The organism is Kocuria sp. CPCC 205235, from assembly GCF_040980905.1.
Lineage (GTDB): Bacteria > Actinomycetota > Actinomycetes > Actinomycetales > Micrococcaceae > Kocuria > Kocuria carniphila.
On record NZ_JAVKPR010000009.1, the window covers coordinates 57,672 to 115,050 of the forward strand.

Here is a 57,379-nt window from a genome sequence, read left to right on the forward strand (position 1 = left end):
TACCCCTCTTCTTGTCCGTGGTGAGCGCATATGACCATCCAGGAATATTTGGTCTCCACCCTGACCACCGCGGCGGGCGGCTTCGATCCCGCACCCATGCTCATCATGGCCGCCGCGTTGGGTGCCGGTGTGCGGCGTCGGCATGTTTTGGGTGCCACCACGTTGCTGCTGGGCGGCACGGCGCTCTGGGGTTTCGCGCTCACGCAATGGGTGGGGCGGCAATTGCTCGACATCCACTGGCACGAACTGGTCAGACAGGGCACCACGGCAGCGTGGATCGAACTCTCCCTGGGGTTGGCCCTTGCCGGTTATGTCGTGCTCAGAGTTCTTCGAGCGTCGCGTGACCGGGCGGAGGCTCGCGACGAGGATCGTGACATCGAGAAGCCCCGCTCAGCGTGGGGCCTGTACATCACTGCCGCGGTGTTCGTGGCCATTGTGATCTTCGATGTGCCGTTCGATCTGTTCGTGGCAGCGTCTGCGACCCAGGCTGCACCCGTCGCTGGAGCGGGCTGGGTGGCGTGGGCGCTCATCAGTCAGTTCCCGTTGACGTTGCTTGCCGTGGTGACGTTGGTCGGTCGGCAGCGCGGCGTGGCCGACACCATGACGCGGTGGTGGCGGGTCATCCAGCCCTATGCGTCGGTGGCCGTCACGGTGGCGCTGGCTCTCGCCGCACTGCTGTTGCTCATCGACTCGACGAAACTACTGGTGTTCGGCCAGTTCCTGGTTCCGTAATTTCCATTTCGACCGTGGTCCGGTGACGGCGCGCCAAGCCCTTCTGCCGTTTGGCCCCGTAGAGGGCGAGGAGCCCACCCACGATCACCAGGACGAACGCGACGAGTGCCGGCGAGCGGTAGCCGAAGCCCGCGGAAATTACCGCGCCACCCAGGACCGCGCCAATGGAGTTGGCCACGTTGAAGGCCGAGTGATTCAACGAGGCACCCAGCAACCGTGCTTCCCCGGCGGCGTCGATGAGCCAGCTCTGAATGGACGGCATGACGAATGAGTTGGCCAGACCCATGGCCAGTCCCGCCACGAAGATTCCCACAGGGTTGCCCACGAGTGCCCACACAGCCAGCATCACCAGGGCGAGCATCGGGAACCCGATGATCATGGATTGCTTGGGATAGCGGTCCGCGCTGATGCCGCCGGCGATATTGCCCACGGTCATGCCGATACCCACGGTGGCCAGTAACCACGGCACAGCCCCGCCGGGTAGGTATGCGAGTTCGCGACTCATCTGGGTGAGGTAACTGAAGATCGCGAAGAACCCACCGAAACCGATCGCGGCAATACCCATGACGATCCACACCTGCCCGTAGCGCAGTGCGGACATTTCTCCCCTGCGGCTGGACCCGGCAATGGGCCGCTGAGAGGGGACCGTGAACCACAGGGCAGCCACGGTCACCAGGAACACCACGGCCACGGCAACGTACGCCGCGCGCCAGCCATAAGCCTGACCCAGCGCGGTCATGGTGGGAACGCCCACCACATTGGCCACCGTGAGTCCGGACAGCGCGAGCGCCACACCCTTGGCCTGGTTGCCGGGGCCCATGACGTCCGCGGCGACCAGCGATGCCAGGCCGAAGTACGCACCGTGCGGCAGGCCCGCCAGGAAACGCATGACCATGAGGGTTTCGAATTCCGGCGCCACTGCAGAGGCCACGTTGCCCACCAACAGGGCCACCGCCATGACGAGAAGCATGGTGGTCCGGGACGCGCGAGCCACCAGAACAGAGATCAGTGGTGCGCCCACCACGACACCCAGGGCGTAGGCGCTGATCAACCAGCCCGCTTGGGCAATGCCCTGCTCGGGTGAGGCCGTGTACGTCTCCCCCAACATGTCCTGTGCGATCTGAGGCAACAAACCCATGGAGACGAACTCCGTACACCCGATACCAAATCCGCCCAGGGCAAGTGCGAACAGGGCGAACCTGCGGCGGGCGGGAGTCATCTCGGGCATACGGGCAGAACCTTTCGAGGGGTGGGTTTTGAGCACCGAGTATTGAGGTGCGTCTACAAGGGTGCCGGTTTTTGTTCGCCCCGTGAACTACTTGTGGTGCGATTCACCAAGAATCAGGCGCTCTCCGAGACGAAAATAGTAAGCAGTATTACTATTGGCATCATCACATTCAGAGCGGTCATGGCCCAGTTCAATGCTTAGGCCGTTCGAAGCCTGTCACCAGGCGAACTCCTTGGAGGAGTCTCATGAGCGCCCTAATGCTGGACAAGAAAAATGCTGTGATCTACGGAGGTGGTGGCGCTATTGGCGGTGCCATCGCACGAGTATTCTCCCGGGAAGGAGCGAGAGTCTTTCTCGCCGGTCGCACGCAATCCAAACTTGACGCTGTGGCCAGCGACATTGCCGCGGTAGGCGGTGCTGTCGAGACGGCCCAGGTGGATGTCTTGGATCCACAAGCCGTTAACGCGCACGCTGATGCCATTGCGGCTACGTCCGGGCGCCTCGACATTGCGGTCAACGCCGTGAGCATCATGCACGATCAAGGAAAAGTGCTGGCCGAACTCTCGGTTGAAGAATTCATGCATCCGATCGATGACTTCCTGAAGGCCAGCTTCATCACGAGCCAAGCTGTGGCACGCCACATGGGTGGCGACCGCCCCGGTGTCATCATTTCTCTGTCGGAACCCGGAGCCAAGCTGACGGTCGGCGGAATCCTGGGCCACGGCGTGAGCGCCGCCGGGAAGGAGGCCTTCTCTCGCCTGTTGGCCGCGGAGCTGGCACCCCGCAACATCCGGGTCGTGGACATCCGGCCTCATGCCGTGACCGATGCGCCGGAGGCCGATTCCTACACCCAGGAACTCTTCAAACCGTTCGCCGAGTCGGGTGGGCAAACCGTTCGCCGAGTCGGGTGGGCAAACCGTCCGGCAGTTCCTGGACGACGGCATGGCGCAAGCTACGCTGCTGAAAAGGCTGCCCACGCTCTCCGACGTTGCGGAGACAGCCGCGTTCCTGGCCTCTGATCGTGCGGGAGCCATCACCGGAACGGTCGTCAATCTGACGGGCGGGGTAATTGCGGACTGAACGTGTAATTCTCCCCAGCCCGTGTACGAAAGTTATCCACAGGTGTGGAGAACATTGTGCATATCCCGAACAACATGTACTCCACAGGGCTCCCAGAGCCTGGTTTTCCGGTATCCACAGGGTTGTTCACAGCTGTGGAATTACATGTTTGTAAGTTGTTAACAGGTGTGGACAACCCCTGTGGAGAACTCCGCTCAGCGACGCTTTCGCAGCCCCGGGAGCATCGTCAGCGACACGAGCGCGCCCACAATCAGTCCGCCCACGTGTGCCTGCCACGCGATACCACCCACCAAGAACCCGAAGGCCAGGTTGATCACGATGAGCACCACGATGGGCGTGATGTTGCGTTTGAAGTGGCGCATGAAGATGAACAGCGCACCGAACAGGCCGAAGACTCCACCGGAGGCCCCGATCACCAGCATGTTTGGCTGACCCAAGAACAGGACACCCAGAGACCCTCCGAGCACGGACAGCACGAACAGGACCAGCATCCGCCAGGATCCGAGCAGGGGCTCGAGCATCCGACCGAACAGGTAGAGCGTGTACATGTTCAACAGCAAGTGAATGGGTGATGGCATGGAGTGCACGAACCCGGAGGTGAGCATGCGCCACGGCTCGGACGTGGTGAGCACCGGGGCGTATCCCAGAATGGACGCCAGGTTGTAGGGAGTGGTCGCGTAGACCAGCCATTGGACGCCCCACACGGCCACGCACAGTCCGATGATGGTCCACGAGACCGGCATGCCGTCCCCGCGGCGTCGTCGTTGAATCCCGGGACCGCCGCGTCGCTCAGGCTGCTGCGGGCCGCGGGTCGGGTCATGCTGACCGGACGGGTGCTGCCCACCGGGACCACCTTGAGGACCCGAGATGTACTGGCCGTACTGCGGGGCAGGAACGGGCCGATCGCCCCACGGGTCTTGCCGGTCGTTGGGGTCCTCTTGAGGATTCTCGTTCATGTCTGCTCCCGTATATTCACTGGTCATAGCTACAACAAAGCCCACCCGATCAACGGGTGGGCTTTGTCTACGAAAAGACTATCGAGGTCAGAGCTGCTCGATATCGATGGAGGTGATCACGGCATCCTCCACGGGGCGGTCCTGACCGCCGGTACGAACGTTGTTGAGCTCGTCAACGACCTTCTTGGAATCCTCATCCACAACCTCACCGAAGATGGTGTGCTTGCCCTGCAGCCAGGTGGTGGGTGCGGTGGTGATGAAGAACTGGGAGCCGTTGGTGCCGCGACCGTTACGCAGACCCGCGTTGGCCATGGCCAACATGTACGGAGCGTTGAAGTTGAGTTCCGGGTGGATCTCGTCATCGAAGTTGTAACCGGGGCCGCCGATGCCCTGGCCCAGCGGGTCACCGCCCTGGATCATGAAGTCCTTGATGATGCGGTGGAACACGACGTCCTTGTAGAGGGGACCGTTCTGCTTCTCACCCGTGCGGGGATCGGCCCATTCCTGGGTTCCGTCCGACAGGCCGACGAAGTTCTTCACGGTCTTGGGTGCGTGGTTACCGAAGAGGTCCACCACAATGTCGCCGTGGTTGGTGTGGATGGTCGCCTTGTGCGTGGCAATAGCAGTCATGGTGTCATTGTGGCACGCTCCCCGGAGCGCGTCAGGGGCGCGGGGAGCCGTTCAGCGCACAGTGAAAAGCCCATGAATCCGCTGATTGAGCCCTCGTGAGCTACTAATAAGCCCGTATGCTGATTGTGGAGCTTTTTAATGTCACTACTTCAGGAGGGACACGTTATGAGCTTGTTCAAGAGCAAGAGCCAGAAGAAGGCCAAGCTGGCGCAGAAGGGTGCCGAGGCAAAGGTCGTGGACGCCGGCGCATGGCTGTCCAACGAAATCGGTCACTTGGGGACCAAGCTGCAGCACGGTGTCGAGACGGGCGCATCCGCCCTGGCCACCGGTGTTCAGTCTTCCGGCCCGTACGTTCAGGAGGGCCTGGGTAAGGCTCAGGAACTGGGCGGCACCGTGAAGGCACGCAGCGAGAAGGCCGCCGCTGCCGGTGCAGCCGCCGCCGCACCGCTGGCCGCAAAGGCCGCAAAGAACACCGCCAAGGGTCGCGCTGCGGCTCAGGGCAAGTACGACGGCGCCGTGGCGGCTCTGGCCGCCAAGGTCGCCGATGCAGACACCTCGGATCAGTTCGACGCTCTGGTCACCAAGCTCACCGGTGACAAGAAGACCGTCAAGCGCATCCAGAAGGCTGCCCGCAACTCCGCCAAGGAGTACGCCAAGAAGCAGAAGAAGGCTCAGGGCGGCAATAAGGGTCTGTTGATCCTCGGTTTGATCGCTGCCGGTGCCGTGGCCGGCGTTGCCGCATGGCGCGCTTCCCGCCCGGTCCAGGATCCCTGGAAGACCCCGGCCACCACGTCCCCGCGCGTGTCCGCTTCCCCGGTCAACAACTCCACCACCGTGGCCGCAGGCCAGGGTGCCAAGGTTGACGACATCAAGGATCCGACCGCTCCGGTGAACGATCAGGGCACCACTTCCCAGGCTGCTCACCGCGCATCTGACGGCGCCAAGTCCGTCGCCGAGGATGCCAAGCAGACCGTCAACGAGGTCAAGGAACAGATCAAGGGTTCCAAGCCCGAGGACAACAACAAGTGATCTGAGCCAGCTCCGCGCTAGCTAGAAACACAGCGACGCCGCCGGGCCCCGAGAAGGGGCACCGGCGGCGTCGGCGTTTAAGGCCGTGGGGCACGACCCGGTGTCGCTAGGAAAAGGCGCCCGAGACGGTGTCCCAGACTTGGTAAATGCCCAGGATGCCGAACAGCACGGCGCAGATGACGAGCACGGCGTTCGTGAACATGCCGTTGCGCCAGTTCTTGGGGGTGCGCGAGGTGTTGAGCAGTCCCAGCAGTGTTACGGCAAGGAACGGCATGAACAATGCGCCCAGCACGCCGTACAGCAGAATCAGGAACACAGGCCGGTCCAGCAGGAGCAGAAGCATGGGCGGGAATGTGAGCCACAGCAGGTAGAACTTGAAGTACTTGCCGCCGTTGCGGGTGTCCGGGTGGTCCTTGGGACGGTTGCGAATGTTGCCCCAGTAATCGGCGAACATGAGCGAGACGCCGGACCACACGCCCACCACCGACGAGAAGGACGCGGCCCAGAAGCCGATCAGGAAGATCACACCGATCACGTCGCCGTAGCGTTCGCGCAGCACGGCGTCGAGGTCGAGCAGGCCGCGGTCGCCGGCGCTGATGGCGTAACCGGCGGAGTAGAGCACCTCAGCACCCACGACCAGCATGGCGAGCACAAAGATGCCGGTAATGGCATATGCCACGGCGTTGTCGAGCTGCATGACGCGCATCCAGCGGGGCTGGTGCCAGCCCTTTTCGCGCAGCCAGTAACCGTACGCCGCGAGAGTGATGGTGCCACCCACGCCACCGGCGAGTGCGAGCGTGTAAACCACGCCGCCCTGGGGGATCACGGGGATCAGACCCTTGAGCATCTCGGGGATGTTGGGCAGCGTGATGATCGCCAGACCCACCATGACCAGGAACATGATGCCCACCATGGCGGCGGTGATTTTCTCTACCGCGGCATAACGCCCCATCCACACAATGCCAAAACCGATCAGGCCCATCATGATGGCCCAAGCCCACAGCGGCAGGAACGGGAACAGCGCAGCCAAGGGAAGTGCGGATGAAGACATAGCGGTCGCGCCATACACGAAGCCCCAGATGAGGATGTACGGACCGAAGTACCAGGACGTCCAACGCCCCAGCGAGCGCCAGCCCTCGAAGATCGTGCGGCCGCTGGACAGTGAGTAACGGCCCGCGCCCTCCACCAGAACGATCTTCATGATGGTGCCCACGACCACCGCCCACAGCAGCGTGTAGCCGTAGCGGGAACCGGCGGTCAGGGTTGCAACCATGTCTGCTGCACCCACACCGGTGGCTGCAACGACCAGACCCGGCCCAATGATGCGCCACTTTTTGATCCGTTCCAATTGCTCATGAGGATTCACCGATGGATCCGGCAGAAAAGGTGTTTTATCGCGCATTCGGCTACTCCACTGACTTGGCAATCATGAGGGGGGTCACAGCAATTGTTCGTCAGTATTTCACGCGTTAACTGTTCGGGCGGATTGATACACCACTGTGGCAAGGAGGTTCTGCAATGTTTCTTACGCCAACGCCGCTCGAGCAGCCCGCCCCGCAAACTGATGCACGTTAGAACCAGAAAATCGGGTTTTTCGGGTCGCAACGTCGATCCCTTTGCAGGCCGGGCGGCGGGAGCGGTTCTACCGTCGACCAGGGTGAACCCACCGCGCCGAGCAAGGCGGCGACGCCAACCAGGTTGCACCCGGCACCAAAAAACCTCCGGGCCCCTGTCCCAACAGGAACCCGGAGGTTTTGATTGTGGAGCCTAGGAGATTCGAACTCCTGACATCCGCCTTGCAAAGGCGGCGCTCTACCAACTGAGCTAAGGCCCCGTATTTATTTGCGGCTCACCAGCAGGTGAGCCAAATCCCTTGACCGTTCAGTCGACGGGATCCACAGCTGAGTCCCATGCTTCGCGTTTGGCTTCTGCCTCGCGCCAAGCCTTGAAAGCTGCGACGGACAGACCTGCAAGTGCAGCCAGTGCTGCAATTCGTGCCTTCATCGCTACCTCCACACGATTTTACTCGTGAACTCAGTTGAGTGGGCGTACCAGGAATTGAACCTGGGACCTCTTCGTTATCAGCGAAGCGCTCTAACCGTCTGAGCTATACGCCCGTAGCACGGTCGACCAACAAGCTAACTTCTTGGTTGACCGAGCTGAAACTTTACCGGAGGTTTCCCCCGGCGCCAAATCGTGGACCGATCAGTCGTCGGTCAGGGTCACCCCGATACCGCCGATCAGTGCGGCCGCAATGTTGTACAACAGAGCTCCCAGCACGGACAGTGCGGTCAGCAAAATCACGTTGACCACGGAGATGATCGTCGCGAACAGCGCCACGTTGCCCAGGGAGAGGAATTCCTTGATGTCCGTGCCGCCGGCGTTGCCGCCAAGCATCGACAGCATCTCGTTGATGCCGTCGAACAGGCCGGTGAGGTTCAGCACGAGCCACAGCACCAGCGATGCCACGACCGTGATGATGCCCAGTGCAACGGAGAGCAGGAACGCGAGCTTGAGCACCGACCAGGTGTCGACCTTGGAGACCACGAGCCGCGCGCGGCGCACCTTGGCGCGGGGTGCGGGGCGAACCAGTCCCTTGTTGGACTGGTTCTGAGGCTTCTTCGCAGCGGGCGTGGCCTGCTTCTTCTCCGCGGTTGTGGTGCCGCCCTTGGCGGGACTCACCGAAGAGTTCTTCGCGGGCTTGGCGCCCTTTGAGGCTGAGCTTGCACTCATGCTTCACCTCCGTTGTCGTTGTTTTCCAACGCTACTGCATCGTCCGAGGTTGCCTCGACATCAATGCCCTGGTCCGCTGCGTCTTCCTGAGCTTCCTCGGGGACGACGTCGCCGCCCTCCTCCGCCTCGGAATCAACCTTTTTCTCGATCTCTCGTTCGGCGTTGTGAGCAACTCCGACAATGTGATCCGAGGGACCAGGTTTGGCGAAGATCACGCCCATCGTGTCGCGCCCGCGAGCGGGAACCTCTGCCACGTTGGAACGGACCACCTTGCCACCGGACATGACCACGAGGACCTCGTCCGCTTCACCCACGATCAGACCGCCCACCAGGCCACCGCGATCATCGGCAAGCTTGGCGACCTTGATGCCCAGGCCACCGCGGCCCTGCACGCGGTACTCGCTGACCGCGGTGCGTTTGGCGTAGCCACCCTCGGTCACCACGAACACGTACGCGTCGTCGGTAACCACGTTAGCGGACAGCAACTCGTCACCGTCGCGGAATTTCATGCCGGTTACACCGGAGGTCGCGCGACCCATGGGACGCAGGGCGTCGTCGTCGGCGGTGAAACGCAACGATTGGCCCAGGCGCGAAATCAGCATGATGTCGTTCGCGGGAGTGGCAAGCATGGCCAAGACCAGCTCGTCGTCGTCGCGCAGGTTGATGGCGATCACGCCAGCGGTGCGGTTGGTGTCATAGTCCGAGAGGCGCGACTTCTTGACCAGGCCGCGGCGGGTGGCCAGCACCAGGTACGGAGCGTCCTGGTAGGTGCGCAACTGCATGACCTGCGCGATGCGCTCGTCCGGCTGGAACTCCAGCAGGTTGGCCACGTGCTGGCCCTTGGCGTCGCGGCCGGCTTCGACCAGCTCGTACGCCTTGGCGCGGTATACGCGACCGAACGTGGTGAAGAACAGGATCCAGTTGTGCGTGGTCGTGACGAAGAAGTGCTCCACCACGTCACCGCCGCGCAACTGCGCGCCCTTGATGCCACGGCCACCGCGGTGCTGCGAGCGGTACTCGTCCGAGCGGGTGCGCTTGACGTACCCGTCGCGAGTGATGGTGACGACCACTTCCTCTTCGGGAATGAGGTCTTCCATGGACATGTCGCCGTCGTAACCGAAGAGGATCTCGCTGCGGCGATCGTCACCGTAGTGGTTAACGATCTCAGCGAGCTCCTCTGAGATGATCTCGCGCTGGCGGTCTTCGGACGCGATGATCGCCTGGTACTCCGCGATGAGTCGCTCGAGCTCCGCGTGGCGATCCTGGATCTTCTGACGTTCCAGGGCGGCCAAGCGGCGCAACTGCATGTTGAGGATCGCCTGGGCCTGGGGCTCGTCGATGTCGAGCAGCTCCATGAGCCCGTTGCGGGCTTCTTCCACGGTGGGAGAACGGCGGATCAGTGCGATGACTTCGTCCAGAGCGTCCAGTGCCTTGAGGAGCCCGCGCAGGATGTGTGCTTCTTCCTCGGCCTGCCTGAGGCGGTACCGGGTGCGACGCACAATGACTTCCATCTGGTGCGTGACCCAGTGGTGCACGAACGCATCGAGGGACAGGGTGCGCGGCACACCGTCCACGAGCGCCAGCATGTTCGCGGAGAAATTCTCCTGCAGCTGGGTGTGCTTGTAGAGGTTGTTGAGCACCACCTTGGGAACGGCATCGCGCTTGAGCACGATCACCAGGCGCTGACCGGTACGACCGGAGGTCTCGTCGCGCATGTCCGCGATGCCCTGCACGCGGCCGTCCTTGACGAGGTCAGCGATCTTCACGGCCAGGTTGTCCGGGTTCACCTGGTACGGCAACTCGGTGATCACCAGGCACGTGCGACCGTGGATCTCCTCCACATTGACCACCGCGCGCATGGTGATGGACCCGCGACCGGTGCGGTAAGCGTCCTCGATGCCCTTGTGCCCCAGGATCTGAGCTCCCGTGGGGAAGTCCGGACCCTTGACCCGCTTGATGAGCTCTTCGAGCAGGGTCTCGCGATCCACGGTGGGGTTCTTGAGGTACCACTGCACGCCGTCCGCCACCTCGCGCAGGTTGTGCGGCGGAATGTTGGTGGCCATACCCACGGCAATGCCGGAGGAACCGTTGACCAGCAGGTTGGGAAAGCGCGCCGGCAGGACGGTGGGTTCCTGCTGCTTGCCGTCGTAGTTGTCCTGGAAATCCACGGTGTCCTCGTGGATGTCCCGGACCATCTCCATGGCCAGCGGCGCCATCTTGGTCTCGGTGTAACGCGGGGCCGCAGCGCCGTCATTACCGGGCGAACCGAAGTTACCCTGGCCCAGCGCGAGCGGGTAGCGCATGATCCAGCCCTGGATCAGACGCACCAGGGCGTCGTAGATCGCGGAGTCACCGTGCGGGTGATAGTTACCCATCACGTCGCCGACCACGCGCGCGCACTTGTTGAAAGAACGCTCGGGGCGGTAACCGCCGTCGAACATCGTGTAGATCACGCGGCGGTGCACGGGCTTCAAACCGTCGCGCACGTCCGGCAGCGCACGGCCCACGATCACGGCCATGGCGTAGTCCAGGTACGAGCGCTGCATCTCGGTCTGCAGGTCCACCTGCTCCACGTGGTCGCCGCTGCTCACGACGACGGCGCCCTCGTTCGTTTCGAACTCAGCCGAGTTCTCGGGGTCGACCGGGACGTTTCCGTCCGGAGTCTCGTCACTCATGCGTTGCTATCCGTTTCTTCTCAGATCCCACAATTCACCGTTCATGCCGCATACGGAATATGCGGTCGACATCATGTACTAGATGTCGAGGAAGCGAATGTCTTTGGCGTTCTGCTGGATGAATTCTCGGCGGGACTCCACGTCCTCGCCCATGAGCACGGAGAACACCTGGTCAGCCGCAGCGGCGTCGTCCATGGTGACCTGCAACAGCGTGCGGTGCTGCGGGTCCATGGTGGTGTCCCACAGCTCGGTGTAATCCATCTCGCCCAGACCCTTGTAGCGCTGGATACCGTTGTCCTTGGGCAGACGCCGGTTGTTGGCCAGGCCATTGGCCACGGCCTGGTCACGCTCGGCGTCCGAGAACACGTACTCGTGAGCGGCGTTGGACCACTTGATGCGGTACAGCGGCGGCTGCGCGAGGTACACGTACCCGTGCTCGATGAGCGGGCGCATGAACCGGAACAACAGCGTGAGCAGCAGCGTGGTGATGTGTTGGCCGTCCACATCCGCATCCGCCATGAGCACGATCTTGTGATAGCGCGCCTTCTCGATGTCGAAGTCGTCGCCGATGCCCGCGCCGAACGCGGTGATCATGGACTGCACCTCGGCGTTGGACAGCGCACGGTCCAGGCGCGCCCGCTCCACGTTCAGGATCTTGCCGCGCAACGGCAGGATGGCCTGGTGTGCGGGATCGCGACCCTGCACGGCCGAACCACCCGCGGAGTCACCCTCCACCAGGTAAATCTCGGACAGGGTGGGGTCCTTGGACGAGCAGTCCTTGAGCTTGCCCGGCATGCCACCGGACTCCAGCAGACCCTTGCGGCGCGTGGTCTCACGTGCCTTACGCGCGGCCAGGCGCGCCTGGGACGCGTAGATCGCCTTGCGGATGATCTCCTTGGCCGAGGACGGGTTGCGTTCGAGCCAGTCACCGAACAGGTCGAACATCTCGCGCTGCACGAAGGTCTTGGCCTCGGAGTTGCCCAGCTTGGTCTTGGTCTGACCCTCGAACTGGGGTTCGCCCAGCTTGATGGACACCACCGCGGTCAGGCCCTCACGGACGTCGTCGCCGGTGAGGTTCTCATCCTTGTCGCGCAGCAGCTTGTTCTCACGCGCGTAGCGGTTGATCAGCGTGGTCAGCGCGGAGCGGAAGCCCTCTTCGTGCGTGCCGCCCTCGTGGGTGTTGATCGTGTTGGCGTAGGTGTGCACCGACTCCGTGAACGCGGTGGTCCACTGCATGGCCAGTTCCAACGACATTTTCTTGTCTTCGTCTTCCACTTCCAACGCAATGACGTCGTCGTGGATCAGATCCGCTTTCTTGGAAGCGTTCAAGAAGGTCACGTAGTCCAGCAGACCGCGGTCGTACTTGTAGACAACCTGCAGGTCACCGTTCTGGTTGGTGTGGGTCTCTCCATACGCGGCATTGACGGTGCCGCCGTCCTGACCCTCTACCGGTTCCTCTTCGGTGACCTTGTTATCGGACCCCGCGATCTCTTCGCCCGTTTCATCCTGGCGGCGCTCGTCCGTGAGAGTGATACGCAGGCCCTTGTTCAGGAAGGCCATCTGCTGGAAGCGAGCGCGCAACGTCTCGAAGTCGAAGTCAACGGTTTCGAAGATCTCGGCGTCCGGGTAGAACGTCTGGGTGGTACCGGTGTCCTCGGTGGCCTCGCCTTTTTCGAGCTGACCCTGCGGCACGCCTCCGTTGGCGAAGTTCATGCGCCATTCAAAACCTTGACGGCGCACCACGGTGTTCACTCGGGACGACAACGCATTCACCACGGAAATACCCACACCGTGCAGACCGCCGGAGACGGCGTACCCGCCGCCGCCGAACTTGCCGCCGGCGTGCAGGATGGTCATGACCACTTCAACGGTGGGCTTGCCCTCGCTGGGGTGCATGTCCACGGGGATACCGCGACCGTTGTCGGACACGCGCACACCGCCGTCTGCCTGCAGCGTGATCTCGATGTGATCGCAGTAGCCGGCGAGTGCCTCGTCAACCGAGTTGTCGACCACTTCGTACACCAGGTGGTGCAGTCCGCGAGGCCCGGTGGAGCCGATGTACATCCCCGGACGTTTCCTGACGGCCTCCAGGCCTTCCAGAACGGTGATATCGCTGGCACCGTATTCGTGCTGTAGGGGATCCTCTGTAGCCACGGGGTCTCCGGTCCTCCTGCGTAATCGACGTAGATCGATTGGTCGGCCCGCATGAATACAGCCGATGAGACAGCGCGCGGCTCATCGGCTGGCGGGACAAAAAGATCTTGTTACCGCAATTCTACCGGATAAAGCGCTCAACGGCCCGCAGACGCCCCGAGGGGCCGATCTGATGGGGGACCACATGAGCCGGGGGTGATTCCGAGATTTACGGCGTCTACAGCCTCATCCGGGACATGAAACGTTGTTATCCGTACGTATCGCGGGGTCCGCGGCCCTGCACGGTCCACCGGCCCTTCTTCCAACTGGGCCCCACGGGCCCCTGGATATCGAGCTTGGTCACGATGCCCTCACCCAAGCGATCCGCGAAAGTCCGCAGGATCTGGGACTGCATGAGGCGCAGCTGCGTGGCGTACGCGGTCGAGTCGCAGCGCACGCGCACCACGGTGTCCTCGAAGCTTTCGGGCCACGTGTGCTCGGCGTTGCGGGCGCCCACCAGTGACGCCCAGTCTGCCAACACGCTGCTGACATTCACCGGAGTTTTCCAGCCACGGTGCACGATCAGCGAATCCACGATGTTGCCCAGTTTGCGCGGATCCCGCGCCGACTTTCCGGGTCCGGAGTAACCGCCCATCTGCCGGGCATCCACGGGGCTGTTGTACCGCTGCTTGAGCGCCGGGGATCCGGTGCCATCCTCCATCGCCTGCCCGAAGAACTTCATGTTCTTGGCCGCGGCCGCCTTGGACAGTCGCGAATCCCCGCGTTCCTGGGCCGCTCGGCGCACACGCTGGAGAGCGGATGCTGCTGCGTCGACGACGTCGTCCCGGCTCGGATCAGCCATGCTCGCCTCGATCGCGTGGGGCCTCGGCGACACCTGACTGCTCCCCGAGCCCTTGGCTAGTGGGAATTTGATCAACCGGTGCCCCGCCCGCCATGGGTTGTTCGGCCTGCATCCGCTCGGTAGTGGGCTGCCCTGTAGCTGCGGCCGGGCCAAGTGCAGGGGAAACCGTGACCTGAACTTCGCCGGGGCTCACGCGCACCACCCGGTGGGGGTTTTCGCGCAAAGCTGGCGGAAGGTCCTCGTCCACCGCGGCTGTCACTAAAACCTGCTCGGCCTGTTGCACCAGCTGGGCCAGCTTCTGTCTGCGCCGCGCATCCAGTTCCGCGAATACGTCGTCCAGGATCAACACTGGTGCCGCGCCCTCGTTGGGGTCGTCGGCCACGTGGACATACCAGGACCCCAACCGGAGGGCGAGGGCCGTGGACCATGTCTCGCCGTGAGAGGCGTAGCCCTTGGCAGGGGTGTCGCCCAGAGAAATCACCATGTCGTCGCGGTGCGGTCCCACCAGGGTGATCCCGCGTTCTTGTTCCTGTCGCGCGACCCGTTCGAAGGCCTGAAGCATCAGCTCGTAGAGGTCTTCCACGGAGAAATGTTCCAGCGCTGCGGCGTCCGAAGAAGGATCCAACGACGAGCACTCGTAGCGCAGCTCTACGTGCTTGGGTCCGTCCGTGAGTTGCTGATAAGCCCGGTCCACCTCGGGTTCCAGCGCCTTGAGCAGCTGTAACCGGGCGCCCATGACGGCGGCGCCGGCCCGCGCGAGTTGTTCATTCCACACGGCCAACGTGGCCTGGTGGGATTCCGAGTTCTGGCGGGAGTAACGAGCCGATTTCAGCAGTGCATTGCGCTGTCTCAGAGCTCGTTCGTAATCACTGCGAGCGGCCGCGAGCACCGGACGCATGGAAGTTGCCAAATCATCCAGGAACTTCCGCCGATGCCCCGGATCGCCCTTGACCAAGGTCAGGTCCTCCGGGGAGAACACCACGGTGTGAAGAATGCCCACGGCTTCCCGTGCGCGCACCGCAGCGGCCCGGTTGATCTGTACCCGATTGGCCCGACCCTCGTTGAGCTCGAATTCCAGAACCGTTTGCTGGCTGGCGCGACGGACCCGAATTCTCACGATGGCTCGCTCGGAACCGGTTTTGATCAGTGGGGTATCGCTGGCCACGCGATGGGAAGACAGGTTGGCTGCCCAGTCGATGGCCTCGACCACGTTGGTTTTGCCCACACCATTGGGACCTACGAAGACGGTCAGCCCGCGGTCCAGGGCCAGATCGAGACTTGCGTAGGTCCTGAAATCCAGCAGGGACAGGTGGTCTACGAACACACGATCACTGGTTGGGCAACCGCACCGGCATCAGCAGGTACTTGTAATCCACGTTGTCCTCGCCGTCCTGCTCTGCCTGGGCGGAGAGAACCGCGGGCTTGGGTGGAGCAGTGAAAGAAAACCGCACGTACTGAGAATCGAACGCGTGCAGGCCCTCCGACAGGTAGGTGGGATTGAACGCCACCGTGATGTCGTCTCCGTTCAGCTGAGCGTCCAGGACCTCGGAGGCCTGGGCGTCCTCGCCCGTGCCGGCGTCCAGGGCGACCTGACCCTGGGTGAAAGCCAGACGAACCGGGGTGTTGCGCTCAGCAACCAGGGACACGCGGCGAACCGCTTCCACCAAATCGGCGGTCTTCACCGCGGCCGTGATGGGGGTGTTCTCGGGGAACAGCGACCGAATCTTGGGGTATTCGCCGTCGATCAGGAGACTGGTGGTTCGGCGCCCCCCGGACTCGAACCCGACCAGTTCCGCGTTGTCCGCCAGTGCCACGTTCACATCACCGGAGGCGCCGAGGGTCTTAGCGATGTCGTTCAGCGTTTTGGCCTTGATCAACGCAGCAGTGGAGATCGTGGGATCCGAGGGGCGCCACGTGAGCTCACGCATGGCCAATCGGTAACGGTCGGTCGCGAGCAATGTGATCTTCTCGCCCTCGATCTCCATACGGACACCGGTCAGGATCGGCAGGGTGTCGTCCTTGGACGCGGCAATGTTGACCTGGCCTACGGCATGGGCGAACTCGTCACCGGTGATGACACCCGAGAGCTCGGGAAGGGCCGGCAGCTGCGGGTAGTCATCGACCGGCATGGCCGCGAGATTGAACTTGGACGACTTACACGTGAGCGTGACTTTTCCGCCGTCGGCTTCGACCTGGACGGGTGCCGAGGGCAAGGAACGGCAAATGTCCGCAAGAAGCCGACCGGAGACCAGGGTGGTGCCTTCTTCCTGGACATCGGCACTGATGGTCAGGCGAGCAGAGATCTCGTAGTCAAAGCTTGCGATCGACAGTGATCCGTTGTCGGCCTTGATGAGGAGTCCGGAGAGTACGGGTACCGGCGGGCGTGGTGACAAGGATCGTGCCGTCCATGTGACTGCTTCAGCCAGTACGTCGCGCTCGACGGAGAACTTCACGGCAATGCCCCTTTGGTCTAAAAAATGTGTAACTCGCCGTGTGCATCGTATCCGCCTTGAGCGGCGAGTATCGAGCCCGCAGCACTGCGGTGGAGTGCGGAAATTTGTAATTACAGGTTCTCGACCGGGCTCGAGGCGGGCCGTGCGGGGCAAGATTTTTGTTATTCGGTGGATTTCTCTTTAAGGGTAAGAGTGTTAATAACCCATGTGGAAACTGTGGATAACTGCCTGCTTCCCGCTGTTTGAACGGTTCGAGCCTGTTGACGTCCTGTGCTTAACTTCGGGTCCGTCTGTGGTCGCTCAGTGCACAACTTCCGCGGTATTCCGCGGGATCCACAGGGTCGTCCCCCGAACACGGATGCTTATCCACCGAAGCACGAACGTTGTCCACAAAGTTTTCCACATTGGCTGATTTCAGGTTGTGCACAACCCGTCCACACGGCCACCGGGAACTGTGCATGGAGCGTCGTCGTCACTGGTCCTGAGCGGTGCGAAGCTGTGGACAAATCACAAAAAGAAGGTCCCGGCCAACTGGCCGGGACCCTGAAGAATTGTCGAAATGCGAACTCAGCCCTCGCGGGACTGCTGCTTGATGCGGTTGGTCAACTCGGTGACCTGGTCGAAAATCTGACGACGCTCGGCCATCAGGGTGCGAATCTTGCGGTCCGCGTGCATCACCGTGGTGTGATCGCGCCCGCCCAGTTCCTGGCCGATCTTGGGCAGGGACATGTCCGTGAGTTCGCGCAGTAGGTACATCGCGATCTGTCGCGCGGTCACGAGCGTGCGGGTGCGGGACTTGGACTTGAGCTCGTCCAGGGTGATGTTGAAGAAGGCAGCGGTCTGACCCAGGATCGAAGCGGCCGTGATTTCCTGCCCGCCGTCCTCGGTGATCAGATCCTTCAGAACCAGCTCGGCCAACGGCAGGTCCACCGCTTGCTTGTTCAGCGATGCGAAGGCGGTGACGCGGATCAGCGCGCCCTCGAGCTCGCGAATGTTGGTGGAGATGTGCGAGGCGATGTACTCCATCACGTCATCGGGGGCGTCCATACCCTCACTAATGGCCTTCTTGCGGAGGATCGCGATACGCGTCTCCAACTCGGGCGGCTGCACATCGGTGATCAGACCCCACTCGAACCGGGACCGCATACGCTCGGCAAAACCGGTGAGCTGTTTGGGCGGCATGTCGGAGGTGATCACGATCTGCTTCTCGTGATTGTGCAGAGCGTTGAACGTGTGGAAGAACTCTTCCTGCGTGTGTTCCTTGCCGGCCAGGAACTGGATGTCGTCGATCAGCAGCATGTCCACGTTGCGGTAGATGCCCTTGAACGAGGAACCCTCGTCATCACGAATCGAATTGATGAAGTCGTTGGTGAACTCTTCGGAGTTCACGTAGCGCACGCGCAACTTGGGGTAGAGCCGCTTGGCGTAGTGCCCGATGGCGTGCAGCAAGTGGGTCTTACCCAGCCCCGAATCCCCGTATATGAACAGCGGGTTATATGCCTTGGCCGGCGTTTCTGCCACGGCAAAGGCCGCGGCGTGGGCGAAACGGTTGGACTGGCCGATCACGAACGAGTCGAATACGTACTTGGGGTTCAACCGCGCGGAACTATCCCATTCGGCATCCGAGGGGCTGGTGTCCGTTCCATTAGTGGTGCTCAGCGGTTCACGCGGCCGCGCGGGAGGCGCCGCCTGCGGATCTCGACGCGGGGGCAGATCCTCGTAATGACGCGTGGTCGATTCCGCGGCCATGGTGTCGGTCAGCCCGCTCGGCATCGGACTCGGGTGATCGGTACGCGGCACATCCACGCCGGGGGTGGGAGGTGCGGTGGGGGTGCTGCGGTTACGTTCGGCCTCGAGCTCCTCGATCGAGGGAACTTGTGAATCAACAGCCGGCGCGGGAGCCTCGTTCTCCGGCGGGGTCAGTCCGAGTTCGGTGTCCACGACAAAGGCGACCAAAGTCTCGGGGCCGAAAACCCGGCCCACGGCCTCGTCCAGAACGGCCGCCATGCTGCGGTGCTGGAAGTACTCGCGGGTGCGCTCGTTGGGGACGGCCACCAGAAGGGTGGTACCCATGAGGCCCTGGGGCTCGGACAACGAGATGAAGCCCCGGGACCGGCCCGTCACGCTGGGATGTTCCTTCATGTACCGGACGCATTCGGCCCACTGTTGGAGCAGGGGCTGATTGTCCTGGTGCATGAAATTCTCCTGACGGTAGCGGCGGGTCGAGGCTAGTTTTCCACAGAGTTATACACAGCAGTGGATAAACCAGAGTGGGGGAACCCGTAACGGACAGCCTAGAACATGCATCACGGCACTTCATAGCCCCATTCAGCCATTGTGGAGAACTACAACCTTGTAGTTCGCGCCTGGGGATAACCTCGTTCACAGTCGTCTCCCGGGGCCCTTGTCCACACGATCCACAGCCTGTGAATTCACACCTGTGGAGAAGATCGTGACGAACCCCTGATTTGACCGGGGGCGGGCGATTGACTACTGTAAATCAGTCTTGTGCGTTTATGCTCGGGCCTTTCTGCCGTGCCTACGCACCCAAATACCTACCGCGTGCCCATCCCGTGCAACCGCACGGTTCAAGCACCGTTGTCCCAACCTTGTGGAGTGACTAATGACCAAGCGGACTTTCCAGCCGAATAACCGCCGTCGTGCCCGTAAGCACGGCTTCCGCGCTCGTATGCGCACCCGCGCAGGCCGCGCCATCCTGAATGCCCGCCGTGGCAAGGGTCGCGCTTCTCTGTCGGCCTAAGTTGTAGAGGCCTCGCACCGTGCTGCCAGTCCAGCATCGGATGCGCACCTCGGCGCAGTTTTCTGCAACCGTACGTTCCGGCGCCCGTAGTGGACGCCGGAACGTCGTCGTATCCGTACGCGTGAGTGAGCAGGACCAGCCGACCCGAGTGGGATTCGTGGTCTCCAAGGCCGTGGGTAACGCGGTGGTTCGTAACAAGGTCAAACGCCGGTTGCGAGAACTTGCCGCTGACACGGTCCGATCGCGTCCCACCGGCCACGATGTGGTCGTGCGGGCCCTACCCGCCTCGGCGGGTGCGGCCTGGAGCGAACTTGGCGACGACTACCGGGGCGCGTATTTGAGCGCGGTCCGGAAGGCCGGATAGCAACAGACTTCGGCATCGCCCAGGGCAATGCCGTACCGTTCGATGTGCAAGGTATTGGAGGAGGCGCACACGTGGAAGACCGGGTGGAAGCCGACGCTCTCCTGAACCGAGCGCCTCACGAGTACCGCAGGGCGCACAGTGCACTTGGTGCCATCAAGTACGCTCCGCAGAACCTGTGCATTGCACTGCTCAAACTGTATCGATCCATTGTGTCCCCGCTCTACGGGGATGTGTGCCGTTACTTCCCGTCATGCTCGGCCTACGCACTCGAAGCCTTCACCGTTCACGGTGTGGCTCGCGGACTGGGGTTGAGCGTCAAGCGCCTGTTGCGCTGTCATCCTTGGGCGGCGGGCGGAATCGACCGAGTTCCGGACGGTGGGCGAGAGTTCCACTCGCTGTCCGAAACGCCGAAAATCATGCTGCTCAACCACCCGAACCTCGCGCGTGAGACCACGTGCGACCGCCCAGGTCACCACCACGGCGTGACCCAAGGAGCCAACGTTCGATGAATTTCTTCGACATCATCCTCTTCCCCTTCAGCTGGGCCGTTTCGGCGGTGCTGTGGGTCTTCCACGAATTGCTCACCGCCATTGGCATGGACCCGACTTCGGGTATCACCTGGGTGTTGTCGATCGTGGGTCTGACCCTGGTGATGCGTACGCTCACCATTCCCTTGTTCTTGAAGCAGATCAAGTCCATGCGAGGCATGCAGGAACTGCAGCCGGAAATGGCCAAGCTGCAGGCCAAGTACAAGGGCAAGAAGGACCAGCTCTCGCGCCAGGCCATGGCCGAAGAGCAGATGGCCCTGTACAAGAACCACGGGTCCAACCCGTTCTCGGCGTGCCTGCCCATCCTGGTGCAGATGCCCATCTTCTTCGCCTTGTTCCAGGTGCTGCGCTCTGTCCCCGAGGCCGCCGGTAAGGGCGAGTCGATCCACGTTCTGACCCCGCAGCTGGTCGAGCAGTTCAACGCGTCCACCATTTTTGGCGCTCCCCTGTTCTCCACCCTGATGCAGCCCGGTGCCGGCAACCACACCGCGACCGTGGTGCTGGCGATTGTCATGATCGTGGCGATGTCCGCCACGCAGTTCATCACGCAGAAGCAGCTGACCGTGCGCAACATGAGCGATGCTGCCAAGCAGTCGCCCATGTACCGCCAGCAGCAGATGATGCTCTACCTGTTCCCCTTGGTCTTCGCGATCGGTGGCATCAACTTCCCGCTGGGTGTGCTCATTTACTGGACCGTGTCCAACCTGTGGTCCATGGGCCAGCAGTGGTGGGTTATCCGCAACAACCCCACCCCGGGTTCCCAGGCCGAGCGTGAGCTCAACGAACGTCGTGCCGCCAAAGGTCTGCCCCCGGTGGGCGTGACCAAGGAAGAGCACGAGGAGAAGCTGGAAGAGCAGCGTCAGCGCGCGGCCGCGGGCCAGCGCAAGCAGCCCGTGTCCAAGAAGCGTCAGAAGCAGCAGCAGATCCGCAAGAAGCAAGGGTCCTGAGGGAGAGCGTCGAATGAACGAGAACGATAACAACCAGGACACTGTGGCCGAGGAACAGTCCGGCGACGTCTTGGAAGCCCAGCTCAGCCCCCTTGAGGAAGAAGGCGAGATCGCGGCCGACTACATCGAGGAGCTGCTCGATACCGCTGACATCGACGGTGACATAGACATCGAGGTCCGCGACGGCCGCACGTACGTGTCCGTGGTGACCGAGGACGATCAGGACGCCGAACTCGAGGCCCTCGTGGGGCCCAAGGGCGAGGTTCTGGATTCCCTGCAGGAGCTGGTGCGGCTGGCGGTACTGTCCGCCACGGAGCGTCGCAGCCGCTTGGTTCTGGACGTTGCCGGTTACCGCGAGGAACGTGCCGGGGCGCTACGCGAGATGGCGGAGCAGGCCGTGACCCAGGTTCAGTCCACCGGTGACAGCGTGCACCTGGATCCCCTGTCCGCTTACGAGCGCAAAATTATTCACGACGCCGTGGCCGAGGCCGGCCTGATCTCCGAGTCCGAGGGCGAGGGCGCCGGTCGCCACATCGTCATCTCGGCAGCGGGCTAGGTCTGTGGCACAGTCACGCTCGTCCAAGGCGAACGACGCCGCTCCCGGGCCTTCACAGGCTCCCGCTGAGTCCAGGCCCGCTCCCGATCCACAGCCGGCACCCCCGTTGGAGGGTGCCGAGCTGGAGGCTGCTCAGCAGTTGTTCGGGGACAGGCTCGATCTGGCCAAGCGATACACGGAGCACTTGGCGTCCTCCGGGATTGTTCGCGGCCTGATCGGCCCGCGTGAAGCCCCCCGGCTCTGGGAACGTCACGTGCTCAACTGCGCGGTCGTGCAGGAACTGATCCCCGAGAAGGCACGGGTCGTGGACGTGGGGTCCGGTGCCGGACTGCCGGGTTTGTGCTTGGCGCTCGCCCGTCCGGACATCTCCATGACCTTGGTCGAGCCGCTGGAACGCCGTGTGCAGTGGCTCAACGAAGTCATTGAAGACCTGGAGCTGACCAACGTCACGGTGCTGCGGGCTCGAGCAGAGCAGGCGAAGAAGGAATTGAAGAACGTTGATGTGGTGACCGCACGCGCGGTGTCCGCCCTCATCGGCCTGATCGACATCACCCTCCCCTTGCTCAAAGGTAGGGGTCAGCTCCTGGCACTCAAGGGGCGCTCTGCACAGGACGAGGTCGATAAGGCCAAGAAGAAGTTCAATCGTTTCGGTGTTCGGTCAGCCGAGGTGCTCACCGTGGGAGATGATCTGCTGAGGGAACCCACCACGGTGGTCCGCATCGAATTGTGATCCGGGTCAGTGTGAACGATCTCGCTGGGTAAGCTAACCCCAGAACAGTCTGTAACCGTCGGAGAGGACAAGTGGTACGAGTGGAGCAGAACGCCGATACTCGGGACAACCGAGCGCGCGGTCATGACTTCGGTCTTCCACCGGATCCCGTAGCACAATCAGAAAAGGTTGTTCCCGACCGAGGTCGTCATGTTTCACGTGAAACGGACACCCAGCACGGTACGGCAGCGCAAGAAGCAGTAGCGGATACCGCTCTCGGGAGGAAGCTCGTGGAAGAGAACAAACGTCGGGCAAAGCTCAAGCAGTCCAAGATCGACCCCCCTGCTGAAACCCGCTACATCACCATCAGTAACCAGAAGGGTGGCGTGGGTAAGACCAGCACCTCGGTGAACCTGGCTGTCGCGCTCGCGCAGCAAGGGCAGAACGTCCTGGTAGTCGACAACGATCCCCAGGGCAACGCCTCCACTGCCTTGGGGATTCCCCACGGTACGGATGTGGACAGCGTGTACGACGTCTTGATCGATGAGACTCCGATTGCTGATGTCGTACAGGAATCTCCGGAGATGGACAATCTGTGGGTACTGCCCGCCACCATCGACCTGGCTGGTGCGGAGATTGAACTGGTCTCCGTGGTGGCCCGTGAGCAGCGTCTGCAGCGTGCACTCAAGGAGTACGCCAAAGCACGCGAGGAACGTGGCGAACCTCGGCTCGATTACGTGTTCATTGACTGCCCGCCGAGCCTAGGTTTGTTGACCATCAATGCCTTCGTTGCCGCTACTGAGGTTCTGATCCCGATCCAGTGCGAATACTACGCTCTGGAGGGTCTGAGCCAGCTGCTGAACAACATCAACATGATTCAGAAGCACCTGAACCCGGAGCTGTCGGTGTCTTCCATTCTGCTGACCATGTACGACGGTCGTACCAACCTCGCGTCGCAGGTTGCGGACGAGGTTCGGCAGCATTTCCCCGATCAGGTGATGAACACGATGATCCCGCGCTCGGTTCGTATTTCCGAGGCGCCGAGTTATCAGCAAAGTGTCATCACCTATGACCCCAGCTCCACGGGTGCGCTGTCTTATCTTGAGGCAGCAGTGGAACTGGGGGCACGGTCCCCCAAGGGGTAGCACTTATGTTTCACGTGAAACATTGCTCAACGTTTCACGTGAAACATACTCCAGACACGTGGAAGCGGGTCGCGACCGATAGGGTCGCGGCCCGCTTTTGCGTGTTGAGAGGGGGGTCGAGCACATGAACCCGCTGCGCATGTTTCACGTGAAACATTTACAGACCCATGCGGTAAACACAGCCCGTGAAAGTTTGAAGAGAACAAGATGGCCCAGTAACCCTTGAGCGGAATCAACACGACTTCAAGGATTCTGGAGGCCGCAACACGGTATCGCGGTGTACTAGGACCGAATCGAAACCAAAAATCACGGATAAGATGAACGTCGGATAAACGACGAAAGGATCCCTGTGAGCGAGAAACGTCGCGGCCTCGGCCGTGGTCTTGGTGCCCTCATTCCTAGTGGCCCGGTGACGCAGTCTGAAACGGCTGAAAAGAAGGATGCCGTAACGAGTTCACCGGACCCCTCGGAAAAGAAGAGCCCTGCGCGGGCAGGACAACCGGACACAAAGAAAACGCCAGCTCCCCAGAAGACGTCTGCTTCGGGAAACGCATCTACCAAGGACTCGTCGAGCGCACCTAAAGACACAGAGTCGGGTAAGGAGACAGCGAAACGGAAGTCCGTTACGACCGACGGGAAGAAGAAGACAGAGAACCAGTCGGCCTCCACAACGAAGACGACAGCAACGACTAAGCGGTCGCCTCGCACTGCAAGGGCCAGCGGGAAGACATCGGCCGAGGGTCCGATCGCGGATGTTTCACGTGAAACATCCGCGACCCAGCAAAGAAGGGACGCAAGTCAGCCCAAGACTCCAGCTGCCGAGAATCAGGTTCAGCCCAAGAGCGGAAAATCATCGGCAAGAGGTCGCCGCGATATGGGGCAAGCGCTGCGAAGTACCACTACCGTGAGACGGCCAGTCGACATGTTCTTCTTGCCATCGGAGACTACTGAATCCGTCCAAGCGGACGGAACGGAGCATGAGAGTTCCTCTGTTTCATCCGAAACACCCGAACAAACCGACGAATCGGGCGAGGGTCGGCTTGCCGAGGCGAGCAATGTTTCACGTGAAACATTGGCCACGCCTGAGGGGGATGTCGACACTCCCACGAGCAAGGCAGACGGCCATAGGAAGAGTAGCCCCACCTCTAAGGGCGCGAACGACAAGGTGAGGTCGACGAGTACTGAGGAAGAGGCCACTGCAGCGGGTCGCCCGACTACGAGAACGAACGGCCCCAAGACCGAGAACGGGATAAAGGAGTCGGAAACGAGTTCCGCTGGGGAACAGTCCGGAGTTGCAGACGCGGGCGCCGTGGATGTTTCACGTGAAACATCACCGACCCAGAACAGCGATGAGAATATACAAGATCTCGCAATGGTTCCCGGAGCCCAGTTTGCCGAGATTGCCGTTGCGGACATTCACCCCAACCGAAAGCAGCCACGACAGGTTTTTGACGAGGATGAGCTGGCTGAACTAGCGTTCTCGGTCAAGGAACTGGGTGTTCTGCAACCCGTTGTCGTGCGTCCCAGTCGTGAAGGCGAGGGAGCCAAATACGAACTCGTAATGGGTGAACGTCGTTGGCGAGCCGTACAGAAGGCTGGCATGGATGCCATTCCCGCGATTATTCGTGAGACATCCGACGACGACCTGCTCCGCGATGCCCTCCTGGAGAACTTGCACCGGTCTCAGCTGAATCCCTTGGAAGAAGCGGCTGCTTATCAGCAGCTTCTGGAGGAGTTCGGTGCAACGCAGGATGAGCTCTCACAGCGTATTGGTCGTTCACGGCCTCAGATTTCCAACACCTTGCGCTTGCTCCGTCTCCCACCTTTGGTGCAGCGCCGTGTCGCCGCGGGTGTCCTGAGCTCCGGACATGCCCGTGCGCTGCTCGGTCTGACGGATCCTGCGGAAATGGAACGTCTGGCTCAGCGCATTGTTGCGGAGGGAATGTCGGTGCGCGCTACCGAAGAGACCGTTGCCCTGTCCGATGGGCTCAAGCGGCACGCGACCAAACGGAAGACTGCTTCTCACCGCCACGACGATCGTTTGAACTACATCGCCGATGCCTTCTCCGATCGGTTGGATACCTCCGTGAAGATTCAATTGGGAGCTCGTAAGGGCAAGATGACCATTGAGTTCGCCACGGTAGAGGACCTCAACAGAATCATCGACGTCCTGGATCCCAAGATAGACGATCGCGGCTAGTCTCGGGGTGAGTCGGCATCCAGTACTAACCTGACGAACAGAGAAGTGGCCCCGATGTTTCACGTGAAACATCGGGGCCACATTCATACCCACGCGAGCGAGTCCTATTTGTTGTAGTACGCCTCAATATCGGACAAGCTCATGGTTCCGGTGGCCACGGTGTCATTGGACTGAACGAACATGCGCTGCAGAGCGCAGAGAATCGACTCTGCCAGCCGCTCCCGGTGTTCCGGATCCTCGAGCTGGCCACTATCGCTGGAACTCGACAGGTACCCCAAGTCCACCCACACGGTGGGTGCGTCGGAGTATCGCAAGAGCTCCCACTGGCGAGCGTGACAACCAAGATCCTGGGCACCCGTGCGTGAGACGAGCTCTTTCAGGATGTAGCGTGCCGCCATCTCGCCAATGGGTGAATATGTCTCTGTACCGTCCTGGTTACCCCAGTAGTATGTGGCCACACCGTTGGCCGAGCCAGAGGTATTCCAGTCGCAATGCAGGGTGAGCACCAGGGCATCCGAGTGACCATCGGTAGCAATCGCCTTGGTCTCTGCCGTGCGTACAGGTTCGCCGGCCTTGGTCGTGTAATTCTCGGTTCCGACCACGATGGGTGAGGCACCCACGTTGTTCAGTAGCTCGTAGGTGCGCAGAGCCACGTCGGTGGTGATGCGCTCCTGATCACCGGTGAACTGCTCCGGTGCGGATGGTGACACAGCTTGCCCGGATGAAGCCCACGGAAGCAGAATGATCACTCGCTGCTTGAGGGCATTCGTGGCCTGTTCCAGCCGCGCGTAGTCGCGGAGGGAGTAGGCCTTGGACGAGGTGATGTTCTTGTTGATCCGCGCCAACGCGGCAATGGTGTCGAGATCCACCACACCATTCGGTTCCAGACCCAAGTTCTCCTGCAACTCCACTACTGCGTAGTGGGTCTTGCGGCAGAACACACCATTCAGGTGACCGTAGTAGAAACCCAACCGGGAGAGGTTGGCTTGGATCCGCTCTACGTCCTCCCCGCGTAGGGGATGCTCGGCGTCGAAGTACAACGGTCGGTCACCCAGGGTGTACTGAGCCTGCGTCAATGCCGTTTCGGTCTCCGGACCGAGCACGCCATCCACGATCAGACCCTTGTTCTGTTGAAAGGTCCGCAGAGCGCCGTCGAGCGCTTCGTCGAAGTGGGACGGATCGGTCACGGTGTCCGGGGACAGACCAGTGGCACCTTCGCAGGCGCGGATCAGGCGATCACGAAGCCCCACCACACGCCTATCGGTCATTCCCAAGCGAAGGTTGGGCGTGTTTGGCTCGGGTGTCACTGGTCTTCCCCCTGACGGTTGTGAAATGTGACGTGCGTGAGCGGTGTGCTGCGCGCTCAGGCCGACGGGGTCAGGTAGTCCGCGAATTCTTTTTCCAGCGCGGACTTGGGCTTGGCGCCGATGGAGGTCTTGGCCAGCTCACCGTTGGCGAACAAGTAGACGGCAGGAATGGAAGTGATGCCGTACTTGGAGGCGATGGCGGGGTTGTCGTCGACGTTCACCTTAACGACGTCCACGTTGTCCGCGTATTCAGCGGCAATGGCGTCCAGCACGGGTCCCAGCTGGCGGCAGGGTCCGCACCATTCGGCCCAGAAGTCCACGATGGTGGGCTTGGAGTTCTCCAGCACCTCGGCCTGGAAGTTGGCGTCGGTGACATCCTTGGCTGCACTCATGTCGAGTAGTTCCTTTCAAACGGGTGGTTGACCGGCCTCAACGGCCGGTTCACCAATGGTTGAGATCGATTATGACAAAGTCCCCTGTGATCAGCTGTCCAGGGCGGCCAAGTAGTGCTCCACGTCGATCGCGGCAACACATCCCGAGCCCGCGGCGGTGATTGCCTGGCGGTAGGTGGCATCCACCACATCACCGGCAGCGAAGACACCGGGGAGGGACGTGGTCGAGGAGCGGCCGTCCACGGCAATAGTGCCGTCAACGGTCAGATCCAACTGATCCTTGACCAGATCCACGCGGGGGTCGGAGCCGATGGCCACGAACAAGCCGGTGATGTCCAGCTCTGAAGTTTCACCGGTCACGGTGTCCTCCAGGGTCAGGGACTCCACCTTGGTGTCTCCGTGAATGTCTTTGACGGCCTTGTTCCACAGGATCTCGATCTTTGGATCGTCGAACGCGCGCTGCTGCATGATCTCCGAGGCGCGGAACGAGTCACGGCGGTGGATCAGGGTGACCTTGGACGCGAACTTGGTCAGGAAGGTGGCCTCCTCGATCGCGGAGTCACCGCCACCCACCACGGCAATGTTCTGTTCCTTGAAGAAGAAGCCGTCGCACGTGGCGCACCACGAGACGCCGTGGCCGGACAGCCGTTCCTCGTTGGGCAGGCCCAGCTTGCGGTAGGCGGAACCCGTAGACATGATCACGGTGCGGGTGCGCAGCACGGTGCCGTCCTCCACGGTGACGGTCTTGATCTCACCGTCGAGTTCCACGGAGGTGACGTCCTCGAAGCGAATGTCCGCCCCGAAGCGTTCGGCCTGCTGCTGCATGTTGGTCATGAGGTCCGGGCCCATGATGCCCTCGATGAAACCGGGGTAGTTCTCCACGTCGGTCGTGTTCATGAGCTCGCCACCCGCGGTCACGGAGCCCGCGATCACGATGGGCTTGAGGTCCGCGCGAGCCGCATAAATAGCGGCGGTGTAGCCGGCGGGACCGGAACCCACGATGACCACGTCGTGAACGGCGTCGTCGGAGGTGCCCGGGGTGGTCTCCTGCGCCGCGGCCGGCGTCAGGTTCAAGTTCACGGCGTTCGCGAAGGAGGGGCCGAGATCATTGCTCACGTGTAGTAGACCTTTCTGAGGATTGCCGCGTGCGCGGCTGGAAACTACTGGAAGAACGTGCCGGTACGGCGTGAATATTCCGGGTGCTTACTGCACCGTTACTTCGCCGATGCGCAGGCCGTACTGATAGCCACCAATGGGATTGGTGAGCTGCGGCAACTGATCCCACACGACCAGAACGTACTGATGCTCGCCGTCCTGCGCGGCCTGGTCGAGGGGCACGGTGATCTGCGGGCCCGTGAACGAACCGGTGCCCACCTGCTGCGCGCCGTCCATGGAGGGTGTGTCCGAGACGTACACGGTGAAGTTGCCACCCGTTCCGCTGGACTGGTCGATCGTGATCTCGGACAGCGGCGCGGGTTCCTCAAGTTCCACGGCCAGGCCCACGTAGTCGATCAGGTTGCCGAAGGCGGCGTTGGAGAAGCCGTAGCTGAGCCAGTAGGTAGACGGATTGTCGTCAATGGCCTGACTCAGGGTCGCGTCCGTGTCGGCCATGAAGTTGGGATCCGAGGTCACGCGCGTGACGTCCTGGGCCTGGGGTTCTACTTGATCATCGGCCGGTTCGCTTTCCTGGGGCGCCGACGTCGTTTGCTCGCCCTGCGGAGCCGGGTCCGAGTCATCGCCGCCGAACTGTCCCGTCAATGACCCCAGCGCCCGGAAGCCGAAGACCACCGCGGCCAGCAGGACCAGGATCAGCAGGAGCAACAACAGGGCCCGCAGGGGGCCGTTGCGCTTCTTGCCGGGTGACTCGGGGTCGGCGGTGGCCCCGCCACCGTGACCGGCACCTGAACCACCAGCGGCTCCGGCCGTGGCCTCCGGGTAGTCGGCGTCAGCGTAGTCGGAGGTTGCGTGTCCGGCGCCTGTGGCGTCGCCCCGAGAAGAGGTACCGGTTCCAGAGGCATTCGCGGCTCCGGCCGCACCAACCGCTCCCGCAGCACCTGCCGCGCCCACGGCACCCGCACCGGCCGCGCCCGAGCGAGCGGATCCGTCCTTACGGTGGTCATCGCGGTGGCCCTTGTGGTCGTCCGTGTACTCGTCGGAGTACTCATCGACGGGCTCTTCCCCGCGCTCGATGGCTTCGTCCGTTGCGGCGGCCCCCGCGGGGGTGGCGGCACCGGAGTGGCCCTGGCCGGGGGTCTCGTCCTCGATCACCGGGTAGCCGGTGAGTCGTTCGGGTTTCCCCTCGTTGGCTTCGAAGCTTTCGTAGCGGTTGTCGCCGTCATAGGTGGGGTCGTTCTTGCCTGCGGCGGCTGCGGAGGCACCCACAGCGGCACCGCTTCCGCCGGCTGCGGCGCGATCGAAGAGAGTGGAACGGGTGGACTCGGGGTCCACCTTGCGAGCCCGGCCCAGTTTGTTGCGCACCGAGGGCGCGGCGGGAGCGTTCTCGTAGGCCTCGTACTCGTCGTCGCTCCACTTGGTCACGGCGGGCTTCCGCGCGGCCTGGGCGTCGTCGCGCGCCCCAGTGGCATCGTTGGATGCGTCCGCACCGGTTCCTGCGGCGGGCACGGCCTGGTGCGGCTGCGTGGGGTCCGGTTCCTCGTAAACGTAGGGGGAAGCCGGCGCGGTGCGGGAATCGCCGAAGATGTCGTCCGACAGGGATTCGTCCTCGAGCTCGTTCTCCGCCACGAGCAGGGTGTCCAGCAGATCAGCGGCGGGCGCGTAGGAGGTCACAACATAGGTGGTGTCCTGGGTCTGTCCGAGATCGAGGATCTGGAAGCGGTCACTGCCCGAGCCCGAGGCCAGGGAGCGCGCATTGGCCACCATGAGCTGTTCGTGGTGGTCACCGGGCACCAGGATGGACACCCGGCGCCGCAGGATCTGGTCCTCACCCTGCAGGACGTGATCATCATCGGCGCTGGTCAGCAGCGACGCGGTGACCTGGTAGCGGCCTCCCAGAACAGTTCCGAGCGCAATGGGCTGGGACACAGCGAACTCCCTCGAGTTACGGCGCCCGGCACGGTTGGCGGGCACGACGACAAACTGTTGCGCAGTCTACCGGCCCAGGCGAGCCTTCAACGGGCCGATCAACGATCCGAACTCCTCGACCCGGAACACCTTCATGGCCAGCAGATACACCAGGCCCATAGCCACGCCGCCCACCATGACGGAGAGGAACGCGGTGACCTGGTTCTGCCACGGGAATCCTCCCGTGTCGTAGCCGCCCATGAGCCACAGGGCGACGACGCCGCCCAGGCCGGCTACCAGCGAGGCCGCCAGGATCCGCGCGTGGGCACCCAGGATGCGAGCGACGTCGTAATCCCCGATGCGGCGCTTGAGCGCGAAGTGATAGAGGAGTGTGGCCAGGATGTTCTGGGCGGCGTAGCAACCGGCCACGGCGAAGACCATGTATTCGGGCGGCAGGGCGCGCGCAATGGCCACGGCCGCGATGACCGTAAAGATTGAGACGATGACCTGCACGATGAACGGCGTGCGGGCGTCCTCTTGTGCGTAGAAAGCGCGGCCGAGCATGAACGCGGTGGACATGAACGGTGCGCCGATCGCGATGACCGTGATGACCTGGCCGATCACGGCGCCGGCCGGGGCGATGCCACCGGAGAACATCATGCCCAGCGGGCCCGCGTACACGATGAGTGCGACCATGCAGAAGACCGTGGCCACGCTCGTGATGCGCATGCTGGAGGACAGCGAGGAGACCAGGCTGTCGCGGTCCTTGGCGTCCGCTGCGGCGGCCATCCGGTTGAAGAGGACCGTGGCGAGGGACAAGCCGATCACACCGTGGGGCAGTGAGTAAAGGAGAGAGGCCTGGTTGAGGGCTGTGACACCGGCAATCTGCTCGGACACCCCGCCGGTTGGGTCTACGTTACGAGCACCGGTGGGGATCGCGGCGGTCCGGGTGAGGGCAAGGAATGCGAGGTTGGCGATGACGCCGGTGGCCAGCGTCCAGCCGCCCAGCTTGGCGGCGGTGGAGAGGCCGATGCCGCGCCAACCGAACTTGGGTCGCAGCCCCAGGCCCAGGCGCTTGAGCGGCCAGAAGAGGATGAGAGCCTGGGCGATCACGCCCACCGTGGACATGCCCACGAGCCAGAAGGTCTGGGCCGAGGTCCAGTTCTCCAGGGTGTGGGGTGTGCGCGCGAACGGGCCGAACTGGTAGATGAACACCACCAGACCAGCAATCGCAATGATGTTGTTGAGCACGGGAGCCCACATGTACGCACCGAAGGCACCCTTGGCGTTGAGCACCTGACCCACCACGGTGTAGAGGCCGTAGAAGAAGATCTGCGGGAACGTGATCAGGGCGAACGTGATGGCCATGGTCAACTGGCCTTCGGACCAGCCCGGGCCCATGATGCGGATGATGGGGATCGCGCACGCGACCACCACGGCGGTCACCCCGAGCAGTGCGAGTACGGCCAGGGTGATGAGCCGTGAGATGTAGTCCGCGCCGGCGTCGGGGTTTTTGGAAGCCTTGATGATCTGCGGAACCAGCACCGCGTTGAACACACCGCCGGCGATCAGCACGTAGATCAGGTTGGGCAGGTTGTTGGCGAGTTCGAAGACGTCCGCCATGGTGGTCAAGGAGCCGATGGCCACCGTGATCAGCAGCGCCTTGGCGAAACCGAGAACCCGGGAGATCAGGGTTCCTGACGCCATGATGGCGCTGGAACGCGCACCGGATCTCTGCATGAAACAGGCCTTCCTGCACGGGGAATGGAACGGCAGTCACCGCGGAACGGATCCGCGGGCGCGATTACAACTGATGAATGATGTATTCCCGAGCGATGTCAGCAATGCGCCGTTCGTTGGGGAAGGACAGCTTACGGCCAAGATCGTCGATGCCGGACCAGGCGACATCCACGGCCTCGTGATCCGGATCGTTCTCCGTGGTCAGGAAGCCGCCGGTGGCTTCCAATAAGAAATGGTGCACGGTCTTGTGCACGCGGTGCCCGGAGACGGTGAACCAGTAATCGATACTGCCCAGCGGAGAGAGTACGCGGCCCATGATGCCGGTTTCTTCCTCGATCTCGCGGACAGCTGCTTCTTGGTTGGTCTCATTGCCTTCAGGGTGACCCTTGGGGAGGCACCATTCCAGGCGACCACCGCGATTGATTCGAGCGATGATGGCCACCGGATGCGTGGGATCTTCGAGGTTCACCACAATGCCGCCGGCCGAGACTTCTTCCACCGTGGGCAGCGCGGAGACCGGTTGGTTCGGTCGCCTCTTGGGCGCGCTAGGGACGGGAAAAGCCATGCCTACTACCTTAGCCACATTCCCCGAGCACTCCCTGACCCGGGATTCGCTGGGCCAGGGAGCGGTGGAAGAAATGAGACAATTACGCCCATCATGACGCAGCTGTTCGATACCTCTTCTCTCCACCCCGTCTCCCTCGAGCTGGGGCGGCTTTTTGCCGACGCCGGATACGAGTTGTCTCTGGTGGGCGGGCCCGTACGGGATCTGTTCCTGGACCGGGACGCCCTGGACCTGGACTTCACCACCAACGCGACCCCGGACCAGACACTCGCGGTCATCAAGAAGTGGGCGGATGCGCACTGGGAGATCGGACGGGACTTCGGAACGATCGGCATGCGCAAGGCCGGCCTCCAGCTCGAGGTCACCACTTACCGTGCCGAGGCCTACGATCCGGATTCCCGCAAGCCCGTGGTCGCGTTCGGGGAAGACCTCACCGAGGATTTACGACGCCGCGACTTCACCGTCAACGCGATGGCCCTGCGGTTGCCGGATCTGGAGCTCGTGGATCCGTTCGGGGGCATCAAAGATCTGCATGCCGGTGTGCTGCGCACCCCGGGCACACCCGAGGACTCCTTCACGGACGATCCTCTGCGCATGATGCGTGCCGCCCGCTTCAGCTCGCAGTTGGGGCTGGAGGTGGCCGAACCTGTGCGCGAGGCCATGACGGCCATGGCGGAGCGGATCGAGATCGTCTCTGCGGAGCGGGTGCGCGAAGAACTGGTCAAGCTCGTGTGCGGTGCATATCCCCGTCGTGGCATAGAACTGATGACGGACACCGGTCTGGCACAGATCGTGCTCCCGGAGGTTCCCGCGCTCAAGCTCGAGACGGACGAGGCGCACCACCACAAGGACGTCTACCAGCATTCCCTCACGGTAATGGATCAGGCCGCGGAGAAGGAATCGGATGCGGACGGTCCGGTGCCGGGTCCGGACTTCGCGCTACGGTTCGCCGCGCTCATGCACGATGTGGGCAAGCCGGCCACGCGCCGGTTCGAACCCAGCGGTGCCGTGAGCTTCCGCCACCACGAACTGGTGGGCGCCAAGCTCACGCGCAAACGGATGAAGGCCCTGCGCTTCGACAACGACACCATTAAGAAGGTCACGCGCCTGGTCGAACTACATATGCGTTTCTACGGATATGGCGAGGCGGGCTGGACCGACTCCGCCGTGCGTCGCTACGTGCGCGACGCCGGGGATCAGCTGGAACGCCTCCACCGACTGACCCGTTCGGACGTGACCACTCGCAATAAGCGCAAGGCCACGCGCCTGGCCAATGCCTATGACGACCTCGAACGGCGGATCGCCGAACTGCGCGAACAGGAACAGCTCGAGGCCGTGCGTCCCGAACTGGACGGTCAGCAGATCATGGAGATCCTGGGCATCGGCCCGGGCCCCGAGGTGGGTAGGGCGTACAAGTTCCTGCTCGAAATGCGCCTGGATGAAGGTGCCGTGGGTGAGGACGTCGCTCGCGAACGGCTCATCGAGTGGGCCAAGTCCAAGGGCATCGGCACGGTCTGACCGCACTACCTGCCGGGTAGCCACTGAACTGGTTCGGTGTTGCCAAGCTGTGCAGGTCTGTCCCGAGGGCCGGACGAGGCGTGCGAGAGGTCCGCGAGCGGCGTCGTAAATTGTGGGGCCGGATCGCGCCACAAGCGCCGAACCGGGCGGGGCCGTGGAAGACTAATGCCGTCCCTGTGTCCACCGGAGGAGTGCGTGCATGAGCATGGAAGGCGCCAAGAAGCGCGGCGGCGGTAATTCCGGCCTGCTGTTGCTCGGCCTGGGCCTCTACACGGTCATGATGGCGTACCTGCTGCGCGTGCCGTGCCGAGTGCCCAACTGGAACCTCGCGGAGGACGTTCCCGAACTGTGCGCCACGGTGATCGGCACCGGCGACATGGGCGTGCGTTCCACGGACGTGGCCAACGGCTTCTTCACCGGCGGGCCCACCGGGGATCAGCCCGTTCTGGTGGGCATGATCACCACCATCATCGGATGGTTCGCCTCCAACCTCTCCTCCCTGTTGGGCATCGACGTGGACCAGGGCATCTACCTGGACCTCTCCCTCATTCTCTTGGCGCTCGTGTGGCTCGCGATCGTGGCCGTGGTGTCCTCGCTCAGCGGCTCCCGGAAATCCGACGCCTTGGTCATGGCGCTGGCACCCGTGGTGGTGCTCGTGGGCTTCCAGACCTGGGACCTGTGGGCCGTGCTCTTCATGATGCTCGCCCTGCTCGGCTACGTGCGCGGTAACCCGGCGCTCGCGGGATTCATGGTGGGCTTCGGCGCGTCCGTGGCGTTCTTCCCCGTGGTCGTGCTGCTGGCCATCCTGATCATGGCCGCGCGTCACCGGTTCATCAAGGACTTCATCAGCGCGCTCATCTGCGCCGCCATCGCGTGGATCCTGATCAACGGCACCTACATGCTCACCGCGTGGGATCAATGGCGGGCGCAGTTCAACACCATCGTGGATTCCGATACAGAGCAGTCCTCGTTCTGGAACGTATGGAACAACAACATCGAACCGCGCACCGGGGTGGCCCTGGACGGCGGAAACGTGGGTCAGTACGTGCTGCTGACCATGGTGCTCGGTCTCGTGTTCGTGCTGCTCATCTCGCTGTTGAGCCACCGGGAACCATCCGTGGTGCAGGTGATGTTCCTGCTGCTGGCCCTCTATGTGCTGCTCGCCAAGGACTACTCGCTCAACTACGTCGTGTGGTTGGTGCCGCTGGTGATCCTGTGCCGTCGCAACTGGATCGAGTTCGGCCTGTGGCAAGCGGTCGAAGTCCTCTACTGGGCGACCGTGGTGTTGCCGGCCGACGCCTGGCCCACCCTGCCGTGGGTCGAACAGTTCGGCTGGGCACCCCAGGACATCCTGGGGGTCATCCGCTACCTGTTCCTCATCTACTTCGTGGTGGCCGTGGTGATCGACATGTTCCGCGGACGCAAGGCGCTGGCCCTCGGGGTCTCGGCGCTCAAATGAACGAACTCGCGTGACCCTGCCGAGATGGCGGCTCGCAAGTGACCCGCGCGTTCCGTGGGATTATAAAGTAAACCTGTTTATTACTGTCCGTCGGAAAGAGTTATGAACAAGCCCTCAATCCAGTCGGTGGCCAATTGGCAGCCGCCGACCTGGCGATCACTGCGCAAGCCGCTGCTGCTGATCCTTGCGGGCGTGGTGATCGTAGTGCTGGTATGGAGCACGGTGATCAACTTCTTCCTGGTCTCGCGCGATCCGCAATCCCCCGTGGAGGCGTACCTCGGTCAGCTGGAACGCGGTAGTGCCCGGCAGGTGCTCGCCCCGCTCAGCATCGCCACCAGCGACCCCACGGTGCAGATCCTGCCCAACTCCGTGTATCGGAATTCTCACGACCGACCGGTGGGCCACGAGGTTGTTTCCGTGTCCGAACACGGGACCCAGGCGGACGTGGAGGTGGACGTGCGCATGGGCGACGGGCAGACCCACCGCGTGACCTACACGGTGGACCAGTTGGTCTCCACAGGATTCCTCAACGACACGTGGCAGCTCAATGACGTGGACGACGTGATGGTGGCCGTGAAACTCCCCGCTGCCGTGGACGCGCTGTCCGTCAACGGTCAGACCGTCCGGCCCGACGCCGCCGCGTTGCGCGCCGCAGATGACACCGCCGCCCGCACGTGGCAGTTCGAAGGCTTACCCGGCAGCTACAACGTGGCTATGCCGGATGACTCCTACCTGGTGGCCAGTAAACATGCCGTGGGGGGCATCAATATCAGTGACCCGCAGGCGCTGGCGCTCGAGCTGAACTTCGGGCCGTCCCCGCGCATGTGGGAGACCGTGGACCGGGAAATCGGCGTGGTGCTCGGTGATTGCGAAAGTGGGCGTCGTCTGGATCTCGAGAAGTGCCCTGCGCCGAGCTCATGGGCCAAGGGCGCGGCGTCGGGATCGGAAACCGCGCAGCCGGATGCCCTGCCGGACGGTGTGACCGACGTGAAGTGGGAGCTGGAGACGAGGCCCGCGCTGGTGCTGCAACCGGAGGACAACGATCCCCTGACGTTCCACGCCCAGCGTTACCGCCCCGCCGTGGCCAAGGTGACCTTCCGAGAAGACGGCCGCACCAAGACGGAACGTGTGGAGTTCGGTTTGGATGTCACCACGCGATCGACCGGGAACAACATCACCACCGATGTGCAATTGCGCCGAGCGCTGACCGACACCGAACGGGCCTTCGACGCCTCGTAAACTTGAGGTAGTCGAAGAGGGAGTCACCGTGACCCAAGAGCCGGAATACTACAAACCTCAACCGCTGCCCCCGCGCGACGGCGCTCGCGCCGGTGGGCACCAACCCAACGGCGGATATCGCCAGGGCGGTTTCCAACAGAACCCCGGAGCGTCCCAGTGGGGTCAACCCCGCCAGGGCCCGGCCGTGGTCAACGTGGTGGGTGGCAAGTCCGCCCTGTTGTCCTACGTGTTGTGGTTCTTCCTGGGCTGGTTGGGCGTGCACAAGTTCTACCTGCAGCAGCCGTTCCAGGGAATTTTCTACGTTCTCCTGTGGGCGATTGGTTGGTTCACCACCCCGATCATCATCGGCTGGTTCATCCTGGGTCTGTGGGGACTGCTCATGATCATCGACCTGTTCCTCATCCCGTTGCGAGTCGCCCAGCTCAATGCGCGGCTGGCCCGCCGCGTCAATGGCTACTGAGCCGCAGTTGTAGTAAACTCGGCAAGTCTGTGTGCCGTTCGATACGCGATCGGTACCGACAAACGCACAGAACCTCCTGCTGCGGAAGGACCGCAGCCGCTTAGCCCGAAGGAGGTGGGTTCTTTACATGCGTGAATACGAATTGATGGTGATCCTCAACCCCGAGGTCGAGGAGCGCGCCGTTGAGCCGACCCTCAAGAAGTTCCTCGAGGTAGTCACCAAGGAGAACGGCACCGTCGACAACGTCGACATCTGGGGCCGTCGTCGCTTGGCCTACGAGATCCAGAAGAAGGCCGAAGGCATCTACGCCGTTGTGAACTTCACCGCTGAGCCGCACACCGCTCAGGAACTGGACCGTGTCCTGGGCCTGAACGAAGCCGTGATGCGCACCAAGATCATCCGTCCTGAAGAACAGAAGATCGAAGCCAAGTGAGTTGACTGTGCGGTCCACCCGGACTGCACAGGGCGTCTCACCACGGCCCTGACGGGTCACCCCCGTGAGATGCTTCAGAACAACCCACTACGTCTCGCATCCAGCGTCCACAGATACCGGAGGTTCACATGGCTGGCGATACCGTCATTACAGTGATCGGCAATCTGACCGCCGACCCCGAACTGCGCTTCACTCCGTCCGGAGCCGCGGTGGCCAATTTCACGATTGCGTCCACCCCGCGTGCCTTCGATCGGCAGTCCAACGAGTGGAAGGATCAGGAAACCCTGTTCCTGCGCTGCTCGGTGTGGCGTGAAGCCGCGGAGAACGTGGCCGAGTCCCTGACCAAGGGCACTCGTGTGATCGTTCAAGGTCGGCTCAAGGCACGCTCTTACGAGACCAAGGAAGGGGAGCGTCGCACCAGCCAAGAACTGGAAGTCGACGAGATCGGCCCTTCCATGCGGTACGCAACCGCCAAGGTCAACCGGAACTCGCGCGGTGGCGGCCAGGGAGGCAACTCCTACGGCGGCAACCAGAGCTTCGGTAACTCCGGCGGCGGTGGCGGATTCGGAGGCGACTCCGGATTCGGTGGCGGCCAGCAGGGCGGCGGCTTTGGTGGAAACCAGGGCGGCAACTTTGGTGGCGCCGGTGGCGGCAACCAGCAAAGCGGTTTCAGCGGGGGTAACCCCAACGCCAGCCGCGGCGGTGGTCAGCAGCAGCGTCCGCAACAGGGCAACGATCCTTGGGGTCAGTCCTCCGGTGGTAATTACGACTGGGGTACCGATTCCGAAGACGAGCCCCCCTTCTAAACACACTTATCCAACCCATCCCGCAGGAATGCCTGCGGGCTCCGCATCCGAAAAGGAGCACCACGATGGCCAAGGCTGAAATTCGCAAGCCGAAACCAAAGCAGAACCCGCTCAAGGCGGCAGGCGTCACCGAGATCGATTACAAAGACGTCGCTCTGCTTCGCAAGTTCATCTCCGACCGCGGCAAGATCCGTGCACGCCGCGTGACCGGCGTGTCCGTTCAGGAGCAGCGCAAGATTGCTTTGGCGATCAAGAACGCTCGTGAAGTTGCTTTGCTGCCCTACTCCGGCGCCGGCCGCTGATCTGAGAGGACTGAGAATCTATGGCAAAGATCATTCTGACCCACGAAGTTTCCGGGCTGGGTTCAGCCGGTGACGTGGTTGACGTGAAGAACGGCTACGCCCGTAACTTCCTCTTCCCGCGCGGTTTCGCAACCCCCTGGAGCCGTGGCGCTGAAAAGCAGATCGAATCCATCAAGAACGCACGTGCCGCTCGTGACCTGGCTTCCCTCGAGGACGCTCAGGCTCTGGCTGCCAAGCTGACCTCCACCACCTTGACCGTTCCGGTCAAGTCCGGTGCTGAGGGCCGCTTGTTCGGCACCGTGCGCGCTGACGACGTTGCCAAGGCTGTTGAGGCCTCGGGTCTGGGCTCCATCGACAAGCGTCGTGTCGAGCTCACCCAGCGCATCAAGACCACCGGCGTGTACCAGGCCGTGGTTCGTCTGCACGAAGAGGTCAACGCGAACGTCGAGTTCGAGGTTGTCCCCGCCTGATTTCATCCCCTGGACATCCTTCGAGATGTCCGTGGAGTGTGATTGAGAAGAACCCCGCAGGTCGCTGATCTGCGGGGTTCTTTTCTGTGTGTTTGCACGCTCTGACCAGCACTTATGACTTTCCCAAGTGTCACGACCGGACGAGCCAGGAGGTTACGTGTGATGATTCTCGGTATGGAGATCAAGGCACACAGGGGACTCACCGGGTCCCAGCTCTATTGGGTTGGACTGGGCTGCCTTGGCCTGGCCGTGGCCGCCTTTGCCGGGAGTTTTGCCATGGGCAATTCCCTGGACCCTCAGGGGGCCGTGTTCGTGCTGGTGATCGGGCTGGTCATCAGCGTTATCGCGTCCATCATTGCCGCGGTATTGAGCATCGCCGGGCTGGTTGCTTTCCCCCTGCTCAGAGGGAGATTCATCATTCTATTGGTACTGTCGCTGGTGTTCTCGCCCCTGCTTTGGCTTGGGTTGATGGCCACCGTGCTCTAGTTATCCACAGATCCGTCCACAATCCGTGCACAAGTTCGCACGGCGTGTTCCACACGCTGTCCACAGGTTTTCCACAACCCGTGGACAGCGTGTGTCGTTAAGCCTGACGGATCATGCGGCTGTCGTCGCGAATCTGTCCCACGAGTTCCTCGAGCATGTCCTCCAGCGTCACGATGCCGTCCACGTGACCGTCCGCGGAAATCACGGCGCCCAGGTGGGCACCCGAGTTCTGCATGATGGTCAGCGCTTGCCGCAGCGGCATGTCCGCATTGATGCGGGGCAGTGCCCGCACCTGGGAGGCCTCGATGGGAAGGTCGCGAGCGGCGTCGTCCTCCTCGATGAGGTCCTTGATGTGGACGTAACCGGCCAGCGATCCGTCGCGGGCGAGCATCGGGAAGCGCGAGTAGCTGTCCGCGGCGATGATCTCGGCCTGGGCGGTGGTGACGCCCGAAGGCAGGCACGTCACCTTGCTCATGGGGATCAAGATGCCGTTGACGCTGCGTTCCTCGAAGGTCAGGGCGCCCAGGAGCAGACGCTCGTCGTTAGCTTCGAGCAGCCCGCCGTGGCGCGATTCGGCGACCAGGGCGGCCACTTCGTCGCGGGTGAAGACCGAGGTGACCTCGTTCTTGGGCTGCACGCGCATCATGCGCAGGATGAGGTTGCCGATTCCGTTCATGGCCCACAGCAGCGGGCGCAGCACGGTGACCACGCCCACCAGGATGGGACCGAGCACCAGCGCGCTGCGCTCGGGGGTCGCCAGTGCGATGTTCTTGGGAACCATCTCGCCGATCACCACGTGCAAATAGGTCACCATGGACAGCGCGATCGCGAACGCAATCGGGTGCTGCAGGGCCTCGGGTATGCCGATCGCGGCGAACGGAACCTCGAGCAGGTGCGCGATGGCCGGTTCACTGATCGCGCCGAGCGCCAGGGTGCAGATGGTGATGCCCAGCTGCGCGCCGGCCATCATGAGGGAGACGTTCTCCATGGCCTTGAGGGTGACCTTGGCGGCCCACTTCCCCTCGAGTGCCTTGGGTTCGATCACGGTGCGGCGTGCGGAAATCAGGGCGAATTCCGCACCCACGAAGAATGCGTTGCCTGCCAGCAGCACCACGGTGAGCAGCAGTCCGGCGAGGTCGCTCATCGGTTCTCCTCCTGGTCGACGACGCCGCTCGGGGCCTCGTGGTGGTCGGTGGCCTTCGCGTGGTGCTCCCGGCTCTCGTGCTCGGTTTCATCCTCGGATGGCACCTCGCTCACGCGGGCGGTCAGCTCGGTGATGCGGTGCTCGTCCAGGGCAATGACCTCAAAAGTGATGAGCGAGGGATCCTCACCGGGATCCGGATCGGACTCGACCGTGACGGTGTCACCGACCTCGGCCAGGCGGCCCAGATCAAGGGTGATGAGGCCGGCCAGGGTCTCGTAGTCCTCATGTTCGGGGACGGTGACACCCAGGTGTTCACTGGCCTCGTCCGGGCGCAGGGCGGCGGAGAAGGTCCAGAGGTCGTCGTGCTGTTCGGCGTGTGGTTCGTCCTGGGGATCGTGCTCGTCGCGGACTTCGCCCACGAGTTCCTCCACGAGGTCCTCCAGGGTGACCAGGCCGGCGATGTCGCCGAACTCGTCCACGAGCAAGGTCATCTGCAGGGCACCGGTGCGCAGGACGTCCATGAGGTCGTCGAGTTCCACGGTGTCCGGGACAAAGCGCGCCTCGCCCATGATCTGATCCACGGTGACGGATTCACGCTGGGCGTAGGGCACAGCCAGTGCCTGACGCACGTGCACCTGACCCAGAACGTGCTCCTTGTCCTCGTGCAGCACAGGGAAACGGGAGAAGCCGGTGGCCTTGGATTCGCGCAGCAGATCGCGCACGGTGCTGTCCGGGGACAGGGTGACCATTTGACCGCGCGGGGTCATGGCGTCATGCGCGCGGCGGTCACCGAACGCGAATGAACGCTCGACGAGTTCAGCGGTCTGGGAGGCCAGTGCACCCTGATTGGCGGAGTGCCGGACCAGTCCGGCGAGCTCTTCGGGAGAGCGGGTCGAAGCCAGTTCCTCCTGAGGTTCCACACCCAATGCGCGTACGATCTTGTTCGCGTTGTTGTTGAACAACCGGATGGGCCAACCCAGCACCTTGGTGAAACCACGCTGGAATCCGACCACTGCCTTCGCGGTGGCCAGCGGTTTGGCGATCGCGAGGTTCTTGGGAACCAGCTCGCCGAAGATCATGGTCAAGCCGGTCGCCAGCACCAGGGCCAGCGTGATGGAGGTGGACCGGGCCGCGACGGGTGAGAGGCCGGCGTCGGTGAGCGGCCCCACGATGAGGGCGGCAATGGCGGGTTCTGCGAGGAAGCCAATGCCCAGGTTGGTCACCGTAATGCCCAGCTGCGCTCCGGAGAGCTGCGTGGACAGGGTCTTCATGCCCTTCAGCACGCCTTGGGAGCGGCGGTCGCCGGTCTTGGCGGCGGCTTCTACGTCATTGCGATTGACGGTGATGAGGGAGAACTCGGCGGCGACAAAGGCGCCACACGCTGCGATCAGCACGAGTCCGATGATGATGGAGACGACTTCCACTAGCTCCACCACCCCTGGCTACAACTCAGAAAACCGGGTCTTTTACAGGGGGCGTCGCTAGGGGCGCTCATGGTCTCCGTATCTTGGTGCGAGCGGCGCTCGGTGTGCCGCGAGGTATAAAACGGAACAAATCTACAGGCGGAACCCGTGAGTTTCCAGGGGGTGAGCGGCGTCGTACTCCCCAAGGGCGAACGCGTGTTATCCGTGTCGTGGCTCAGTGCGACAATGGAACGCAGTCTTTGAGGAATGGAAGTGAGTGAGGGTGTCGGAATACACGTCCGGATCGCGCGAGGAGTACGGGCGCTCGCTGCCGCACGACAACGTGGCGGAGCAGTCGGTGCTGGGCGGCATGCTGCTCTCCAAGGACGCCATTGCGGACGTGGTGGAAGTGCTCCGCGGCGTGGATTTCTACAAGCCGGCGCACGAATCCGTTTACGACGCCGTGATCTCCCTTTACGGGCGCGGCGAACCTGCCGATGCGATCACCGTGGGCGACGAGCTCACGAAGCGCGGTGAGATCGAGCGCATCGGTGGCGTGGCGTACCTGCACTCGCTGATCGCGTCTGTGCCGACCGCGGCCAACGCGGGTTTCTATGCGGAGATCGTGCGCGAACGTGCGGTGCTGCGGCGCCTGGTCGAGGCCGGCACCAAGATCGCGCAGCTGGGCTACTCGCAGGACGGCGAAGTCGATGACATCGTCAACGAGGCCCAGGGCGAGATCTATCAGGTCGCCGAGCGGCGCACGTCCGAGGACTACGTGGTGCTCAGCGAGGTCATGGAATCCGCCGTGGACGAGATCGAGGCGGCCGGTAACCGGGAGGGCATGCAGGGCGTGCCCACCGGCTTCATCGAACTGGACGAGCTGACGCACGGTTTCCAGGGCGGCCAGATGATAGTGATCGCGGCGCGACCTGCAATGGGTAAGTCGACGTTTGCGCTGGATATCGCGCGTTCTGCCTCGATCAAGCACAACATGACGTCCGTGATCTTCTCGTTGGAAATGAGCCGCAACGAGATCGCGATGCGTCTGCTGTCCGCAGAGGGCACACTGCAGATGCAGGACTTGCGCGCGGGCACCTTGCAGGACGAGCAGTGGGCCAAGATCGCGCAGATCATGGGCAAGATGGATTCAGCGCCGCTGTTCATTGACGATTCGCCCAATATGTCGCTCATGGAGATCCGCGCGAAGTGCCGGCGGTTGAAGCAGAAGCACGACCTGAAGCTTGTGGTGCTCGACTACCTGCAGCTCATGAGCTCCGGCAAGAAGGTCGAGTCCCGTCAGCAAGAGGTCTCCGAGTTCTCCCGTGCACTCAAGCTGCTCGCCAAGGAGCTCGAGGTTCCGGTCATCGCGCTGTCCCAGCTGAACCGTGGCTCCGAGCAGCGCACGGACAAGAAGCCGCAGGTGAGTGATCTGCGTGAGTCCGGTTGCCTGACCGGTGACACTCGGATTCTGCGCGCGGACACTGGCGCGGAGACGACCATGCGTGACCTGTACGAGTCGGGTGAGAAGGACGTTCCGGTGTGGGCGCTCGCGGACGACCTGCGCTACGTGCAGCGGCCCATGACACATGTGTTCTCGACGGGTGTGAAGCCTGTCTACCGCTTGCGTTTGGCCTCCGGTCGCGAGGTGCGGGCGACGGCGAACCACAAGTTCTTCACCTATTCGGGCTGGAGGGCTCTCGGCGATCTGGGCGTGGGGGATCGCTTGGGTATTCCGCGGCATGTGGGAGCGCCTACTTCTTCTATGGCCATGGGTGATGCTGAGGTGTCCGCCCTGGGTGCTCGGTTGGCTGGGCTGTCGACTGTGCCGGCGTCCGTGTTCGGGCTGCCCAAGGATCAGGTGCGGTTGCTGCTGAGCTCGGCATGGTCTTCTTCCGGTTCGGTTTCGGAGGCGGGTTCCGCAGAGTGCGGCGAGATTTCATTGACGACGACGACGTCGCGCGCGGCGGCCAACGCCGTGGCTCGCCTGTTGTTGCGTTTCGGGATCGTGGGGGCTGTTTCCTGTTCCAACGATTCTGCTGCCGCTACGGTGTCGATCGACGAGTTTGAGGATCAGCTGATGTTCCTGGAGCAGATTCCTGTAGATGGCGAGTCTGCGGTGGCAGCGGCGCAGTTGCGCTCTGCTTTGCGGGCGGCGAAGGCCGAGAAAGCCGCGCCTGGCTCCAGCGGGATGTACAACGCGTGGGATGAAGTCCGTGGTCTTCTGGAAAACCGCGTATCGGTGGGCGATGATTCCTCTTTATCCGCTGTGGCTAACGGCGGGACGGTGACGATGACTCGACCGCCGCAATCTCGGCTTGAAGAGGTCATATCAGCGCTCGACACCCACGACCTGGACATGATGGCGATGAACGATCTGTATTGGGATCGCATCGTGTCCACCGAGGAGGACGGTGTCGAGGAAGTCTTCGATGCCACCGTGGTTGGCGCGCACAATTTCGTGGCCAATGGCGTGACCGTTCACAACTCGATCGAGCAGGACGCGGACATGGTCATTCTGCTGCACCGTGAGGACGTGTACGACAAGGAGTCACCGCGTGCCGGTGAGGCGGACGTGATCGTGGCGAAGCACCGTAACGGTCCCACCAAGACGATCGTGGTGGCGTTCCAGGGCCACTACTCGCGGTTCGCGAATATGGCGTTGGAGGGGTTCTAGGTCCGCTCAGGGACCGAAAATTCAACTTCTGAACGGGCATATGTTCAAATTTGAGGTTCGTGAGGTGCCCTCAAATACCCTACTAATACAGGGTTGTTACTGACAGGAGTTCAAATTCTCTTCCACCCCAAGGTAAAATTCTGGCATGCAGCCCATCGTGTTCCCACACATCCCGTTCGATGGTTCCCTGGCGTCGGCGCTCTTCGATCTAGAACGCGTCAGGGTGGACTTTCGCACTGAGCGTCTGGCGGATCCGCTGACTCTAGAGCTCCGGCGACTGTTCCAGGGGTTGACCAGCATCATGTCAGCCCGCATTGAAGGTAACCGCACCACTGTGGCTGATGTGATCGCGGAAACACGACGAGCAAAGAGCACCGGAGAAGACGCCCAGGATGCCGTTCGAGAGATTCTTCAGCTCGAGGAAGCTACCAAGTACATCGATCAGCTGGTCGAGGAGGGAACTCTCCGGATCTCGCACAAGTTGATCCGAGATTTGCACCAGCTATCCGTGAACGGATTGCAGCGAGAGGGGGACCCTCATCCGGGAAGCTACAGGTCGACTCAGGTTGCCATATCAGGGGCACTGCATACTCCGCCGGACCCGGCGACGGTTCAAGCGGATATGGATCAGTTGATCGATTTCGCTAATCAAGTTGTTCTACCCCAACAGCAGTTGATTCAGGTGACGCTGGTTCATCATCGATTCGTCTGGATCCACCCATTCGCTAATGGCAATGGACGGGTCTCCCGGCTCTTGACCTACGCCATGCTTACCAACCGGGGCTATACATCACCCAGTGATGCCCGGCCGTTGAACCCCACAGCGGTTTTCGGGGCGGACCGACAGGCCTATTACGACAACCTGGCATTGGCGGACAGTTTGTCGGAAGATGGCACACTCGCGTGGTGCAGCTACATGATCCGAGGCCTTCGGGATGACCTCTTCTCGGTGACTCAGCTATCCGATCGTCTGTTCGTGGCTGATGAAGTGTTCGCCCCGGCTCTAAACGCCGCGGTGGCTGGGGGTGAGGTGAGAGAGAGCGATGCGAACGTTCTCTACGAGGTTGCAAGGCGCGGGAAGTGCAAACCTGGTGACCTCAGCGATGTCCTTCCCGGATCTCCATCGTCCCGCAGCCACAAGTTGAAGAAGCTGGTGGAAGCTAATCTTCTCTTGAAAGTGCGGGATCCCGCTGGATACGGCATCAGTCTGTGGCAAAACCAGCTGACCATTTACGTGGTGCACCGTTTGGATGAGTTGGGAATGCTGCCATCGATTCTAAAGGACTGACCGGCCCCGAGGCACCACCCCCGTGCTAGCTTTGCCGCATGACTGGGGCGATGCATCAGCCGCATCCGGTCTTGCGGGACTACCTCGCCGGACCGATGGTCGGCTATGACATCTCCCTCAACGCAGATCAGGTGCATCTCGGGGTACCCAGTGCCACGGCCACGCTGATCATTGCCCTGGATGACCCGCTCGACGTCGGGTGGTTCGGCGAGCGTGAGTCGCAGAAGCTGTGGGCATCAGTCTCCGGGCTGCACCTATTTCCCGCACTGATCCGCACCCACGGATTGCAGCGCGGGATCCAACTGCAGCTGACGCCGTTGGGTTGCCGCTCCCTGTTCGGGGCGCCGTTGGCCGAATTGGCTGGCCACAGCGTGGATCTGATCGAGTTGCCACGCGGACTCACGGAGAGTGAATACGCCCGGATCGCCGCGCAAACCGAGTGGCCTCAGCGCTTCGCGGTTCTTGAATCGCTGCTTCTGGACCGCCTCGAGGAATTCTCGATGCCCGCGGACATCCGCCGCGCCTGGCGATTGTTGTGTCACGGCTGTGGAGTCGCCCAGACCGCCGCCGATGTCGGGTGGTCGCGCAGGTATCTCAACACCCGTCTGCACAACGAGATCGGCATTTCACCCAAGCAACTCAGTCGCCTCGCCCGTTTCTCGCGGGCTCGCACGATGGTCGGACAAGGCGTCAGTCTCGCCGACGCCGCCTATACCGCTGGTTTCGCCGATCAATCACATTTGTCGCGGGAGTGGCACGCGCTCGCTGGGCAGTCACCCAGTAAAGAGGTGGAGTTCCCATTTCTTCAAGACCTGCAGTACCCAGGCACGGCAGCATGAAGTCATGACACACAACACGAAACCACAGCTGTTCCATTCACTGACTTTCGCCGACGCCGTCCGGGGCGCGGAATTCCTGCGGACCTTGGGGTTTCAGGAGGTCTCCTTGGATACCAACGAGAACGATCCGAGCGTCGTCGAGCACGCCCAATACCAATGGCGCGACAACGGCGGCGTGATGTTCGGATCGGTGCGCGAAAACAACCCACATGCCCAAGCCGAGATGGTCGGACAAGCCAAGTGCTACTTGGTGGTGGGCACCGATTCCGAGGTCGATGACGTGTTCCACCGTGCGCTCGCCGCACACGGCACCGTCATCGCCGAGCCCACGGACCAGGACTACGGAGGCCGTTCGGCAACCATCGCCGATCCAGAAGGTAACCAATGGAGCGTGGGGTCGTATCCGGGGGAGTGACGGCTGGCCTCTGCGCTTAGCGGCGTCTCACTCAGTTGGGCTCTTCACGTTTTTATCTCGTGTAGAGACCGGTCCCCGGGCCATGCCGGCTAACCGAAGAATCGAACGGCGAGGCCGACGATCATGCTGCTGCCGAATAGGACGAGGAATACGCCCGCGAATCTACTGATCCAGGGGATGATGCGTTGCATATAGCCGAGGGCATGCCGAGAGCCGAGGACGACAGCTACAAAAATATCCCAGACAAGGACGACAGCGAACATCCAGGTGCCGTAAAGCACCAATGAAAGAGGTACCGCAGTTGAAAGTGCGGCGGCGAGACTGACGTAGAACAGTGCATTCTTCGGGTTCAACAGTCCGGAGGCGACGCCGAGACCAAAGTTCCGGAGCCAAGTTCTGGATTTCACACCAGTACCTCTGTCGGCGTCGATCTGGGGGTTTGACCTGAGGAAAGCGATGCCGATGAAAACTAGGAATACGCCGCCTGCCACTTGGATGGTATCGAGTAATACCGGGTTCGAAATCAGTGCGATACCGGCGAATGCGGCCGTGATGAAGACCCCGTTCGCGATGGCTATACCCAGGCAAGCTCCGGTGGCGTTTCGCCAGCCATTGGTCAGCGCGGTTCGGACGATAAGGAAGAAATCGACCCCAGGAATCAGCAGCGCCAAGAAGTGCGCGATTGCCACAGCGGGGAACTGTTCCATGTCTCTCCTCATGCATGACGGTGATCCTGACAAGCATTGAGGTTTGGGCGCGCCGGGTCTTGTATGTTCTTGCAGTCAGCCTTGGTAGGTGCCCGGCGAAGCGGCGACATGAGCGCGGAAGACTCGATGGAAGTGACTTTGATCAGTGAACCCCAGATCATGAGCGGTTTCCGTAATGGGCAAACCTTCGCGGAGCTTTCGGCGGGCCTGAGTTATGCGGGCGTTTTGCCGCCATGCCAGTGGTGGAAGTCCGGTGGCACGCCGTACTGCACGGACCAGCTGATACTTCGTCATGCCGACCGATTCTGCTAGATCATCCAATGCCGGGTTCGACTCGTCGTCCCCTAGCCTGATCAAGACTGGGGCGAGGAGGGCCCGCAGCTCAGGGTCGGCTTCGCTCGATCTGAGGGTAGTGCAGGAGGCGACATCGAGTACTTTAAATAGGTTCTTGACCTGGGATTCGATTTTTTCGCTGGTTTCATTCTTGTGGATAGCTGTATTCAACGTGTTGACTCGGCGGTGCAAGTCGGGGTGATTGAACACGTTGATTTCAGCGAGCAGATGGCTGGCTTCTCGCCTCGGGGCAAGTGAAGCGGCCCACCCTTGATCCATGTGGATCATTTGATATAGCCATCGACCCTCGCGCGGATTGCATGCGTGAACCTGATTGGCAGGAATGACAATCACGTTGCCGGTTTCCAGGTTGACCGGGTCGCTGGCGGGAGTGGTCAAGACGGAGCTTCCCGCATCAATCACGCCGATCGATAAAACATCGTGAGAGTGCGGCCGGTAACAGGTGTTTTCTTGGCATGACCGTCGACCCTCGAGGTGAGGGAGTGCAGTGCTTCGACAGAACTCCATCCCGTTGCATCCTCCGTCCAATTCGTCACGTGGCACTAATGTCGTACTGTTTACGAGCTTACGTCGCTCTCCCTTTCTGCCTCGGGGTATACCGTCGTCCGTTCCAAGGGCTACGCCAGACGCGCTGGTACGGCTTAGAGGTGGCTCTGTAGATCTTCCAGATGCCTTCGCTCAGCGACCTGTATTCCGATCACCGGCCCAGTCGGATAGGCGAACGCTGTTTGACCCGCACAGCCAGACCAGCGAACACAAAGACTCCGATGCCACCCAATAACGTGGCAAGGGTGAGGTGTTCACCTAGCAGAAGGACCGCCCATAGGAGGCTCATCACCGGCTGGGTTAGTTGAATCTGACTCACTTGAGCCATAGGGCCGATACCGAGCCCTAGATACCAGGCGAAGAAGCCCAAGTACATGCTGACGATACCGAGGTAGGCGAAAGACGCCCATTGTGCTGGTCCTCCGTTGAGCGGGTGCTGGTTCATGGAGTAAATGGTGAGAGCCAGCATCACGGGCGATGCTAGAACCAACGCCCAGGAAATGGTTTGCCATGCACCGATTTCCCTAGCCATGAGACCACCTTCGGTATAACCAACCGCTGCGGCAATGACCGCGCCGAATAACAACAGGTCAGTGCTGGTTAGCGAGCCGAAACCGCCAGCTTGAATGGCTGCGAATGTAACGGCAACCAGGGCACCCAGGACCGTCAGGAGCCAGAAGCTCTTCACCGGTCGCTCGCGGCCACGTAGCACTGCCATAACGGCCGTCGTGGCAGGCAGCAAAGCGATGACGACCGCCCCGTGACTAGCAGCGGTGGAGGTCATCGCAAAGGAAGTGAGAAGAGGGAACCCGGCAACGACACCCCCAGCAACTATGGCTAGTCGAAACCACTGGCCATCTCGCGGGAGGTGCTGCCGAGTCGCGATCAGTGCGGATGCAGCCAAAGCAGCTGCGACGACGGCGCGGCCCGCGCCGACGAATAACGGGTCCAGGGTCTCGACGGCAACCCGGGTAAATGGGACGGTGAAAGAGAATGACAAGACACCAAGGAATCCCCATAGCAAGCCACTGCGCGGGACAGCAGATATCACTGGTTGATCGGAAACGATAACGCTATCTTTATATTCCATGAACAACGATAACAGCTACAGGATTGTTACTCAGCTGCGCCGGTGGATTGCTGACGCCGCACCCGGGGCGCAGTTGCCATCCAGCAGGGCGCTGGTCGACCAATACCGAGTAAGCCCGCTGACCGTTCAGAAGGCGTTACGAGTTCTGGTCACTCAGGGTCTGATTGAAACCCGACCAGGTGTGGGAACTTTTGTGCGTCTAGTACGGACCTCTCGCCCCGCCGACTATGGTTGGCAGACTGCTGCGTTGCGGTCACCTATGACCAATCCGCAGACAGTCTCCACGGCCCTCCGAAGCGCGCCTAACGATGTCATTGCATTTCACTCCGGCTATCCCTGTCGAGAACTTTTGCCCGAACGATTGGTGAGGAGCGCCGTCGGCCGGGTTGGCCGCACGGAAACGGTCCTGTCACAACCGCCCGTCGCCGGGCTACCGGAGCTGCAGCAATGGTTCGCGCAGGAACTCGCTGCTAGCGTCCCGGCTAATGAAAATGCCCTGTCGGCTCGGGACGTGATCGTACTTCCAGGCACCCAGAGCGGACTCAGTTCGTTGTTCCGCGCATTGGCGGGGGCGGGGCAACCGGTTCTCATGGAATCTCCAACGTATTGGGGAGCGATTCTAGCCGCCCACCAAAGTGGCGTGCACATCATCCCGGTGCCCACAGGAGTGCAGGGGCCAGACCCTTCTCAGCTTGAACGTGCCTTTACGGAAAGCGGTTCCAGGGTGTTCTATTCTCAGCCGAATTACGCCAACCCCACCGGTGCTCAGTGGTCTGGTCAACGAGGTAGGGAGGTGGTAGACGTGGTTCGAAGGCACGGAGCATTCCTAATTGAAGACGATTGGGCTCATGACTTCGGGATAGAAACTGAACCACGTCCACTGGCTGCGGGCGATGACTCCGGACATGTCATATATCTTCGATCGCTGACTAAGAGTGTTTCACCGGCGCTTAGGGTTGGTGCTGTCATCGCGAGGGGGCCGGCCCGAGATCGGATCCTGGCCGACCGAGCGGCCGAGACGATGTATGTCAGCGGCCTACTGCAAACGGCCACACTGGATGTCGTTACCCAACCGGGTTGGCGAACCCATCTCAGAGGATTGAGGCAGCAACTCCAGTCACGACGAGATCTCCTTCTCACCAGCTTGCGAGAACACGCACCCCAAGCTCATGTGGAGCACGTACCGACCGGGGGGTTGAACCTATGGGCGCAGCTACCTGAGGGCACTGATTTGGACCGGGTTGTCAGACGCTGCGAAACCGCCGGTGTCATCGTCGCTTCGGGCGCCGAGTGGTTTCCGGCGGAGCCCACCGCTCCGTTTATTCGACTGAACTACGCGGGTCCAAATCCTGCGGCTTTTCCCGAGGGTGCGCGAATACTTGGTCAGATACTCGACAATAGGCGCGGTTAGTCGGGCGTGCAATGTTAATCATGCCAAATTTGATGTTTCTTCAAATAAGTCCTTGGGCCAAAGAGTTCCTGGATTCTCGTATCCACGAAGCAGGCTTGGGTGCCCATGGAACCACTCCGAATCAAGACGGTGGATGCTTCTAAATCCATTGGTCTCAGATATTATAATGCTGGACTGGTTGATTAGCTGCATGGTGAGAGCGAAAACCGCTCGTGCGTAGCCAGCTTGAATCGTTGTAGAGTTCTCGGCGTCGGAAATCGCAGGTAGTTGGGGTAAAGCTCGATGGGCAACCCCATTGCGTTATCTGATCGCCTCCCCGAGGGGCTCAGCGACCTCGAGGCCCCTGTAAACTACTGGATTCGTAGGGTATTTACCCGTCCAACTCATAAACCCTCGAATGCGAAAACCGCCGGGTAGTCTTCCGTCGGTCAGATTTCGTAAAGTATCTACCGATCTTGGCACAGTAGTTTTCCTGTCGTGCGCGAGGTAGGCTGAACCCTGAGGGGTGCTATGTAATCCAGGGCCAGCAAAATACTTGATTTTAGAATTCGAATTTTCCCGTGTCAAGCTTTCCAATAGCGACCCACAGTCACTAATGAATCTTTCCCAGGCTGCTATGGAAAGCAAGAGTGTCAGTGGGTTAAGGGTTGATCTTGGCTGCTTTCCGCGCACCTCGTGTTCATTATGAATTAAGATCAAATCCAGCGCATCACGAAGTCCTCGCTTTGCGTCCTTGAATATTCCTGCAAAACCATCTTCAAAAATCTCCTTATTTTCGGGGGGAAAAATTGTCTCATGGTTCCGAGCGGAGTCATCTTGAGTCATTTGTCCGTCGCCTCCTTTGATAATTTGTAGGTAGTGACTGGCCTCACAGTACATTGCGTGCCGCTGGAGACCGCCCATAGCGCTTGCCTACTTGTCCGTCAGCAGATTCTGGCAGACCGAAAACTCCGCCATGACGCGGATTACACTCCCCCGCCGCGACTAGCGCCACTGGTGTACCACCTAGTAACGGGGTTAGGGTGAGCGGATGCTTTCAACTGAACAGGCGGCTTATAAACTCGCCTTTTTGATTGCCGACGCTTTGATCCGAAGCGGCTCGGGATCAGCCAGTACCACCAAGTCCCTCTTGTCGATCTTCCAGAAAACCGAGATGCCCAACGTGACGGTCAGCGTCAGCTTGGGCCAGGTCACCATCAGTCACCAGGAAGAGCCCGACGACGCTCCCAGCACCCGGATCCTCGAATCCGAACCGGGCACGCTGGATATCGGCCTGCGCACCGAGACCGGTGAGGTCCTCGAAGCGTTCGTGCTCAATCAGCTCACCATCGAGGAAGCCATCCGCGAGATGGAAGAAGTCACGGCCAAGTCGCGTGTCGTCGGGCACCGGCTGACTGCCACGGGCTTCGCGATGTTCGGCGTCGGCTTCTCCTTGATCCTGGGCGGCGGACTGGTCACCACCATCAGCGCCGCCTTCATCGCGGCGGCCGTGTACACCGTCTACGCCTTGGTTGTACGCACTCAGGCACCCATGATCTTCAGCCTCGCCGCGGGCGGTTTCACCGCGGTTATCGGCGCGTGCATTTCCGGACTTTTCTTTTCGACGTCCCAGCCTGCGGTCTGCATCGTTGCCTCCCTTGCTGCCTGGTTGGCGGGCATCGCCGCCTACGGCGCGGTGCACGATGTCATCACCGGCTGGTACCTCTCGGCCTCGGGCCGGATCCTTGACGTGCTCACCAGTACCGCCGGCCTGGTCGCCGGTGTGACTCTGGGTATCCACTTGATGCAGCCGATCTTCGGTGAGGACATGAACTTCATCGAGACGCTCGAGATGGATGACACCCGCTGGGGCCTCTCAGTGCTCGGCGCCACGTTGGTATCGGCGGGCTTCGCGCTCGCCTCCGGTGGTCGCGGGTGGAAGCTCGGTGCCTTGGGCCTGTTCGGCGGGGTGGTGATGCTCCTTATGCTTTCCCTTTCTACCGCGGGCATCAGTTCCTTCGCAGCAATCTTGGTCGCGTCAATCGCAGCGGGTGCCGTGTGTGTGGTGCTCACGCGTGCGCTCAACATGGCCTCCAACGCTTCACTGATGGTCGTCCTCTTACCGTTGTTCCCTGGCATGTTGGTCTACCAGGGCGTGCTGGGCACGATCTTCGGTATGGACGGCGCTAATGATTCGTTGTTGGAAGCCACCATTACCGCGTTCTGCCTGTCCATGGGCGGCATCTTGGGTCAGTACCTCGCCTCCGAGGCGCTGTGGGCGAGCCGCCGTAAGCAGTTCACCCACAAGCACCCGGACCGCGCCTTCCGCAAGGAGATGGCCGACGAGGAGAATTTCAGCGACATCATGGTCCCGATCTTCTCCAAGCCGTTCACCCAGTAACTCCAGCGGCACCGACGGCTGGGGTTACTTCCCCATGCCGTCGCCCACGCGCTGGATCAGACCCCTGATATTGGTGAGAGTCCTGTCCACGCGATCGTCGAGCGACATGGTCTCCTCCATCTGACGGATGCCCTCGGGCTTCCTTTTTCCGCGCGTGTAGTCGCTGCATGCAAGGTCGGAACAGAGGTAGGTCCCCACAGTGTTGTAGCGATCCTTGGCGGATTTCGAGCGCTGGATCGATACCAGGGAGACTCCGCTACCGGGGTGCAGGGTCAGGCAGATCTGGCACATGCGTGCGCCACCTTTGCCCTTATGAGGGTTTTTCTCCAGGACCAACCCGCGCAAACCATTCTCGGTCTCGGCAACTACATATCCAGTGCGTGGGGATTTCGGGTCGATCCAGCTGAGGAAGATCTGGGATTCCCAGTCGATGCTGAACAAGTCCTGCGGAATGGTGATGCGCTGTGAAGCGCCCTTGGAGCAATTGATGAAGCTCTTGCGGATCTCGGATTCGGTGTGTGAATGCATGGTTGAAAGCTTTCGGTTTACTCTGCCCGCGCGCCTCACCACTGAGAAGGCACGTTTAAGGACCCGGACCTTGGTGTCACGGAAGGCAGGCAGAAAAATGGGATGACAGAACGAATGCCTCAAAGGGCATAAAGGATTGCGACCGTGGATGAAATTCACACGGGCGTCGCAGTCACGCAGCTCTATCTAGTGCCGGCATCTGACAAGCCGACAACCCCCTGACGCCCGAAGGCTCACTCACCACCGAAGTGGATGCCGAAGATGTACGTGGGAATCGTATACCCGACGTCAACTCCCCACGAGGCGAGTCAGCCCACAGGCAGCTCTGCGCGCACCCTGAACCCACCATCGCCAGTGGGTCCGGCATGCACCGAACCACCCAATGCCTCGACCCGTTCGCGGATTCCCGCAAGACCCAGCCCGGCACCCGGGGCAGCGGGAACGGCTGAACCCGAGGCGGCGTCGTCGGCGGGGCCGTTGACCACGTCCATGACGATCCCGCGGTCGGAAACGTCCACCCCCGCGGTGATTGCGGAGCCCGGGGAGTGCCGCACGGCGTTACTGAGCGCCTCCTGCAGCACCCGGTACGCGGTGAGAGCGGTCGCCGCGGGTACGTCGGTGTCCAGTGAATCGCGTCCGGACCGCACGTCGAATTCGATCCGCGCGCCAGACTGCCGAGTGGATTCAATGAGCGCCGGGACGTCCGCGAGCGTGGGTTGCGGGACCAGTTGCGCGTCCGCGGAGCCTCGCAGAATGGTGAGCAGCCCGCGCATCTCCGTGAGCGCGCGTCGGGAGGACTGAGCAATCGAGGTGAACTCGCCAGCAGTTCGCTCGTCCATCCCCGGGAGTCGGTACTCCGCAGTCGTGGCCTGCACACTGATCACTGACATGCTGTGGGCGACCACGTCATGCAGTTCATGGGCGATCCGGTTGCGTTCCTGAAGCTCACGCCGTTGAGCGCTCTCCTCCGCACTTGCTCGCCGCGCCGCCTGAAGCGCCGAACGGCCCAGCAGCTGCTGCCGCACGAGAATACCCAGGGCGAGGACACCGGCCGAGACCGACGCCGCGACGATCAAGCTGGAGAGCGCCCCGCCCGAGACGTCCGTCCGCAACAGGAACACCGCGGGGAGGGGCGCAGCGCTGGCCACCAGCCAGCCAACCACGGCGTAGGGCCAGGGTCGGCGGAGCGCCACCAGCAGCAGGACGAAACCATGCACCATCAGCGTGGTTACCGGCCACGGCCAGGGTGGGCCCAGCGTGGAGGCAGTAACCGCGGCGGTAGCAAGGACGGCGACGGCGTTCCCCACCATCCCGACCACGGGCCACCTCACGGCGGCCACCAAGGACGCGCTGTGAACGATCGCGACCACCATCGCCAGGACAACGGGCACGGCGTAGAGGACTCCGAACAGGGGCCAGGAGATCGCCAGTAACACGACGGCGGCAAAGGCGGTGGTGAGCCATGCCCAGCCGTCCGCAGAGGCGAAACGTGCGAGGTGGGGTTCGGAGTGCTCGGTTTCTCGTGTGGCTCGGTTGGCAATGCTGTCCGTGCGCGGGCCTTGGTGAGAGGCCCAGGGCGGAAGGTCGGGCTGACCGGGTTGCACCTCGCGGGAGGCGGGGCCGCCGCCGTTTCCCAGCGCAGCCTTGGTGACCAGGGCGTCGAGGCTGGCGAGGCCGTGCAGGACGGCGGGCAACGAGACGAGGAAGACAAAGCCCGTCACGAAATTGAATGCGGCCTCTAGCGCAAAGCTGCCGGAGATCGATGACGGGATCGCGCCGTTCGACGTCGCGTCGAGAACGAGTTCGACCAGGCCGTTATTGTCCTCTGGGAGAAACATGCCCCAAAAGAAATATGTCACTCCACCCAGGGCGGTGGCCGTCCAGGACACCGCGACCGAGAAGGTCAACGTGCGCAGCGGAAAAGCAATGAGGGTTTCGAAGACCAAGTCGAGCCACAACCGCGGATCCGCCATGGTTTTCATCCACCCGAACATCCCCGGCTGTTTGGTGCGGTACCGCGCCCGCGGCAGATCGACTCCCCAGTGGCGCAATCGCGAGCGGGAGAGTCGAGCGAAGGCCCCGGCAAGCACCAGGGTGAGGGGCAGCAGCAGCGCGCCCACCCAGACGATGAACGTGCCCAGCGACACGGACAACATGGGGATGAGGAGTACGAAAGCGAACACCGAGATGAAGAATCCCGGCAGCACATAGGCGTAGTCGCAGCCGAGCTGCCGCGGGAGCCGAACCCACAACGGGGCCCGTGTGGCGGATGATGATGACATCAGGACCAGCTTCTCTCATTAGTGACGGCGGCACCATGGCGCGCCGGAGTAGATCTGTACGAGGCGAGGGTCGACGGCGCTCGGGCCGGCCGGCCGACTGAGGCTTCGTGGGGTGCCCGCGCGGGTCGCAGTACCGAAGGGTGCGCTCGCACCAACAAAAGGACGCCGAGTACGGCGAACACAGCAACGACGGCCAAGGTCATCAGGACGGGGGTCGGCATGGGCGCATACTCACCGAGCAGCAGCGCCCCGATTCCCACTGCGGTGAGCGGGTCGATCACGGTGAGCCCCGCCAGCACGGTTTCCGGTGGGCCGCTGAGGTAGGCGGTCTGTACGACCCACATTCCGGTGATCGAACCGAGGATCAATCCTGTGA

At 62.0% G+C, this 57,379-nt stretch carries 53 protein-coding genes and 2 tRNA genes (1 of these 55 running past the window's edge); 27 read left to right on the forward strand and 28 right to left on the reverse strand.

All coding sequences use genetic code 11. From position 1 onward, the window contains the following. The first annotated feature begins 30 nt into the window (after positions 1 to 30). The gene (locus RF638_RS08240; RefSeq protein WP_095797216.1) at positions 31 to 732 is read left to right on the forward strand and encodes a hypothetical protein; all 702 of its coding nucleotides are present in this window, start codon (positions 31 to 33) and stop codon (positions 730 to 732) included. Here RF638_RS08240 and RF638_RS08245 read toward each other — a convergent pair. Beyond that, complete coding sequence (locus tag RF638_RS08245) at positions 683 to 1,960, reverse strand: MFS transporter (protein WP_368841744.1); 1,278 nt, start codon at positions 1,958 to 1,960, stop codon at positions 683 to 685. The genes RF638_RS08240 and RF638_RS08245 overlap by 50 nt on opposite strands. A 245-nt stretch (positions 1,961 to 2,205) precedes the next feature. Here RF638_RS08245 and RF638_RS08250 point away from each other — a divergent pair, with 245 nt between their 5' ends. Beyond that, positions 2,206 to 2,979, forward strand: a complete 774-nt coding sequence (locus RF638_RS08250) for an SDR family NAD(P)-dependent oxidoreductase (RefSeq protein WP_368841745.1) — start codon at positions 2,206 to 2,208, stop codon at positions 2,977 to 2,979. Beyond that, positions 2,930 to 3,040, forward strand: a complete 111-nt coding sequence (locus RF638_RS08255; protein ID WP_368841774.1) for a hypothetical protein — start codon at positions 2,930 to 2,932, stop codon at positions 3,038 to 3,040. Before RF638_RS08250 ends, RF638_RS08255 begins: the two co-directional genes overlap by 50 nt. Before the next feature lie 194 nt (positions 3,041 to 3,234). On the opposite strand, the gene RF638_RS08260 is transcribed toward RF638_RS08255, so the two are convergent. Both RF638_RS08260 and RF638_RS08265 read right to left on the reverse strand, forming a co-directional pair. After that, on the reverse strand, positions 3,235 to 3,996 hold the full coding sequence (locus tag RF638_RS08260; protein WP_238663069.1) for a rhomboid family intramembrane serine protease: 762 nt from the start codon (positions 3,994 to 3,996) through the stop codon (positions 3,235 to 3,237). An 87-nt stretch (positions 3,997 to 4,083) separates the two neighbouring features. Further along, positions 4,084 to 4,626: a peptidylprolyl isomerase gene (locus RF638_RS08265; protein ID WP_095797213.1), complete on the reverse strand. Its 543-nt coding sequence runs from the start codon at positions 4,624 to 4,626 to the stop codon at positions 4,084 to 4,086. Between the two features lie 165 nt (positions 4,627 to 4,791). Here RF638_RS08265 and RF638_RS08270 point away from each other — a divergent pair, with 165 nt between their 5' ends. Beyond that, the gene (locus RF638_RS08270) at positions 4,792 to 5,655 is read left to right on the forward strand and encodes a hypothetical protein (RefSeq protein WP_095797212.1); all 864 of its coding nucleotides are present in this window, start codon (positions 4,792 to 4,794) and stop codon (positions 5,653 to 5,655) included. A gap of 106 nt (positions 5,656 to 5,761) precedes the next feature. Here the strand turns inward: RF638_RS08270 and RF638_RS08275 are convergent, their stop codons facing one another. The 11 genes from RF638_RS08275 to dnaA form a co-directional block, all read right to left on the reverse strand. After that, on the reverse strand, positions 5,762 to 7,057 hold the full coding sequence (locus tag RF638_RS08275; protein ID WP_095797211.1) for an Nramp family divalent metal transporter: 1,296 nt from the start codon (positions 7,055 to 7,057) through the stop codon (positions 5,762 to 5,764). Between the two features lie 359 nt (positions 7,058 to 7,416). Then, positions 7,417 to 7,489: transfer RNA gene (locus tag RF638_RS08280), tRNA-Ala, on the reverse strand. Between the two features lie 47 nt (positions 7,490 to 7,536). Beyond that, positions 7,537 to 7,659 (reverse strand): hypothetical protein, encoded by a 123-nt coding sequence (locus RF638_RS08285; RefSeq protein ID WP_315275654.1) that lies wholly within the window; start codon positions 7,657 to 7,659, stop codon positions 7,537 to 7,539. Between the two features lie 39 nt (positions 7,660 to 7,698). Next, a tRNA-Ile gene (locus RF638_RS08290) sits at positions 7,699 to 7,772 on the reverse strand. Positions 7,773 to 7,860: 88 nt separating this feature from the next. Continuing rightward, complete coding sequence (locus tag RF638_RS08295; RefSeq protein ID WP_095797210.1) at positions 7,861 to 8,388, reverse strand: DUF3566 domain-containing protein; 528 nt, start codon at positions 8,386 to 8,388, stop codon at positions 7,861 to 7,863. Beyond that, positions 8,385 to 11,063: a DNA gyrase subunit A gene (gene gyrA / locus RF638_RS08300; RefSeq protein ID WP_368629347.1), complete on the reverse strand. Its 2,679-nt coding sequence runs from the start codon at positions 11,061 to 11,063 to the stop codon at positions 8,385 to 8,387. Before gyrA ends, RF638_RS08295 begins: the two co-directional genes overlap by 4 nt. A gap of 78 nt (positions 11,064 to 11,141) precedes the next feature. Then, positions 11,142 to 13,217 (reverse strand): DNA topoisomerase (ATP-hydrolyzing) subunit B, encoded by a 2,076-nt coding sequence (gene gyrB, locus RF638_RS08305; RefSeq protein WP_095797208.1) that lies wholly within the window; start codon positions 13,215 to 13,217, stop codon positions 11,142 to 11,144. Between the two features lie 247 nt (positions 13,218 to 13,464). After that, positions 13,465 to 14,058: a DUF721 domain-containing protein gene (locus RF638_RS08310; protein ID WP_095797207.1), complete on the reverse strand. Its 594-nt coding sequence runs from the start codon at positions 14,056 to 14,058 to the stop codon at positions 13,465 to 13,467. Further along, a complete protein-coding gene (recF, locus tag RF638_RS08315; protein WP_254049294.1) occupies positions 14,051 to 15,382 on the reverse strand; it encodes a DNA replication/repair protein RecF in 1,332 nt (443 codons plus the stop codon). The genes RF638_RS08310 and recF overlap by 8 nt, the downstream gene beginning before the upstream one ends. Positions 15,383 to 15,386: 4 nt before the next feature. Continuing rightward, a complete protein-coding gene (gene dnaN / locus RF638_RS08320) occupies positions 15,387 to 16,511 on the reverse strand; it encodes a DNA polymerase III subunit beta (protein WP_095797206.1) in 1,125 nt (374 codons plus the stop codon). Between the two features lie 567 nt (positions 16,512 to 17,078). After that, entirely contained in the window at positions 17,079 to 18,707 is a 1,629-nt protein-coding gene (dnaA, locus tag RF638_RS08325; RefSeq protein ID WP_368841748.1) for a chromosomal replication initiator protein DnaA, read from the reverse strand. A 427-nt stretch (positions 18,708 to 19,134) separates the two neighbouring features. Here dnaA and rpmH point away from each other — a divergent pair, with 427 nt between their 5' ends. From rpmH to RF638_RS08365, 8 genes are all read left to right on the forward strand, one after another. Then, complete coding sequence (gene rpmH / locus RF638_RS08330) at positions 19,135 to 19,272, forward strand: 50S ribosomal protein L34 (protein ID WP_095797204.1); 138 nt, start codon at positions 19,135 to 19,137, stop codon at positions 19,270 to 19,272. 19 nt (positions 19,273 to 19,291) lie between these two features. Further along, positions 19,292 to 19,636: a ribonuclease P protein component gene (gene rnpA, locus RF638_RS08335; RefSeq protein WP_259914107.1), complete on the forward strand. Its 345-nt coding sequence runs from the start codon at positions 19,292 to 19,294 to the stop codon at positions 19,634 to 19,636. Positions 19,637 to 19,707: 71 nt separating this feature from the next. Then, positions 19,708 to 20,145 carry a membrane protein insertion efficiency factor YidD gene (gene yidD, locus RF638_RS08340; protein WP_095797202.1) on the forward strand — a complete coding sequence of 146 codons (438 nt, stop codon included), beginning with the start codon at positions 19,708 to 19,710 and terminating at the stop codon, positions 20,143 to 20,145. Further along, positions 20,142 to 21,131 (forward strand): membrane protein insertase YidC, encoded by a 990-nt coding sequence (gene yidC, locus RF638_RS08345; protein WP_095797201.1) that lies wholly within the window; start codon positions 20,142 to 20,144, stop codon positions 21,129 to 21,131. Before yidD ends, yidC begins: the two co-directional genes overlap by 4 nt. A gap of 13 nt (positions 21,132 to 21,144) precedes the next feature. Continuing rightward, a complete protein-coding gene (locus RF638_RS08350; protein WP_259914083.1) occupies positions 21,145 to 21,687 on the forward strand; it encodes a R3H domain-containing nucleic acid-binding protein in 543 nt (180 codons plus the stop codon). 106 nt (positions 21,688 to 21,793) lie between these two features. Beyond that, the gene (gene rsmG / locus RF638_RS08355) at positions 21,794 to 22,417 is read left to right on the forward strand and encodes a 16S rRNA (guanine(527)-N(7))-methyltransferase RsmG (RefSeq protein WP_095797199.1); all 624 of its coding nucleotides are present in this window, start codon (positions 21,794 to 21,796) and stop codon (positions 22,415 to 22,417) included. Between the two features lie 269 nt (positions 22,418 to 22,686). After that, positions 22,687 to 23,541, forward strand: a complete 855-nt coding sequence (locus tag RF638_RS08360) for a ParA family protein (protein ID WP_095797198.1) — start codon at positions 22,687 to 22,689, stop codon at positions 23,539 to 23,541. An 874-nt stretch (positions 23,542 to 24,415) separates the two neighbouring features. Continuing rightward, entirely contained in the window at positions 24,416 to 25,741 is a 1,326-nt protein-coding gene (locus RF638_RS08365) for a ParB/RepB/Spo0J family partition protein (protein WP_368841775.1), read from the forward strand. A 104-nt stretch (positions 25,742 to 25,845) separates the two neighbouring features. On the opposite strand, the gene RF638_RS08370 is transcribed toward RF638_RS08365, so the two are convergent. The 6 genes from RF638_RS08370 to RF638_RS08395 form a co-directional block, all read right to left on the reverse strand. Beyond that, on the reverse strand, positions 25,846 to 27,009 hold the full coding sequence (locus tag RF638_RS08370) for a peptidoglycan-binding protein (RefSeq protein WP_368841750.1): 1,164 nt from the start codon (positions 27,007 to 27,009) through the stop codon (positions 25,846 to 25,848). Positions 27,010 to 27,104: 95 nt separating this feature from the next. Beyond that, positions 27,105 to 27,440, reverse strand: coding sequence for a thioredoxin (gene trxA / locus RF638_RS08375; protein ID WP_095797195.1), 336 nt, complete (start codon positions 27,438 to 27,440; stop codon positions 27,105 to 27,107). 90 nt (positions 27,441 to 27,530) lie between these two features. Beyond that, the gene (gene trxB, locus RF638_RS08380) at positions 27,531 to 28,508 is read right to left on the reverse strand and encodes a thioredoxin-disulfide reductase (RefSeq protein WP_173674288.1); all 978 of its coding nucleotides are present in this window, start codon (positions 28,506 to 28,508) and stop codon (positions 27,531 to 27,533) included. A gap of 135 nt (positions 28,509 to 28,643) precedes the next feature. Then, positions 28,644 to 30,527: a hypothetical protein gene (locus RF638_RS08385; protein WP_368841751.1), complete on the reverse strand. Its 1,884-nt coding sequence runs from the start codon at positions 30,525 to 30,527 to the stop codon at positions 28,644 to 28,646. Between the two features lie 21 nt (positions 30,528 to 30,548). Beyond that, entirely contained in the window at positions 30,549 to 32,201 is a 1,653-nt protein-coding gene (gene murJ, locus RF638_RS08390; protein ID WP_368841752.1) for a murein biosynthesis integral membrane protein MurJ, read from the reverse strand. Positions 32,202 to 32,265: 64 nt separating this feature from the next. Next, on the reverse strand, positions 32,266 to 32,766 hold the full coding sequence (locus RF638_RS08395; protein WP_095797191.1) for an NUDIX hydrolase: 501 nt from the start codon (positions 32,764 to 32,766) through the stop codon (positions 32,266 to 32,268). A gap of 93 nt (positions 32,767 to 32,859) precedes the next feature. Here RF638_RS08395 and RF638_RS08400 point away from each other — a divergent pair, with 93 nt between their 5' ends. The 9 genes from RF638_RS08400 to RF638_RS08440 all read left to right on the forward strand — a co-directional run bounded on the left by RF638_RS08400 (position 32,860) and on the right by RF638_RS08440 (position 39,939). Continuing rightward, positions 32,860 to 34,284 (forward strand): CCA tRNA nucleotidyltransferase, encoded by a 1,425-nt coding sequence (locus tag RF638_RS08400; protein WP_368841753.1) that lies wholly within the window; start codon positions 32,860 to 32,862, stop codon positions 34,282 to 34,284. A gap of 199 nt (positions 34,285 to 34,483) precedes the next feature. Next, positions 34,484 to 35,743 (forward strand): glycosyltransferase 87 family protein, encoded by a 1,260-nt coding sequence (locus tag RF638_RS08405; RefSeq protein WP_368629355.1) that lies wholly within the window; start codon positions 34,484 to 34,486, stop codon positions 35,741 to 35,743. A 102-nt stretch (positions 35,744 to 35,845) separates the two neighbouring features. Then, positions 35,846 to 36,982, forward strand: a complete 1,137-nt coding sequence (locus RF638_RS08410; RefSeq protein WP_368629356.1) for a hypothetical protein — start codon at positions 35,846 to 35,848, stop codon at positions 36,980 to 36,982. Positions 36,983 to 37,010: 28 nt separating this feature from the next. Then, positions 37,011 to 37,442, forward strand: a complete 432-nt coding sequence (locus RF638_RS08415; protein WP_368629357.1) for a TM2 domain-containing protein — start codon at positions 37,011 to 37,013, stop codon at positions 37,440 to 37,442. 127 nt (positions 37,443 to 37,569) lie between these two features. Then, entirely contained in the window at positions 37,570 to 37,875 is a 306-nt protein-coding gene (gene rpsF, locus RF638_RS08420; RefSeq protein WP_095797186.1) for a 30S ribosomal protein S6, read from the forward strand. A gap of 128 nt (positions 37,876 to 38,003) precedes the next feature. Beyond that, a complete protein-coding gene (locus RF638_RS08425) occupies positions 38,004 to 38,681 on the forward strand; it encodes a single-stranded DNA-binding protein (RefSeq protein ID WP_095797185.1) in 678 nt (225 codons plus the stop codon). Positions 38,682 to 38,746: 65 nt separating this feature from the next. Next, entirely contained in the window at positions 38,747 to 38,983 is a 237-nt protein-coding gene (rpsR, locus tag RF638_RS08430; protein WP_016998183.1) for a 30S ribosomal protein S18, read from the forward strand. Positions 38,984 to 39,003: 20 nt separating this feature from the next. After that, on the forward strand, positions 39,004 to 39,453 hold the full coding sequence (rplI, locus tag RF638_RS08435) for a 50S ribosomal protein L9 (RefSeq protein ID WP_095797184.1): 450 nt from the start codon (positions 39,004 to 39,006) through the stop codon (positions 39,451 to 39,453). A gap of 162 nt (positions 39,454 to 39,615) precedes the next feature. Next, complete coding sequence (locus tag RF638_RS08440) at positions 39,616 to 39,939, forward strand: hypothetical protein (RefSeq protein ID WP_315276018.1); 324 nt, start codon at positions 39,616 to 39,618, stop codon at positions 39,937 to 39,939. Positions 39,940 to 40,036: 97 nt separating this feature from the next. On the opposite strand, the gene RF638_RS08445 is transcribed toward RF638_RS08440, so the two are convergent. Next, positions 40,037 to 41,083 carry a hemolysin family protein gene (locus RF638_RS08445; protein ID WP_368841754.1) on the reverse strand — a complete coding sequence of 349 codons (1,047 nt, stop codon included), beginning with the start codon at positions 41,081 to 41,083 and terminating at the stop codon, positions 40,037 to 40,039. Beyond that, positions 41,080 to 42,516, reverse strand: a complete 1,437-nt coding sequence (locus RF638_RS08450; protein WP_368841756.1) for a hemolysin family protein — start codon at positions 42,514 to 42,516, stop codon at positions 41,080 to 41,082. Before RF638_RS08450 ends, RF638_RS08445 begins: the two co-directional genes overlap by 4 nt. 253 nt (positions 42,517 to 42,769) lie before the next feature. Here RF638_RS08450 and dnaB point away from each other — a divergent pair, with 253 nt between their 5' ends. From dnaB to RF638_RS08470, 4 genes are all read left to right on the forward strand, one after another. Beyond that, on the forward strand, positions 42,770 to 45,163 hold the full coding sequence (dnaB, locus tag RF638_RS08455) for a replicative DNA helicase (protein WP_368841776.1): 2,394 nt from the start codon (positions 42,770 to 42,772) through the stop codon (positions 45,161 to 45,163). A gap of 145 nt (positions 45,164 to 45,308) precedes the next feature. Further along, positions 45,309 to 46,451: a Fic family protein gene (locus tag RF638_RS08460; RefSeq protein ID WP_368841757.1), complete on the forward strand. Its 1,143-nt coding sequence runs from the start codon at positions 45,309 to 45,311 to the stop codon at positions 46,449 to 46,451. A gap of 50 nt (positions 46,452 to 46,501) precedes the next feature. Beyond that, positions 46,502 to 47,290 carry an AraC family transcriptional regulator gene (locus RF638_RS08465; protein ID WP_165189253.1) on the forward strand — a complete coding sequence of 263 codons (789 nt, stop codon included), beginning with the start codon at positions 46,502 to 46,504 and terminating at the stop codon, positions 47,288 to 47,290. 4 nt (positions 47,291 to 47,294) lie between these two features. Continuing rightward, the gene (locus tag RF638_RS08470) at positions 47,295 to 47,705 is read left to right on the forward strand and encodes a glyoxalase/bleomycin resistance/extradiol dioxygenase family protein (protein ID WP_129700210.1); all 411 of its coding nucleotides are present in this window, start codon (positions 47,295 to 47,297) and stop codon (positions 47,703 to 47,705) included. A gap of 89 nt (positions 47,706 to 47,794) precedes the next feature. Here the strand turns inward: RF638_RS08470 and RF638_RS08475 are convergent, their stop codons facing one another. The 3 genes from RF638_RS08475 to RF638_RS08485 form a co-directional block, all read right to left on the reverse strand. After that, positions 47,795 to 48,412 carry a LysE family translocator gene (locus tag RF638_RS08475; protein ID WP_259914045.1) on the reverse strand — a complete coding sequence of 206 codons (618 nt, stop codon included), beginning with the start codon at positions 48,410 to 48,412 and terminating at the stop codon, positions 47,795 to 47,797. A 75-nt stretch (positions 48,413 to 48,487) separates the two neighbouring features. After that, complete coding sequence (locus tag RF638_RS08480) at positions 48,488 to 49,273, reverse strand: AraC family transcriptional regulator (RefSeq protein WP_368841758.1); 786 nt, start codon at positions 49,271 to 49,273, stop codon at positions 48,488 to 48,490. Positions 49,274 to 49,463: 190 nt separating this feature from the next. Then, a complete protein-coding gene (locus tag RF638_RS08485; protein WP_259914041.1) occupies positions 49,464 to 50,402 on the reverse strand; it encodes a DMT family transporter in 939 nt (312 codons plus the stop codon). On the opposite strand from RF638_RS08485, the gene RF638_RS08490 reads away from it, so the two are divergent. Together RF638_RS08490 and RF638_RS08495 are read left to right on the forward strand one after the other, a co-directional pair. Then, on the forward strand, positions 50,401 to 51,813 hold the full coding sequence (locus RF638_RS08490; RefSeq protein WP_368841759.1) for a PLP-dependent aminotransferase family protein: 1,413 nt from the start codon (positions 50,401 to 50,403) through the stop codon (positions 51,811 to 51,813). The two genes, RF638_RS08485 and RF638_RS08490, sit on opposite strands and share 2 nt — an antisense overlap. Before the next feature lie 1,030 nt (positions 51,814 to 52,843). Then, complete coding sequence (locus RF638_RS08495) at positions 52,844 to 54,193, forward strand: threonine/serine exporter ThrE family protein (RefSeq protein ID WP_165189256.1); 1,350 nt, start codon at positions 52,844 to 52,846, stop codon at positions 54,191 to 54,193. A 24-nt stretch (positions 54,194 to 54,217) separates the two neighbouring features. Here the strand turns inward: RF638_RS08495 and RF638_RS08500 are convergent, their stop codons facing one another. From RF638_RS08500 to RF638_RS08510, 3 genes are all read right to left on the reverse strand, one after another. Then, positions 54,218 to 54,721, reverse strand: coding sequence for an FBP domain-containing protein (locus tag RF638_RS08500; protein WP_368841760.1), 504 nt, complete (start codon positions 54,719 to 54,721; stop codon positions 54,218 to 54,220). Positions 54,722 to 55,029: 308 nt separating this feature from the next. Beyond that, complete coding sequence (locus RF638_RS08505; RefSeq protein ID WP_368841762.1) at positions 55,030 to 57,003, reverse strand: sensor histidine kinase; 1,974 nt, start codon at positions 57,001 to 57,003, stop codon at positions 55,030 to 55,032. Next, a protein-coding gene (locus RF638_RS08510) for a DMT family transporter (protein WP_259914032.1) crosses the window boundary here: on the reverse strand, positions 57,003 to 57,379 show its 3' end. The gene runs 682 nt beyond the window's last position; 377 of the gene's 1,059 nt are visible here — the last part of the coding sequence; its start codon lies beyond the right edge, outside the window — the gene reads right to left on this strand; it ends in the stop codon at positions 57,003 to 57,005. The genes RF638_RS08505 and RF638_RS08510 overlap by 1 nt, the downstream gene beginning before the upstream one ends.

Excerpts from the sequence above, each read along its gene's own strand:
- RF638_RS08240 (WP_095797216.1), top strand. The coding sequence starts at position 31 with ATGACCATCCAGGAATATTTGGTCTCCACCCTGACCACCGCGGCGGGC.
- RF638_RS08245 (WP_368841744.1), bottom strand. The coding sequence starts at position 1,960 with ATGCCCGAGATGACTCCCGCCCGCCGCAGGTTCGCCCTGTTCGCACTT.
- RF638_RS08250 (WP_368841745.1), top strand. The coding sequence starts at position 2,206 with ATGAGCGCCCTAATGCTGGACAAGAAAAATGCTGTGATCTACGGAGGT.
- RF638_RS08260 (WP_238663069.1), bottom strand. The coding sequence starts at position 3,996 with ATGAACGAGAATCCTCAAGAGGACCCCAACGACCGGCAAGACCCGTGG.
- RF638_RS08265 (WP_095797213.1), bottom strand. The coding sequence starts at position 4,626 with ATGACTGCTATTGCCACGCACAAGGCGACCATCCACACCAACCACGGC.
- RF638_RS08270 (WP_095797212.1), top strand. The coding sequence starts at position 4,792 with ATGAGCTTGTTCAAGAGCAAGAGCCAGAAGAAGGCCAAGCTGGCGCAG.
- RF638_RS08275 (WP_095797211.1), bottom strand. The coding sequence starts at position 7,057 with ATGCGCGATAAAACACCTTTTCTGCCGGATCCATCGGTGAATCCTCAT.
- RF638_RS08285 (WP_315275654.1), bottom strand. The coding sequence starts at position 7,659 with ATGAAGGCACGAATTGCAGCACTGGCTGCACTTGCAGGTCTGTCCGTC.
- RF638_RS08295 (WP_095797210.1), bottom strand. The coding sequence starts at position 8,388 with ATGAGTGCAAGCTCAGCCTCAAAGGGCGCCAAGCCCGCGAAGAACTCT.
- gyrA (WP_368629347.1), bottom strand. The coding sequence starts at position 11,063 with ATGAGTGACGAGACTCCGGACGGAAACGTCCCGGTCGACCCCGAGAAC.
- RF638_RS08310 (WP_095797207.1), bottom strand. The coding sequence starts at position 14,058 with ATGGCTGATCCGAGCCGGGACGACGTCGTCGACGCAGCAGCATCCGCT.
- dnaA (WP_368841748.1), bottom strand. The coding sequence starts at position 18,707 with ATGCACCAGGACAATCAGCCCCTGCTCCAACAGTGGGCCGAATGCGTC.
- rpmH (WP_095797204.1), top strand. The coding sequence starts at position 19,135 with ATGACCAAGCGGACTTTCCAGCCGAATAACCGCCGTCGTGCCCGTAAG.
- yidC (WP_095797201.1), top strand. The coding sequence starts at position 20,142 with ATGAATTTCTTCGACATCATCCTCTTCCCCTTCAGCTGGGCCGTTTCG.
- RF638_RS08350 (WP_259914083.1), top strand. The coding sequence starts at position 21,145 with ATGAACGAGAACGATAACAACCAGGACACTGTGGCCGAGGAACAGTCC.
- RF638_RS08365 (WP_368841775.1), top strand. The coding sequence starts at position 24,416 with ATGGGGCAAGCGCTGCGAAGTACCACTACCGTGAGACGGCCAGTCGAC.
- RF638_RS08370 (WP_368841750.1), bottom strand. The coding sequence starts at position 27,009 with ATGACCGATAGGCGTGTGGTGGGGCTTCGTGATCGCCTGATCCGCGCC.
- trxA (WP_095797195.1), bottom strand. The coding sequence starts at position 27,440 with ATGAGTGCAGCCAAGGATGTCACCGACGCCAACTTCCAGGCCGAGGTG.
- murJ (WP_368841752.1), bottom strand. The coding sequence starts at position 32,201 with ATGCAGAGATCCGGTGCGCGTTCCAGCGCCATCATGGCGTCAGGAACC.
- RF638_RS08395 (WP_095797191.1), bottom strand. The coding sequence starts at position 32,766 with ATGGCTTTTCCCGTCCCTAGCGCGCCCAAGAGGCGACCGAACCAACCG.
- RF638_RS08400 (WP_368841753.1), top strand. The coding sequence starts at position 32,860 with ATGACGCAGCTGTTCGATACCTCTTCTCTCCACCCCGTCTCCCTCGAG.
- RF638_RS08405 (WP_368629355.1), top strand. The coding sequence starts at position 34,484 with ATGAGCATGGAAGGCGCCAAGAAGCGCGGCGGCGGTAATTCCGGCCTG.
- RF638_RS08410 (WP_368629356.1), top strand. The coding sequence starts at position 35,846 with ATGAACAAGCCCTCAATCCAGTCGGTGGCCAATTGGCAGCCGCCGACC.
- rpsF (WP_095797186.1), top strand. The coding sequence starts at position 37,570 with ATGCGTGAATACGAATTGATGGTGATCCTCAACCCCGAGGTCGAGGAG.
- RF638_RS08425 (WP_095797185.1), top strand. The coding sequence starts at position 38,004 with ATGGCTGGCGATACCGTCATTACAGTGATCGGCAATCTGACCGCCGAC.
- rpsR (WP_016998183.1), top strand. The coding sequence starts at position 38,747 with ATGGCCAAGGCTGAAATTCGCAAGCCGAAACCAAAGCAGAACCCGCTC.
- rplI (WP_095797184.1), top strand. The coding sequence starts at position 39,004 with ATGGCAAAGATCATTCTGACCCACGAAGTTTCCGGGCTGGGTTCAGCC.
- RF638_RS08440 (WP_315276018.1), top strand. The coding sequence starts at position 39,616 with ATGATTCTCGGTATGGAGATCAAGGCACACAGGGGACTCACCGGGTCC.
- RF638_RS08445 (WP_368841754.1), bottom strand. The coding sequence starts at position 41,083 with ATGAGCGACCTCGCCGGACTGCTGCTCACCGTGGTGCTGCTGGCAGGC.
- RF638_RS08460 (WP_368841757.1), top strand. The coding sequence starts at position 45,309 with ATGCAGCCCATCGTGTTCCCACACATCCCGTTCGATGGTTCCCTGGCG.
- RF638_RS08465 (WP_165189253.1), top strand. The coding sequence starts at position 46,502 with ATGCATCAGCCGCATCCGGTCTTGCGGGACTACCTCGCCGGACCGATG.
- RF638_RS08470 (WP_129700210.1), top strand. The coding sequence starts at position 47,295 with ATGACACACAACACGAAACCACAGCTGTTCCATTCACTGACTTTCGCC.
- RF638_RS08475 (WP_259914045.1), bottom strand. The coding sequence starts at position 48,412 with ATGGAACAGTTCCCCGCTGTGGCAATCGCGCACTTCTTGGCGCTGCTG.
- RF638_RS08480 (WP_368841758.1), bottom strand. The coding sequence starts at position 49,273 with ATGGAGTTCTGTCGAAGCACTGCACTCCCTCACCTCGAGGGTCGACGG.
- RF638_RS08490 (WP_368841759.1), top strand. The coding sequence starts at position 50,401 with ATGAACAACGATAACAGCTACAGGATTGTTACTCAGCTGCGCCGGTGG.
- RF638_RS08485 (WP_259914041.1), bottom strand. The coding sequence starts at position 50,402 with ATGGAATATAAAGATAGCGTTATCGTTTCCGATCAACCAGTGATATCT.
- RF638_RS08495 (WP_165189256.1), top strand. The coding sequence starts at position 52,844 with ATGCTTTCAACTGAACAGGCGGCTTATAAACTCGCCTTTTTGATTGCC.
- RF638_RS08500 (WP_368841760.1), bottom strand. The coding sequence starts at position 54,721 with ATGCATTCACACACCGAATCCGAGATCCGCAAGAGCTTCATCAATTGC.
- RF638_RS08505 (WP_368841762.1), bottom strand. The coding sequence starts at position 57,003 with ATGTCATCATCATCCGCCACACGGGCCCCGTTGTGGGTTCGGCTCCCG.